A 57,216-nucleotide genomic window follows, 5' to 3' on the forward strand; every position below is an offset into this window, starting at 1 on the left:
GCGACGGTCACAGCCGCGACGACCCGCACGACGCGCAGGACCGTCGGGTTCTTGATGCCGTCGACCAGCTGGAGGGCGATGTGCGAGTCGGTCGTCACCAGGACGCCGGCCACGCTGATGGTGAGCCACACGAGGCAGAACCGCGCGAGTTCCCCGGTCCACGGCCAGCCGGACACCGGCAGGTAGCGCTGGGCGGCCTGCACCAGCACCAGCAGGAAGACGAGCACGAGGGCAGCGGCACCGATGGCCAGCTCCACCCGCGTCACGAGCGTCACCCACCGTGCCCATCTCGTGGGCGCCGGAGCGCTCTCAGACATCTCGGCCCATCGGATCGCCCTTCCGGCATCGGCGCCAGCGGTCTCAGTTCGTCGGACCGTAAGTGCGGCCTGCTGGGTTGGCAAGCGGTTGCCAAGGTTGCCAAACGGCCGTCATCCGACTGTGATGAGCACGTGGGCAACCCGACCATCTACGACGTCGCGCGTGTTGCGGGCGTCGCGACCTCCACGGTGTCGCGCGTGTTCAGCAAGCCCGGCCGCATCGCCGACGCGACCAGGGATCGGGTGCTCCAGGCCGCCCGCGAGCTCGGCTACGAGCCGAACCCGCACGCTCGGGCGTTGACCTCGAACCGGACACAGACGATCGCGATGGTGGTCTCCGACATCACCAACCCGCACTTCTTCGAGCTAATCCGCGGCGCAGAGATGCGGGCCAAGGCCGCGGCCTACACCCTCGTGCTCGTCAACGCCGAAGAGTCCACGCGGATGGAGCTCGAGCAGGTCCGGCGACTGACAAGATCCGTCGACGGATTCCTGCTCGCGGCGAGCCGGCAACCGGACGAGAAGCTCGTCGAGCTGGCGGCCGCGCATCCCGTCGTCCTCATCAACCGCCAGGTGGACGACATCGCGAGCGTGGTCCTCGAGCCCTGGGAGGGCTGCCGGCAGATCGTGGCCCACCTGGCGTCGCTCGGGCACACCTCGCTCGCCTACCTCGCCGGCCCCACCAACTCATGGATGGCCGCGAGCCGGTGGGCGGCGCTCAGCGACGCCGCGGCCGAGATCGGGATGAGCGCGGTGCGGACCGGCCCGTACACCCCGACGGTGGATAGCGGCGGAGCCGCGGCGGACGCGGCGATCAGCACGGGAGCCACCGCGATCGTCGCCCACAACGACCTGCTGGCCATCGGCGTCCTGCGCCGCCTCGCAGGCCGATCGGTACGGGTGCCCGCGGACGTCAGCGTGGTCGGCTTCGACGACATCTTCGCGGCCGAGCTGTGCACGCCCACGCTCACCACCCTCGGCGGTGCCCACTCCAACGTGGGCCGCGCGGCGGTGGAGATCCTCCTGGAGTCACTCGGTCATCCCCGCAGCCAGGGGCCGATGCCGGAGATCGTCCTGCCCTCGCAGCTGGTCCTCCGGGGCTCGACCGGGCCCCGAGCCGACCCGCAACAGCACACACGGAGGTCCCGATGACGACCCCGACGGCGCCGCCGCACCGCTCGATCGCCACGGTCTGCCTGTCCGGCACCCTCGAGGACAAGGTCACCGCCGCCGCGGCAGCCGGCTTCGACGGGATCGAGGTCTTCGAACCCGACCTCATCGCCTCGCCGTGGACACCGGCCGAGCTCGCCGCCCGCTGCGCCGACCTCGGCCTGACCATCGACCTCTACCAGCCCTTCCGCGACCTCGACTCGACCGACCCGGACCGCTTCGCGCGCAACCTGCGCCGCATCGAGCGCAAGTTCGACGTCATGACGCAGCTCGGGACGTCGACCGCGCTCGTCTGCTCCTCGGTCGCGCCGGACGCGGTCGCGGACCTCGGGCGGCTCGCCGAGCAGCTGGCCGTGGCCGCCGACCGCGCCGCAGGCCGCGGGCTGCGGATCGCGTACGAGGCGCTCGCGTGGGGCCGGCACATCTGGACCTGGGACCGCTCGTGGGAGGCCGTCCGCCGCGCCGCACATCCCGCACTCGGTCTGTGCCTGGACAGCTTCCACGTGCTCTCGCGGGACGGAGATCCCGTCGGGTTCGCCGCCGTGGACCCGGACAAGATCTTCTTCCTCCAGCTGGCCGGCGCCCCGCATCTGGAGATGGACGTCCTGCAGCCGAGCCGGCACCACCACCGCCTGTTCCCCGGCCAGGGCGCATTCGACCTTCCCGGCTTCCTCGCCCACGTCCTCGACGCCGGGTACGAAGGGCCGCTGTCGCTCGAGGTCTTCAACGACGTCTTCCGGCAGGCCGACCCCGCCCGCACCGCCGTCGACCCCATGCGCTCCCTGCTGTGGCTCGAGGACCAGGTGGCCGCCGAGCGGCCCGACCTGGGGCTTCCCGCCCGCACGGCGGCACTCGGGCTTGCCGGATACTCGTTCGTCGAGCTGGCCGTCGACGGAGTCTCCGGTCCCCTCGTCGGCGACGTACTGGCCCGCCTCGAGTTCACCCACACCGGGCAACATCGCAGCAAGCCCGTCCAGCTGTGGGAGCAGGGCGTGGCGCGGGTCCTGGCCGGGAGTTCGCTCATGACCAGCCCAGACGCGCCGAGCGCCCTCACTACCGAGATCAACTCAAGCTCAAGCCCCGAGATCCAGCACGCTCACTGAGCGTAGGCGGCGACCTTGGACGGTGCGCAGGGCACCGGATCCGTCGGCCTCGAGTCGCCGAGCCACCCCCTCCGGAGGACACCGTGACATGGGACCGGGAGATCGACCTGCTCGTCCTCGGCACCGGAGCGGCTGTCCTCGGCGCCGCCGTGTTCGCGGCCGACGAGGGGCTGTCCGTCCTGGTTCTGGAGAAGACCGAGTGGCTCGGCGGCACGACCGCTTATTCGGCCGGGACCTGCTGGATCCACGGCCTCCCCGGGATGGCCGACCCGGACGAGGACACCGCCCGGGCGAGCCGCTACCTCGATGCGCTCGTCGGCGACCGTGCCCCGCGCGCGTTACGCGAGGCCGCCGACTGGATCATGCAGCTGATCGCGGCACAGAACAACTGACTGCTGGCTCATCAGCTGGCAACGACATCGGGCCACCTTCGAACAGTGGCTGGAGAGCACTGCAGCGAACTTGACCAATCGTCAAGTCCGCTCCGACCTGACGGATCGTCAAGGGGTCGACAGATCGAAGATCAAAGACGGCAGAGAACCCGCAGGTCTGAGCACGTTCAGCGCAGTAGATGTATGTACACGACCCTCTGACTGCCAGTACGGTCAACGGATCGCACTGACCTGCGGAAACAGAGAATTCGCTGCTTGACGTTGCGCAGTACAACGCACCTCGGGCTTCTTCAGGCCCGCTTGGCGCAATGCCGCGCTCCACATTTGCTCCACCCGTGCCGGTCAATGCCGTCGCAGGCTGGAGCCCTGGCCACCCGGACTCCCCTCCCCCGCCTCAGGCAGCTGCTCGCAGGCTGGACGCTCGGGTACAACGTCCCGCACACCCGCCGCGCCTACACCCGCGACCCGATCGGGATGGATCGCTCGTGCGCGCAGCTGGGTCCGGCTGGCGATAACCATGGGTGGGGCATGCCGTATTGCCGGGGAGAATGCCGTACAGCTCGCGCCCACAGAACTCGAGGGTGCCGGGAGGAGGCCGGCCTAGGGTTGCCGCGGTGACGGCGATGGTCTCCCACACCACATTCGACGCTCGCGACGCCTACGCGCAGTCGGTGTTCTGGTGCCGGGTGCTGGGGTTCGCCGAGCACCCGGATGACCAGAACCGGCCCGGCCACGAGGAGTGCATGATCTTCTCGCCGGACGGCTGCCAGCGGCTGCTGTTCATCGAGGTGCCGGAGGACAAGCAGGTCAAGAACCGGATCCACCTCGACCTCGTTCCCACCGAGGGCACACGCGACGAGGAGCTCGCCCGGCTGCTGGAGATCGGGGCACGCACAGTGGAGGACCTGCGCAGCCCCGACGGCAGCGGCTGGGTGGTGCTCGCCGATCCTGAGGGCAACGAGTTCTGCATCCTGCGCAGTGAGGCGGAGCGCTCAGCCTCTCGATGATCCGCAAGGTACCGGGTGCTCATCGTCGTCGACATAGCGATGAGCACCCCATACTCGCGATCACTTGCGTGCGACCGGTCAGCCGGCGCCCCAGAAGGCGTCCTCGGACCACGGGTCGGAGGAGAACAGCCATACCTCCGCGATCCGGTCGCCCTCGATCCGCAGCAGGTCGAGGCCGTCCTGCGCCATCGCCGCACCGTCGCGCTTGCCGGTGAAGTGGACGGGCACCGCGACCAGCGTGCCGTTGACCATGGGTACTGCGGTCGTCGAGAGCTCGAATGCGCCCTCGCTGACGGCCATCATGCCGCCGATCATCTCGCCCACCGCGGCGCTGCCGCGGTGCGTGCCGGAGAAGCGGTTGGTACCGGGCTGGTGCCAGACGATGTCGTCGGCGAACATCGAGGCGACCGTGGCGAAGTCCTTCGCCGCCAGTGCGTCGAAGTACCGGCGGGCGACGGCGAGCGGGCCAGTGGTGTCCACTGTGGTCATCTCCTTGTCGAGCCTTTCCTGGTCGAGCCCTATACTCACCATTAGTAACCATTTACCTCAACGTAACCACCGCAGGGATGCGCCGCGTGTCACAGCAGCCGGACTGGAACGTGCTCGTCTCGACCTGCCCGTCCCGCACCTCCCTGGCCCGGGTCGCCAACAAGTGGACGGCGATGATCGTGGTCGTGCTCGGCCGGGGCAGGCTGCGGTTCGGCGACCTGCGGACCGCGGTCGAGGGGATCAGCGGAAAGGTCCTCACCGAGACGCTGCGCGACCTCGAGCGCGACGGGCTCGTCGAGCGGCACGTGTACGCCGAGATGCCACCCAGAGTCGAGTACGAGCTCACCGCACTCGGGTGCACGCTCCACGAGCCCCTGCTGGCGTTAAGCCGCTGGGCCGAGCAGCACATCGCCAAGGTCCTCGCTGCGCGGGAAACCTACGACGCGCGACGCTGATCCTCACGGGGAACGCCTCTGATCAGCCGTACGAGGTCACCGCTCGGACGGCGGCCCGGCCGAGGCGCGATGGACCATCTCGCCACGCACGGTCAGATTCGACATCAGAGGTTCGTGGGCTCGGTCGATGCCGGGTCCTACTGCTTCCGTGGTCAAGGCGGCGTGGTAGGTAAGCCCGCCGCCGGGTCCTTCGCCTGCGACGTGGCCAGGATCAACATCGTCCGCTCGGCCAGGTAGTCGGCGGTGAGCACGTCGATCGGCCCGCCCTCGACCATCTCCCGTTCGGCGGCAATGCGGTCGCCGTAGAACCCGAGCCGTTGCCGATCCGCATCGCCCGCCCACGCCGTGTCGATGATTCGCTCGCACGCTCGCTCATGGTCGACGATTCGCTCGCAATCTCGCCGTTCCCCCGTCGAATCCCGGCTTGCGGCCGGTGCCGGGCGCGCCCGCGAATGCCTGCCCGATCTCCATCCACTCCCGCGCGTGCGGGCCTGTGATCTCCAGGGCCAGGTCGGTGCGATGCCGGCGCTGGGTGATCGCCAGCGCGAAGTCCAGAGCGGGACCGGTGACCCGGTTCGCCGCGTCCTGCGGACCCCAGGACCAGGTCGAGCCGTCCGGCGCGACGAGCTCCACCCGTACCGGCGCGTCGGGTAGCTCGCGGCCGTGCAGCGCGTAGCTGAACGCCCGTGCCCCCACCCCGATGTGCGCGACGTGCCGCAGCCGGACGGTCGGCTCGCACCGTACGCCGACGGCGTCGGCGACGTCCTGGCCGTGCGCCCAGGTCTCCATGATCCGCGCGGTGAGTGAGGACGCCGCGCTCATCTCGGTGCCGAACCACGGCACCCGAAGCGCAGGATCGAGCCCGGAGAAGACCGTCACTAGGCGAGACCGCTCCTCGTCGAACCATGCGAGCAGCTCGATTCCCGGCATGCGCCGGTACCGAGCCGCGATCGCGTCCGGGTCCACACCACCGTCCGCCTCGATCCGCTCCAGCTCGGCCCGGAACGCGTCCGGCTCCACCGCTGACCGCACGGCCGCCGCGTCGAAATGGGCGAGGTGCGAGACCTGGTCGGCGATCGTCCAGCCCTCTGCGGGCGTGTACCGACGCCAACCTGCCTCGTCCAAGCCGGCGACCAGCCTGCGCAGCTGGTCGGACTCGGCCGCGAGGTCATCGGCGAGCATCCCCATCGAAACCGGCATCGGCTACCTCCCCCTCCAGACCGGGGCCCGCTTGTCGCGGAAGACTCTGCATGAGTGGCCCCTCGGGGATGACGGCGATCGGCGCACCGAGCACTCAGCCCTACACCGAAGAGATCCTGAAGGCGCTGAACATCGACCGGAGCAACCCGCGCCGGCTGCAGGAGGTGCCGGCCGAAGCGCTGTTCGACGCGCGCGAGAAGGCCATCGCCGCCGCCCGGATGGACGGCTCGCGGCCCATGATCGACGGCCGACACTTCCCGGCAGCCCCGATGACCCCGGAAGGGCTGGCCGTTCACGCGGACATCCCGTTGCTGCTCGGCACGGTGGACACGGAGTCGACGTCCTTCCTCGCGAGCGACCTGCGCAACTTCTCCGTGACCGCGGATCAAGTGAGGGCGCGTATCAAGGACGAGTTCGCCATGGACGACGCGGCGGCCCAGGCGCTCATGGACGCGTACCAGCAGGCCGAGCCGGGCCGCACGCCCGCCGACGTCCTCATCGGGATCGCGAGCGACTCCCTCTTTCGGGCGCCGATCATCCGTGGCGCCGACGCCAAGGCGGATGCCCGGCAGGCGCCGGTCCACCTGTACAACGTCGCCTGGCATGCGCCGGTCGACGGCGGGATCTACCGCGCCCCGCACACCATCGACATCCCGCTCGCCTTCGGGAACACCGCCGCGTCGGCCGCGCTGACCGGCACCGGACCGGAGCAGGTCGAGGTGTCGCGCAACGTGCTGTCGAGCTTCGTCGCCTTCGCCCGGACCGGGAACCCGAACAATGATCGCGTGCCGGAATGGCCCGCATACGAGACAGCCACCCGACCGACGATGTCGTTCGATGTCCAGTGCCAGATCGTGCCCGATCTCCGCGGTGGGGACCGGGTCGCGATCGGAACCCTGCAGACTCGCTCCAACAGTGGCCCCCTCCACACTTACCGGTAGCTGCCGGTCGCACCGGTCATCGCATCGACCGCGGTGGACAGAGCTTCACGGAACGACGCGACGTTGCGAAGCTTGATCTCCTCGTAGCCGCGCACGCCGTCGGGCAGCCGCGCGAGCGCCACCGCGCTCGCGTGGGTCTCCCGATCCAGTGCGGCAAGCGCCACCTCGATCGCGTCGCGGTACTCCTCGATGAGCGCCCGTTCGACCCTGCGGACCTCGGCCCGACCGAACAGGTCGAACCTCGTGCCGCGCAGACGCCGCATCGTGTGGAGCGTCCGGAGTGCCGGCTTGGCCCAGGGGCCGAGGGAGATCTTGCGCTGCATGCCCATAGCGCGCAGCACCGGCGGGTGCAGCCGGTAGCTGATCCGGCTACCGGGTCCGAACCGGTCACGGACGCCCGCGTCGAGCGCCGGGTCCAGGCACAGCCGTGCCACCTCGTACTCGTCCTTGTACGCCATCAGCTTGAACAGGTTCCGGGCGACCGCCTCGGCGAGTTCCGTCGAGCCCGGCACGCGCTGCTGCTCGACCGACCTGACCTGCTCGACGAACCGGGCATAGCGCTCGGCGTAGGCCTCGTCCTGGTAGGCGACGAGCTCCGGGATCCGGATGTCGAGTATCCGGCCGAGCTCGCCCTCGGCCCGGACTCGGCCACGGACGCGACCGGCGGCCCGCGACAACGACGACGGAGTGGGGGCACCGGCCAGTGCCCGGCCACGCCGGTCGGTGTCGGTGTCGGCGATGACGGCGCGCCGGCCCTGGCGGAAAGCCTGGCGGTTCTTCTCGACCGCGACACCGTTGAGCTCGATGGCCCGCTCGACGGCGTCGGCGGAGATGGGTAGGGCACCGGTCTGGTACGCGGCACCGACCAGCAGCATGTTCGCGTACTGCTCGTCACCGAAGAGCGCATCGGCCAGCTCGCCTGCGGCGACGTACCTGGCCTCGGCGACCTGGCCCTCCAGCGCCGAGCGGATGGCGGATCCGGCCGGGAACGACGCGGTCGTGTCGACGACCATCCGCCACGTCGGCACCTCGGCCGTCGAGACGACCGCGACGGTGCGGGCCGGGTCGGTGGCCTTCAGCTGCACCGGATCCGTGGCGACCAGGGAGTCGCAGCCGAGGTAGAGGTCGCACTCCCCCTCGGCGAGCTTGGCGGCCAGCTCGACCGGGCCGGACCCGAGCTTGACGTCCGAGACCACCGCCCCGCCCTTCTGGGCGAGCCCCGTCTGGTCGAGGGAACGGACCTGCTTGCCGTCCACGAACGCGGCGGTGGCGAGGATCTGGGCGATGGTCATGACTCCGGTGCCGCCGATACCGGTGATCCGCATGGTGAAGCCGTCGCCGTCGAAGCGCGCTGCCGGCTCGGGAAGTACCGAGTCGTCGTCCACCGGTGGCGGGGTGGGCCGCCCCGCGGAGCCCGGGACGACCGTCACGAACGACGGGCAGTCGCCGGCCAGGCAGGAGAAGTCGAGGTTGCACGAAGACTGGTGGATCTGAGTCTTGCGGCCGAACTCGGTGTCGACGGGCCGCACCGACAGGCAGTTCGACTTCTCCCCGCAGTCCCCGCAGCCCTCACACACCCGCTCGTTGATCACGACACGCTCGGTGGGGGTCGGGGCCGTGCCGCGCTTGCGCTTGCGGCGCAGTTCCGCCGCGCACTCCTGGTCGTGGATCAGCACCGTCACCCCGGCGACCCTGGCGAGCTCCTCCTGGACCGCGACCACATCGTCACGGTGTCGCACGGTGATCGTCGAGGGTCGCCCGCCCTGCAGGCTGCGCAACGCCCGCCGCACCCGACGAGGCTCCTGGGTCACGATGACGACCTGCTTCGCCCCTTCCAGCAGCAGCAGCGCCGCAACCCGCTCGACGGTGAGACCACCGATGGCGGCCTGACCCCCGGTCATCGCGACGGCCGAGTTGAACAGCAGCTTGTAGGTGATGTTCACCCCGGCCGCGACCGCCGCCCGAACGGCGAGACTGCCCGAGTGGGCGAACGTGCCGTCCCCGATGTTCTGCAGCAGGTGCTCGGTCTCGACGAACGGCGCCATGCCGATCCACTGCGCTCCCTCGCCGCCCATCTGGCACACGCCCATGACGTTGCCGACCTGCTTCTCCGGCATGAACGTCACCATTCCGTGGCAGCCGATCCCACCGCCGACCAGGCTGCCCTCCGGTGTCTTGGTCGACGTGTTGTGCGGGCAGCCGGAGCAGAAGTAGGGCGTGCGTGCCGCGAGCGGCAACGAGATCCGCTCGCGACGCCGCCGCGCGTTCCAGGCCCTGACCGGCTCGACCTCGCCCACGGCCCCCAGCCGGCGAGCCACACCCGTCGCGACGGCGTCCGGATCGAGCTCGCCGGCTTCGGCGAACAGCCGCCGGCCGTCCGGATCGCGTTTGCCGTGCACGCGTGGGGCGTCGGGCGTCCCGTAGAGGACGTCCTTGATCGCGGCCTCGAGAAAGGACCGCTTGTCCTCGACGACGACGATCTCGTCGAGCCCCGCGGCGAACTCGCGGACCACGGTCGGCTCGACCGGCCAGATCGCGCCGAGCTTGAGCAACCGGATTCCGTACCGCTCGAGAGCCCGCTCGTCGATGTGCATCGCGGCGAGGGCCTGCCGGACGTCGAGATAGGTCTTGCCGGCCGCGACCAGGCCGATGCGGGCACCCGGCGCGGTGGCACCCGAGATCCGGTTGAGCCCGGAACGCCGGATGTACTCCATGGCCACGGGCAGCCGGGAGTCCTGCTGGCTGCGCTCGAGCGCAGCCAGGGCCGGGCCGACCAGACGGGCATGCGGGCGATGGTCGTAGGCCTGCAGCCCGGCGGGCAGCTCGGCGAGATCCGGGGGACTCCACAGTCGGTCCACCGTGGCGACGCCCGCGGCGTCGGCCACGTTGGTACCGATCTTCATGGCCGACCACAGCCCGCTCGCCCGCGACAGCTCGACCGCGTGCAACCCGTGGAGGAGCACCTCGTGCGAGTCGGCCGGATACAGGGCCGGCAGCTGGAGGTCGGCGATCGCGAGCTCCGACGAACACGGGAAGCTCGACGACTTCGCGGAGGGGTCGTCGCCGACGAGCGCCACGACCCCTCCGGCGGGAGCGGTGCCGATCAGGTTGGCGTGCCGGATGGCGTCGCTGGCCCGGTCGAGGCCCGGAGCCTTGCCGTACCAGATCCCGGTGACCCCGTCCGCCGTCAGCGTCGCGACCTCGCCGGCGAGCTGGGTCCCGACGATCGCCGTCGCGGCGAGCTCCTCGTTGAGACCTGGCTGGTGGACCACACCATGCCCGGCGAGGATCACCCGCTGCCGGATGATCTCGAGGTCGTACCCGGCGAGAGGTGATCCTTCGTACCCGGACACGTACGTCCGGATGTCCCGTCCCCGCCGACGGTCGAGCCGAACCCGGTCGAGCAACATTCTCACCAGGGCCTGGATCCCGGTCAGGTAGATCTGCCCCTCCTCGAGCAGGTAGCGGTCGTCCAGCGAGAAGTCCGCGGGGTGGGCTCGGGCGGCCGGGTCCGATGGTGCATGGATGCCCACGGCGGTGCTCATCGCGTACCTCGTTTCCAGGAAGGTCGTCGGGCGGTTGCTCGGGTGAAGGGCGCTAGCCCGCGCTGGTCAACAGCGGGACCAGGAGGCTGGTGAGCAGAAGCACGAATATTCCGCCGACCCGGTTCGCGACGGTGGCGAACGGCATCAGGTACATGCGCTCGGCCGCGGAGAGGACAGCCACGTCCCCGGATCCGCCGGTGTCGGCCATGACGAGGCCGGGCGTGATGGCCGCCTCGATGAAGTAGAACTTCACCAGATACCCGAGTACGCCGGCCGCCAGCCCCGCCAGAAGGACGGTGCACACGGTGAGGAGGACGAAGCGGATGTCGCCCAGCGCGTCGATGATGTCCCCGACGTCCATCACAGCGAGCGACAGCGCGGTCAGCAGCGCGGGCACGAACGCGGTCGCGGCCATGTCACCCCACGCCGCGGCGGAGTCCTCGAGGGACTTGGGGAGCAGGCGGAACACCTTGACGGCCACGGCCAGGAGGGTCGTCCAGGCATAGGGGTGCAGGCCCGGGACGAGGTGACCGAGCATCGTGCCGAGGACGAGGAGGATTCCGGCGATCGCGAGGCCCTGGGCGAGTGCGATGGTGTTCGCGGCCGTGACGGTCTTGGGGACGCTGAGGTCCTCGGTGTTGCTCTTGATGCGCAGGAGCTTGCCGTTCCCGGTGAACCCGACGAAGAGCGTGCTCCTGCGCTTGCCGATCCCGTTGAGCACGGCAGCGCAGATGATGCAGACGATGTTGGCCACGACGACCGCAGAGACCAGACTGCCGAGCAGGGCGTCGGGTTGTCCACCGAGCTGGTTCGCGTACATCTGGCTCATGGGCAGCGCGCCGATCGGCAGACCGCCTGCCATGATCGGCGCCGCGATGAAGAGGATCGCGCGGATGAAGCCGAACCCGGTCACGGCTCCCAGTGCCCCGATGGCTGCGAAGACGACGAGGACCGTTCCGACGACGGGCACCGCGTAGCGCACACCGGCGTTGATCAGCAGCTTGCGCGGCATGCCGAGGATCGCGCCCGCGATGACGGCGATGATGACGAAGTCCAGGAAGCCCTGGTCGTCGGCGAACGCCTGCACGGTGGTGGTGAGGGATTCGGGGATCAGGCCCAGGTAGGCCAGGATCGCCGGCGCGAAGACACAGAGGATGACCGGGAGACCGAAGTCGCGGAGTACCGGAACGGAGTTCGCGATCCACATCAGGAACCAGCCCATCGTCATGGTGACGGCGAAGCCGGTGAGCATCCCGGGCTCGAGGGTGCCGGTGAGAGACGCCGCGACGACCGCGGCCAGTAGGGCCGCGAAGATCCAGATCGGCATCCCGCCGATGAGCCGCAGGTCCGGGCGCGACCCTCGGGTGCCGCCCGTACCGGTGGCCGGTTCTGGCTCGGTGGAGGTGCCCGGCTCGCTGTCCCCTGCGCGGGGCAGTGTCGGATTGGACATCATTGTCTCCGTGGTGGGTGTGGGGTCGCTGCCTTCGGGCGGGCCGCATGGATGTGGCGGCCGGTCAGTCCGGGACTCGAGGCACCTTCGTGCGCGTCACGAGGTCCTCGATGTCCGTGCTCGTGCGGATGGCCTCGACGAGCACGTCCTCGGCTGCCTGAGCGCTGGTGGCCGAGGCGACGACCGCCGGGAAGTCTTCGAAAGGGACCAGGCAGATCCCGTCGTCGTCGGCGATCACGTAGTCGCCCGGACACACCGTCGCCCCGGCAATCGTGACCATGTCGTTCAGTGCCACCGCGTCGACCCGGTGACGAGCTGCCCGCGGGCTGCGGCTGGTGCTGTAGACCGGCAGGGCGACCTCGGTGATCGTGTCGGAGTCGCGGATGGCGCCGTCGACCACACAGCCGGCCAGCCCAGCCTTCGCCGCCCACAAGGCCGAGAGACCGCCGAGGACCGCCCAGTCGCGGTTGCCGCTGCAGTCGAAGACGGCGACATCACCGGGGCGGGCGAGCCCGTAGAGGTCGCGATCTCCTACGGCGAGGTGTCGACGTGCCGAACGGATCACGGTGGGATCGGCGGTGGCCCGGACGTAGCGGAGGGTGACTGCCGGTCCGCAGAGGCGTTGCCCCGGGGCGACGGGAGACAGCACGGAGGTACCCAGAACCGTTCCGATTCCGATCTCATCCATCGCATCGGCAACGGCGGACGACAGATCGGGCAGCGTCAGGAGCTGCTCGACGAGCGAGCGGTCGTGCCGCGGCACGTCCACGGCGCGGATCCGGTCATGCGGGACACGTCCGGTCAGCCGTCGGCCGACCGAGTCGGGGATCACGGTCACGACGCCTGCCTCGGGCGGTCGATCCGAGGCAGCGAGCCCCGCCTCCGCGACTCGTAGCCGTCGATCTGCTCGGCCAGGTTCAGCGTCAGCTGGATCTCGTCCAAACCGTTCATGACCTGCCACCGCCACTCCTCCGGGTACTCGAAGGTGAAGGCGAGCTCCCCCACACTGACCCGCCGCTCGACGAGATCGACCGTGAGCGGCTTCTCGGGCTCGGCCTCCACCTGCGCCCACAGGCTGTCGATCGCCGCCTGCGGAAGCGTGGCCGCGACGACGCCGTTGTTGGTCGCGTTTCCGCGGAAGATGTCCCCGAAGCGGGGAGAGAAGATCACGCGGAAGCCGTAGTCGACCAGGGCCCAGACCGCCCACTCCCGGGACGAGCCGGTTCCGAACTCGGTGCCCGCCACCAGGATCGACGCCCCCTCGTGGGCGGGGTTGTTGAACACGAAGTCCGGGTCCGCGCGCCAGTCAGACAGCAGCGCGTCGCCGAGGCCGGTCTTCGAGACCCCCCTCACCTGGTGGGCGGGGAAGATCTGGTCGGTGTCGACGTTGGTCTTGCGAAGCGGCATCGCCTTGCCGGTGTGGACGACCAAAGGCTGCATGTGCAGTCCTCTCAGACGGCGTCGAGGTCGCTCGGCTCGGCGAGGCGGCCGAGCACAGCGCTCGCCGCCGCGACCGCGGGCGAGACGAGGTGTGTCCGCGCTCCGCTGCCTTGGCGGCCCTCGAAGTTGCGGTTGGTGGTGGACGCCGATCGCAGGCCCGGCTCGACCTTGTCGAGGAGGCCGATGCACATGGAACATCCGGTGTGGCGCAACTCGACCCCGGCGGCCGCGAAGATGACGTCGAGGCCTTCGTCGACGGCCTGCCGTCGGACGGCCTCCGAGCCCGGTACGAGATGGACGCGCACGTCGGGATCGACGCGGCGCCCCTTCCACACCTCGGCGGCCGCGCGGAGGTCCTCGATCCGGCCGTTGGTGCACGAGCCGATGAACGCGACCTGGATCGGCACGGACTTCAGCGGTGTACCGGGCTCGAGATCCATATAGGCCAGCGCCTGCTCGGCGCTACGCCGCTCGTCGACGTCGGCGAACTCGGCCGGTGCGGGAACGACCCCGTCCAGGGGGACGCTCTGCGCCGGGTTGGTCCCCCACGACACCCGCGGTGAGAGCACGGTCGCGTCCAGGCGGACCTCCTTGTCGAAGGCCGCGTCGGGGTCGCTGACGAAGCCGGACCAGTAGTCGACCTCCCGGTCGAAGTCGGCGCCGGCCGGCACGTACTTCCGCTCGCGCAGATAGGCGAAGGTGACATCGTCCGGTGTGACGAGCGCGGCTCGGGCACCCGCCTCGATGCTCATGTTGCAAAGGGTCATCCGCCCCTCCATGGACAGCGCCCGCACCGCCGGGCCGTCGTACTCGATCACGTGGCCCTGACCGCCGGCCGTCCCGATCCGCTCGATGACGGCAAGGGCGAGGTCCTTCGCGGTCACACCGGGGCAGAGGACGCCGTCGACGGTGATCCGCATGTTCTTCATCCGACGCATCCGCAGGGTCTGCGTCGCCAGCACATGCTCGACCTGACTGGTACCCACTCCGAACGCCAGCGCACCGAAGGCCCCGTGAGTCGTGGTGTGCGAGTCGCAGCAGATGATCGTCATCCCCGGCTGGGAGAGCCCCATCTCGGGTCCGATCACGTGCGTGATCCCCCGGCCCGCGTCTCCGAGCTGGAACAGCTCGATGCCGAAGTCGCGGCAGTTGCGCCGCATGTGGGTCAGTCTCTCGTCCGTGGGCTCCGGCCGCAGGAGCGCGGAAGTCCCGGTGGGCGTCATGTGATCCTCGGTGCCCAGCGTCAGCTCCGGCCGGCGGACCGTCCTGCCAGCGGAACGCAGCTCGGCGAACGCCTGCGCGGTGTTGGCCTCGTGCAGCAGGTGCAGATCGATGTAGATCAGGTCCGCTCCGGTGTCGGCCGCCTGCACCACGTGCGCGCCCCAGATCTTGTCCGCTGCGGTCCTGCCCATGCTCCGCCCCTTCGAGGAGTCACTCCGGTCGCGTGCGGCATCTCGGCGCAGACCGCTCGGCTCATGGCTCGCGTCTGGCAAGATCTGGCAGTGATATATCTTGGGTACTTCTTGGGTGTGCGAGGACTATGGCAACCGCCACACTTCGTGTCAACCCTCGGCTACCCTTGACCGGCCACTCCGTCTCGACCAGGCAGGATCCCGTGAGCGAACAGCAAGAGGCGCGCCTGTCCCTCACCGATCGCGCCTACTCACGGCTCAAGGAAGAGATCCTCACCGCCCGCCGACGCCCGGAGTCACTGCTCCTCGAGCACGAACTCGCGGAGGAGTACGGAGTGTCGAAGACGCCCGTGCGCGAGGCGCTGCGACTCCTCGTCCACGACGGGTGGGTACTCGTCATCCCGCGCAAGGGCTACCTTGTCCGGCCGTTCCGCTTCGACGACGTGCGAGAGATCTTCGCCATGCGGCAGATGATCGAACCGGCCCTCGTCGCAGAGGCCGCGAAGCGGAGCACCCCTGATCAGCTCGATGTCCTCGACCGCCACATCGATGCCCAGGTCGCCGCAATCGGCAATGCCGAAGCAGCCATGGGCGCGGCGGCCGCGTTCCACATGGGGATCGCAAAGCTGGCCGGCAACCGTCGCGCCGAGAAGACACTCCAGACCCTGGTCGACGAGGCCAGGCGCATGCATTACCTGGTGCCGTCGCTCGACAGACGGGTCACCAGCAACCAGGAGTTCCGCGACCACCGCGACCTCGTCGCGGCCATGCGCCGAATGGACCTGACCCTCGCGCAGGAGATCATGGAGCGGCATTCGCAGGAGTCGATTCGTCAAACCCTCGAGGGCCTGACCCAGCTCTGACGGGTTGATCGCGGACTCGACCTCGCGGTGGTGTGGCTGTGGCGCGGAGGTGCCGGGCGAAAAGGCACGTCACCCCGGCCTATGTGCCCCGCTGAACCATTTCGGTAGCCGGCTCGCCTGGAGGATCATCGTGGCGACGTCACACACGCGCCCCCCGCGACGAGACCGTCAAGTGCGGCGGCCAGCGCGTCGCGGAACGCTGCGACGGCCGAGCTTGACGTCCTCGTAGCCGCGGACGCCGTCGGGCAGCTCAGCGAGTGCCACCACCTCGGCGAGGTTCTAACTTCTGGTGTCGCCGAGCCTGGGTCTCATCCCGGTGCGGTCGAGAATGCGGCGGTCACGAGAGCGGCCGCCAGTCCTTCGCCTTCGAGGACGGAGGGCGACATGGACGAGGATGCGTTCTTCGCAAAATTCACCGAGGAGTCGCGGGCACCTGAGGAATCGCTGCGCCGCATTTACATGTTCGTTGACGGCGCGCCTTGGCTTGGGCTCACACGCCGGAAGCTCGCCGTCCGGCCCCCTTGAGCGCTTCCGCATCGTCGCCCTCATCCACGGCAAACTCGGAGGCGTCGATCTTCTTCAGCGCAGCAGCCTGGAGGAGGGCCAGGTCGAGTACCTCGACGTCGAGCTCAACCTCTAGCCTCACACGAACGGATTCTTTGTCGGTCATCCGGAGCCCTCTGTCACCCCTCTCTGCCGTCTGTCGGATCATGACCCAGACAGGAGGGGCGCTACCGGCACTCAAGTCGCCCCGCGTGAGCGACCGCAGGACGACTGACCCCCCAAGTCGTACGACACTTTATTCCGGCGACACGGACCTCCAGCTCGTACGGCAGCCCGGCAGCCCCCAGGATGGTGTCGATCTCCTCGGCCTTCCCAGGCGCAGAGCTGGTCGGGAACACCCCTCTGATCCGGTCGTGCGGTACGTCACTCAGCTCGCCGAGGGAGAGCTCGACGAATGCCTTCAGCCGCGGGGGGCTCCCGTCCTCCGACTCGGAACCCCAGCTCAGGGTGGCGTGGACCGTGTCGGCGGGAGTCGGCAGAGCGAGGCGATCGCTGATCGCGACCGTCGTGGTGACCGCCTGCTCATGAAGTGGGCCCGCCACCGTGAACGACGTGGTGGTTCCATCCCGCGGGCTGCTCGGTATCGGGCTGGTGCAGACCGACCACCCTATCTCGGTGCGTTCGGGCAAGCCCAACTCCTTCAGCACGTCGAAGACGGCTACGACCGAGCCGGGCTCGATCCCTCAGACCTCGACCACTCGGTCCCAGTAGGTCGCGTTCCCCGAGCCGAGCTCGACCGTCGCCGCCGGGTAGCGCGCGGTCAGCTCGGCCCAGGCCCGAACCTCAGCGAGGAGGTCCTCCGCCGGCGGTAGGGCGAGACCGTCCAGGTCTCCGATGAGATTGGCGGTGGTGCTCAGGCTGAACGCGCCGGCCCTGTGGTGCGCCGTGATGGCGACCATGTTGTAGGAGAACAAGGGGACACGTCGACACCGGCGAAGGCGCTCCCCCGCAGACCGTCGATGGTGCGGCGCGCGACCGCAGCAACCTCGTCAGGCCCGGCGGTGGGTTCGAACACCACCACGGCGGTCGATACGTCTCGGCAGCCGAAGTACGTGATGGCGGATTCACGCACACCGTCGAGCCTGCTGACTGCCGCGTCGAGCCACATCGCGGAGGCACGAGCGGCGACCTCATCACCCAGACGTTCCGCCGAGCAGCCCCTCTCGTTCACGATCTGCACCCCGATCAGCGCGCCGATCACGACCGGCACCGCAACGACCGCCAGCACGATCTTCCACACCCGAGAACGCATCACCGATCCCCCTTCGCACGCCCCTTGTTTCCGACCGCTGTCACCCTTCGACGGTTGGGGTCATGCAAGAGATCGGTCGAGCAGCGTGCTTCATCCGCACGCCGCACATCCTGCGCAAGCCTGCCGACCCGCGCGGGTACGCCATGATCCCGCGCCGCTGGGCGGTCGAACGAACCTTCGCCTCGCTCACCGAGCACCGCCGCCTGACACCGGACTTGAAGCCCAGGAGATCGACTACTTTCGCCTGCGACTACGACTGCGCGATGCTGTACTTTTAAATGTATGGACACTTGCATTGCGCAGGTGTGCCACATCCGGATGATCAATTCCCCCCTCGGACACTAGATCTGGTCTCTGACCAGCGGGTTCTCGCTGGCTCTACGTGCTCTCGCGCAGTATGCGCTGGTCACAGGCGTGGGGATTCAAGTCCCACTGGGACACGCCCGTCCTTGCACAGCCGGGTCTGGAGCAGCTGCTTCCCGGTGGTTCGGTCGAGCACGAGCTGTTCTATCGCCTCGGTCGCTTCGCCGGGATCTTCGTGTCGGTGTCGCGGTTGCGACGGGCGATGCCACAGAAATTCAGACGCCACCAGCTGGCGTTGGTGTTGGAAAGATGGCTGCAGTCAGGACAGCTATGCCAGAAGCAGCCATCGACGACCGCCGCGACACGCACGCCGCGCAGCAAGAAGTGACGCGCCGACGCGATTCGTGACCCGATCAGCGCCCTCGATGTCGCCGAGCTCGGGCGCGGCATCAGCCGACGACGCGCATCATCGTCACGACCCCACCGGGCGGCTCCGGAACCGCCGCGTCCGCGACGACTGCCGCTGCGTTGGGCGCGGTAGTGGGTCTGTCAGCGGACGGGCTCGACGTCATTGCCGAGAGAGCCGAGAACGTAGCCGGCAGATCGTCGTCGTGATGGAGCGCGTTCTGACACGAGCCCACGATGACGACGAACCCGAGACGCCGATCCACGCCTTCGCTGTGCCGCCCACATCACACCTGCCCGGTGAAGATGGCTGGCTCGCCGAGGAAGCCGGGGGTGACCTCGAGCTGGAGCTCGTCCGCCGCCTCCCTGAGCGACAACGCGATGGTGAACATGGTCGACTTACCGGGCAGCACCGTCCCGGCGGGGTTCTCGCTGCCACCGTTAGCGCTGTCGAAGATCCTCGACACCTGGCGCCCACCGTGCGTGGCGTTCACCACCGTCATCACGGCGTCGTAGGGCTCCTCGGACCCGTTGACTACGGTGATGTCAAAACGTGATGGCGTGGTCGCCGTCGTGGCTCGCCGCATACCGACTCGGCTTGTACGGCTGAGGCGCGGCGACCTCGACGGCGAGCCCGTCGTCGAACGTGACTCGCTGTCCGAACGCTGCGACCGCCGGCGCAGCAGCGCCGGCAGGCCGCTCGGCCTCGATCGCGGGCTGCTGCCCATCCGGCCCGGGCACCGGCGGGGCGGCGATGGGCGCCGGGCTGGACAGGTCCTCGGCGAGCTGGTCGACCGCCCCGAACACGATGGTGATCCCCCAGACACCAAGTGCCAACGCGCCCGCCCCCAACAGCAGACCGGTCATCGCGGTCGTCCCGTTGGTAGCCATGCCCTTGCGAACGCGCGACCAGCCGACGAGAGCGAGCGGAATGGCGACCAAGGCGCAGATCACGGCGATGAACCCGGTCAGCGGGACAAGACCGAACAAGATCCCGACGGGCGCGATGATGGCGGCGGCCAAGCCGAAGCCATTCCTAGCCGCCGGCGCCGCGGGCTGCGTCAGCCCAGCAGTGCCAGCGTGCCGCGGCGCAAAGCCGTACGGATCGGCAATGGCGCGGCCTCGGGCGTCCGCTTCGGCGACCTCTCGCTCGGCGCGCATCCGACCGGTCGCGGGCTGACGGGGGCCGCACCCGGAACGCCAGCGGCGCGGTCGTCTGAAGAGGCGATCGGCATCAGCGCGCGACTCCTCGACCAGCACGGGCGCCGGATCGCTCTCGAACGCGGCGTCGTGGGTCTCGCGGCCAAGGTAGACCGAGACGAGTCCGATGAGGACGAAGATCAGGAGGAACAGCGCCACCGATAGGTAGGCGCCCAACCATGCGAGTAGCGCGGTAGCGATGAGTCGGGTCAGCCCGCCGATCGGGTCGGAGCTGGTGCGCGCGAGGGTGATCCCGGTGCTGCGGCTCTGCGTGTCGAACAGCTCGGCCAGGTACACGCCCGACGCCGACAGCAGGACCTTCATCCCGAACCCGTACGCCAGCACCAACGCGCCGATGACCAGCGCGGGCTCACGCGTGTTGAGCAGCCAGAAGACCCGGGAACGCGAAGACGAGGTAGACCGGGCGACGGCCCACCCTGTCGCACGGCATGCCGACGAGCGGGATGATCCCTCGGGAGTTTTCCGAAACGGGCCCACGGACGGCGGTCGGTGTTCTACTGTCGGTCACCGTCCGCAACTCCTGCTCGACACCCACTCGTGCCGAATGTTCCGTGTCGACTGCCAAGCTCCGCTTGACAGCGTCACTGCGCTCCCGGCACTCAGAAGCCAATGGAGTGACGCATGTATGACATCGAGCGTCAACGGCCTCGCAGCGATTTGGGCCCTGGCGCCCGCACCCGTCGGCCAGGAAGACGGATCGCGGGCTCCAGACATCGGGGGCGCATTCGGTCGAATTCTGGAACGGGCTGACACAGCGGCGGCAGATGCGGGGCGCGATGGAGATCGCCGAACAGATGGCGGCTTCATCGACGCTGCCGATACCGTCCCGCGCTCCGAAGAAATGCCACGTCGTCGTCGGCGTCGACCCATCGCCAAGGGCAGGCCGAATTGCATGGGTCCACGCCGTAGATGCGTCAGGAGACAGGTTCCCGAATATCAGAGAAGCAGTTGACTCACCGAATCAGCTCCCATACTATGAATAGTGCAGGAGCGTCACTCACAACGAGACAGAATTGGGGGAAACGCCATGACAGAAGCAGTTGTGACCGATCGGGATCCGATCGGCACCCTGAAGTTCGAGGCGGAGACTGTCAAGCGCTTCAGTAGCGCACGCCCGGTGACTACGCAAGCAGTAACGGACCTGACGTGCGATACAGACTTGTGCAACCCCTCATGGCAGGATTGCACGTCCATCGAAATCTGCGGAGAGCCGGAGCCGACCACCATCTGCCCGCAGCGGGTTTACTAGTCGACCTGCAGATAACGCGCAGATTGGGGCACACCTCGTGAGACCGTGCCGCCGGGCATCCGAACTAATTGGGTTCCCCGGCGGCACGCGTCATGGCGAGCACTTACCGAGCATCCCGTCGGCGACCGTTGCCGGCGAGGGATATACGAATGGCGTGACAACATGGCCTCCAGGCAACAAGCCCGAACCCGCTACAATGACTCCGTATTGCGGTCCGTCGAGGCCGTTGGGGGTCCGATATCCGATCTGGTGCGAGAGGCGTTTACGGCGACCGACCGGGCAGCGTTCATCAACGGCTACTATGCGCCGAGCGGCGGAAAGTACCAGTGGTTCGAATTCTCGAACTCGAATCCTTCGCAGGACGGCCTGGAGCGGATCTACAGCAATGCTCCGCTGACGACGCAGTTCGACCCGGTGACCAGACGCCCGACAAGCTCGTCCTCAATGCCCGGCCTGATGGTGTCCATGCTACAGGCACTCGGCGCCCAGCCCGGCGAGACCGTTGTTGAAATCGGAACCGGAACCGGCTATAACGCCGCCCTGCTATCGGCCATCGTCGGCGCCCGCGGGCGCGTCTACTCTTTCGAGTCCTCACCAGATATCGCCGAAGCGGCACGGTCGAACCTCGGCCGCGCTGGCTGCCGAAACGTCGTCGTCATCAACGCCGACGATATCACGGCGAGTCGCCCGGCGGTCGCCGACCGAATGATCGTGACAGCAGGTTTCCCCTGCATACCGGCTTCCTGGTGGGACGGCATCGTGGACGGCGGCGTCGTCGTCGTTCCGCTCCGGCAAGGACCGGGGCACCCGCTGGTACGACTGACGAAGAATGCCGCTGCTGCCCGGTGGGATGGCACCTATGTCTCGTACGCCGACTTCATGCCGGCGGTGGGGCCCGGCATCAGCGAGCTGCACACCGCGCTGCGGGTCGTCCGTGTTGACGGCCCCGGGAACCTGAAGTCATCGCCAACGGACCTGTCGAAGGCGAGAGACTTGTTCGACGTGAAGTTCTTTGCATCGCTCGAATGCGACCAGGTCGAAAACGCGGTTGTCGTGGCTGCTGACGGCGCGAAGCTGGCCACTGGGTTCGGACTCTCGACGGACGAGAACGAGTCGACCGCGCTCGCTGTTCCCGGTGCCATCGTGTCCACCGGACCGGAGGGCGACGGGCTGCGGGACAGGCTCCTCGGAATAATCGAGGAATGGCAGCGACTCGGTCGGCCGCGGGTTGCGGACTTCACGGTCCGGATACCGCGAGACAACGGAATCGACGCCGATACCGAGGACGTCTCCGGATGGCGCACGCGAGTTGGTAAGGTATCCCTCACGGTCCGGCCGCGTAGTCGCCCGTGAACTGGAAACCACTCCTCGAAGGCAAAGACGCATCGGCCGCGATCATCGCCGCTCAGCGCTTGGCCGGTCTGGCGGTAACGACGCTGGCCGATCGTGCGCGGACCTCCACTCACCCGGGTTCGGTCGGTCTGGCAGGCGGCTTGGCGGGTGCGGTCGTCCACGACCAGTACGTGGCGGCCTACCACGGGAAGCGCAATCGGGAGGCTCGTTCCCGCCTCGAACTTCTTGCGCAGCGGGTCACCAGTGATCCGGCCATCAGCCCGTCTCTCTTCACCGGACACAGCGGTGCCCTCTGGGCGCTGGCCCGCACGAGCCCGACGCATGCCATGACTGTGGACGGACTGCGCAACGCTCTGGTCGACGGACTCACCGGCGGCGTGGATCGACCTACCGAACACGAGTTCGACCTCATTCGAGGGATGGCTGGCGTTGTCCAGTTGGCGCGAGTACTCATTTCCACGTCCAGCACGCGGCGAAACCATTGTCGCAGTGCCGGGTGGCTCGTTGACAGCCTGGACCCGGCCGGATACTGGAGGACGCCAGTGAGATCGTCACGCCGCGCGGTCATACCATCAGTGGCGGATGAGTACTACGTCGACTGGGGTATTGCCCACGGATGTTCCGGTGCGGCGGCCACGCTGGTGCGGTACGCAGCGGATCTCGGCAACCGCACCGCAGCCACCACAATACTGACTTCCGTCACTTCGGCGCTGGATCGGCACTCGACCCGGGATGACGAACACCCGCGACCAGCCGTGCGGCTGCCACGATTCAGCGGGCCGAAGGGCGTCGAGCACGAGAGATCATTCGCCTGGTGCTACGGGGAAGCCGGGGTCGGCGCGGCCATCGGCCTGTGCTGGCTCAGCGCCGGGCGGCCGGCCGAGGCCACACGATGGCTCGAGATCGCGCTCGCTGGCATCAAGCGCGGACTTCAGGCAGGCGACCGTCTCATGCCGGGCCTGTGTCACGGCGCGGCCGGCTTGCTCATGATCGCGGCCCGCCTGTTCAACGCGACCGAGGACGAGCGGTTTCTCACGTTGGGTCAACAGCTCGCTGATGCGTTGACCGGCATAGCCCACGACCATACTGCCCTGGTGCGCAGAACCGGATATGGCCTCCTCGAAGGAGCGCTTGGCGTTACACTCGCGTTGTCGCTGGCCGCAAGCGATGTGGAACCGACCTGGGATTCCGTCTTCTGCCTGTCATGAGGACTACATTGGCTTCGACTCACAGTGCCGCTGCGGTTCTCCGCGTCACGTTGCTCGACCACAGCCAGGTCGCAAGCGTACTGGACGCTGTTGAACGCGAGGATCGGGACGCGCTCCGGGAAGTCTTGCAGGTCGGAGATTTTCGCGAAGCTGTCGAGGTGGCCGCGCCCGATCTCGGAAGACAGTTGGATCGGCTTGCCCTTGATGACCTCAGCCGAAAGAAGTTGGACCGACTGTATCGTGCGCTCTATCGATTCGGGATGCGTGCGCTCTTCCGGCCGACACCGTACGGGCTATTCAGCGGCGTTGGGTTTGCGCCGGTAGATGCGGTCGGCACGCCGGGAGACGGGCACCCCTTCTGTCGGTGCGTCCGACCGTCGGCCAGTTGGGTACGGAACTTGTGTCACGAGGTTCGGGAGAACCCTACGGCGATCTCCGGGCTGCGTATCATCGGTAACCGATCGGTCTTCGATGACGGCGCACGCCTCGTCATCGCCTGCAACATCAAATCCGACGCTGAAGGTCTCATCATTTTCAATGACGTCGCCCTCATTCGGCGAATACTCCGCCACTGCACCGATTGGACAGCATATCCGGATGTCGTCCGGTTCATTGAATCCGCCACCGGCGCCGCCCGCAACGCCGTTGTTGCATACCTCGGGGACCTGATCGGGAACGGCGTTCTTTTGACAGAGCTCGATGACATACCAATGACATTCGACCCATTTTCCAGCCTGTTGTCCCTCGCCGGTGAGATGCGGTCAAGAGCCGGTGCGTCCCACCAGTACTGGGCTGATCTCGATGGGTCATTGCAGCGCGTGTCAGCTGCGGTGAAAAGAATAGATCGGTTCTCTTCCAACCAACCTGGCGCCTATCGGCGTAGTGTTGCCACGATGGCTGAGATCTCCAGTCAAGCTGTCGACCTGCACGTGGACGCTGTAGCTGGCGCCCGTCTCGTTCGGCGCATCGAGTCCAGCCGTGTCATATTGCCCGGCGCGGAGCTCGAGCGCGCGGTGACGGCTGTTCGTACGATCTTCCCCATGGGACTTCACGAGAACGTCCTCGCCGTGAAGCGATGGATCGAGAAGCACTACGGGCCGGACCAGTTCGTCCCACTGGGCGAGGTATTCACTCCAGGCTCCGGTGTGGATCTGAGTGATGCTGCGCGTCAGCACGGCACGGCCGTCGGCCAGCCGCGCGGTGAAGTCGACCTGCATCAGTTCGTCGGGAGCGCCGAGAAGGTCGACGTCCAAGCTGCCGTGGCCGCGGCGCATCAGCGCTCGCCGTCGCTACCGACCCGCCCGCTGTCGCTCGCGCTGCTCAGATACCGGACCATGCACGACAGTCGGCAGTGGGTCGAGTTCAAAGTCGCCGCCGCATCGATGGCGATTCTCGGGCGATTCAGCGGCCTCGACGACGGACTGCTGCAGATCTACCGGGAGTTCGTTCTCCGACAGGAGGAGATCGACGACGGCGCAGTAATACGCGCCGAGGTAAGGGGACTTTATCGAGGCCGGGCGCAGAACGTAGCGATCCGTCCCACAATGCGACAGTTCTGCATCGACCTGGGCTCACCCACCCAAGGGAGGGATGCCTTCGGACGTGCGGTCACCTCGATACCTGTAAGCGATCTCGCACTCCGATCTCGCGGAAGATCCGTCGAGCTGTACAGTAGCTCACTGGGCCGACGCATCCTCCCGAGCATCGAGAACGCGCTGCGCTCACAAATGGCTGCATATCCGATACTGCAGTTCCTTCACGGCCTTTCGGCCGAGGCTGGCGGTGCGGTGCAGTGGAACTGGGGCACCCTTGATCGCGCACCGTACCTGCCCCGGGTGACTTGCCGAGAGATCGTCCTCGCCCCTCGACAGTGGCGCATGCCCGTCGACGAGTTGCGCCCAGCCCTGCGGAAAGAGCGCATACCACGATTCATAGAGGTCCGACACGGGACGTTGCACGAGGTCCACGATCTCGGATCACGCTGTGGCATCGACGATGTAACGCGCCGTGCACTGAAAGACGGAACCGTCTCCTTCCGCGAGATCGGAATCTCGAACGGGAATCTAGAGAATACTACAACGTTCGAACGAGCTTCTCTTGTCGGATCATCACCCGGAGCCCGTGGACCACAGGAGCGGAATCATCCGGCCGCCAGCTCGATTATCGATCTTCGAACGGACGGCCGCTACTTCGGGCCGGGGTCGACCTGGCTGTCACTGCGGATATACATCTCCCTCAGCCGCATGAATTCGCTGGTGGGGCCGGTCGCCCAGTGCGTGGCCCAATGCATCGGCTCCGGCGCGGCGGACAGTTGGTTCTTCGTGCGATACACGGACGGTGATCCGTACTTGCGTGTTCGCGTTCACGGAATGGACCCAGCTCGACTATGGGGCGCCGTCCTGCCCAGGCTGTACGAGACGGTAGCTAATTTGAGCCCGTCGATCTCCGTGATCGCCGATCGGTATACACGTGAGCTCGATCGGTATGGCGGGTCCTCGAGTATCGGCATCTGTGAAGAGTGGTTCCACTCCGACAGTGCGTACATTGTCGGGGATTTGATTGACAACGTCGACGCCCATCAAGTTGATCGCGCATTGTGGGAGATCGACACCCTATACGACCTCGCCGGCCTGTCGACGAGCGAGCGACGCAGCTTCGCGCGTCACTGCGAGATCTCCCGAGCGCGGGCTGCAACCCGGGCGGCGGTGGACGACGCCGGGCGGCGCTACCGTTCCATGCAGATCGCTGCCGTGCAAGAAGGTTCATCCGCGAGTCTCCGACTGTCTCCCGAAGCCTTGACTTGGCGATCGAGCAGCGCGGCGTCGCTCAATTCCTTGCGAGATATCCTTGGCGGCTCGAGCGAGCAGTACGCGACAATCGTCCGAAGTTTCGTGCACATGCATTGTAATCGACTTTTCCCGCACGATTCCAACTACTGGGAGGCGGTCTGCAGCTCGATACTTCGCCGAAGGTACGACTACTCGCTCAACAACCAGCTCGCGGTGTGATGTGTCGTATCGGCAGTGTGGGTCGACATGCCCCTTCAAGGCGAATTCGGGACAGATCAGCGAATCGGGGAGAACAGTATGAGCCTCGGCAGCTTGTTTCGATCACGGGTGGGCATGAAGGCTGGGCCAGGCCCGGTTCTGATCGGATCAGATGATCTCAAGACGCCGTATTGGGCTATCGGATACGGTGCGGGTAGCGCGAGCGTCTCCGGCCTTATTGGCAGTGCCCCCCGATCTTTGCTTGGCGTTGCTCAGCACGCGTGGAACGCCGCCCCTGGGCTGACCGCGACATGTGTTGTCCTACAGGTCGTCGCCGGATGCCTACAAGCACTGGGACTTCTTTCTACTGTGCAAGTCTTTACGCGGCTGCTGGAGGCCGGACCAAACGCTGAGCGGCTCGAGGCGGCGTTACCGTCGATCATTTTCGTGGCCATTGCAATTGCCTGTCGCGGAATTCTTACAGCTGCCGCCGGAATGGTCCAGGCATACATTGGACCAATCGTGGAGAAGCAGGCCGAGGATGCTCTGTACGCCGCGCTCATCGAAGCTGATATCGTCGCGTTCGACGATCCGGATTTCACGCATCTGGTCGCTCGCGTCGTCCAGAGATCGGCCGGACAGTTTCGCCAGGCTGTCCGGCTTTCCAGCGATCTTTCGGGGTCGATCATATTGGTTTTCTCGACGATATTGACCGCAGGCCTGTTGCATCCGATCCTTGTTCCCATCACACTCGTCTCGGCGTTGCCGCAAGCTTGGGCAAGCGTGCGATCCGCGCAGCTGGGATTCGAATCGTGGATCAAGCTGAACTCGGAGAGCCGCCGATCGAATGTTGCAAGTGATCTCATCTCGAACAGGCGCAATGTCGCCGAGGTGAGAGCATATGGTGCCCAGGATGTCGTACTGGGCGACTACCGGGCGATTTCCCATTCGGCGATGACCGAGGGAATCCGAGTCGGGCTTCGGCAGAGCCGAGTACGCGGTGCCGGGCGCCTGCTGTCCGCTTTGAGCTCGGTCGTAGGATTCTCGACGATCGGCGTTCTCGTTTATGCGGGCCAGCTCCAGCTCGGCTTGGCCGGTGCCGCGATCTTGGCTCTGCGGATGGCGGCCTCAATGATATCCGTGGCCGTCTCGACCCTCGGACAACTGTTCGAGTGCGGAGTGACCGTCGACCTGTACCGCTCCTGTCTCAACGACATGCGTTCTCGACGTCGAGGAGTTACCGGAAAGCTCCCCGCTGCGCCGTCGCGGATTGAACTTTCGGACATCATCTTTCGCTACCCTGGTCAAGAACGGCCCGCCGTCAACGGCGTGTCCATAACGCTTACCCGCGGGGCGGTCGTGGCCCTTGTCGGGGAGAACGGATCGGGAAAGTCCACCCTGGCAAAGTTGATCTCCGGTCTGTACCTGCCGGCCGCCGGTACGGTGAAGTGGGATGGTATTGACATCTCGTCGATAGACCCGCGCGACCTACACCGTTACGTCGCGGTGATCATGCAGAATCCCTTGCGCTGGCCCGCAACCGCCGAGAACAACATCCGCATCGGCAGGTTCGACCGTGCCGATCCAACTGATGCCGCATTGCACGATGCGGCCTGCAGATCGGGATCCGACAGTGTGGTTTCGACACTACCGTCCGGATACTCTTCCATCCTGTCTCCTCAGTTCCAGTCGGGCCTGGAGCTCTCGGGCGGGCAGTGGCAACGATTCGGCGTCGCGCGCGGCCTCTATCGTGACGCGCCGGTCGTCGTTGCCGATGAGCCGACTGCTGCGCTCGATGCCCGAGCCGAACGGGACGTATTCCGCGCACTACGAGAGTCTGGCAGTTCTGAGAACATCACCGTTCTGGTCACTCACAGATTGGCCAATGTTCGCCATGCTGACACGATTGTGGTTCTCGAGAAGGGGGAGGTCGCGGAAATCGGCACGCATGCGGAGCTGATGGCGGCTCGAGGCTTGTACTTCGAGTTGTTCTCAATACAGGCTAACGCCTACGCGCCTGGTGCCGAGCACGGAGCCCCCACAGGTCTCGGAAATTCACGTTCGACGTAGCCTCGCTGCACCTCTCCGGGGTCAGGCCACTGCTGCAGACACAGGGCTACCGGACCGATCCCAAGTCTTGTGTTAGAGTTTGCGTATGCATCGCGGAGGTCCGTCTAGCGTGCCGGAGTCCTTTCGCCGCGCGGAGAACGACGTTCGGCAACATATTTCTGCGGCGCACCGGTCCTCATGGACCGCCGAGGCGGCACTGGAGATTCTTTGGGCTGGAACCGCGCCATTCACCGAGTTCCATCGGAGTCAGGCGGTGCGCAGCGAGCACGTACCGTCGATCTGCTGGCTCTGGTGGTGGACCGAGTCCTCCGGCGAGTCGCTCGGAATGCTTGTTCGCGCATTGCGATACCACTCGAGTTCCGACGGGCTGCGAAGTGTGCACGTTGGGGCAGCCGAGCGAGAATCGTTGACGTCGCTTTTCGAGATTGGCGCGAAGTATCATATTCCCGTCGTGTACCTGATTTTCGGCGCCATCGATGCGGAACTGAGCTCATCTGTGACTTCGGTGATCCCCGCACTCGAGTTGCGGCGGTATGTGCAGATGGACGCGGTTCCGGCCACCGAACACGTCGCGGCGCGGGCGGTTCCTCTTGCGGATGTCGTCGCCGACGACGGCTCGACCCTCCTGACCCGTCAGATTGCCGAGCGACTCTTGGCCGCTTCGATCGAGGGCGGGGACGTCGCCCGGTCGAGATCGCTGGACGAATGGCGACGGCACCGGCCGGATTCGCGCCTTCCGGGGGTTCCCGTAAACCGGGTGGGCGACTTCGGAATATCGTACGAACGTCACTTCTTCCAAGGGCTGCGGTCGAAGCTGCCCCGGTACGTCGAGGAACGACGAGTGGAGCTTTCTGCCGCGGTTGGTGGGATCGCGATTACCAGAACGGGCGCTATCTGGGAGCGTGTTTGAGGAGAGCAACTTGCGGTGTGAATATGCGGCGTTGTTGTCGCGTCGCGGGGCGTCCGCGGGCGATCCGGCGGGTGATGGTGTTGATTGCGGCCCAGCGGATCATGGTTTCGGATACGGCGGGGTCGCGTACCCCACGCAGCCTCCGCCCGGTTCGGGTGCGGGCCCGCGTCCACGAGCCGATACCCGTACGGCGGACGCCCGCCGAGGAACCGGCCTGCTCCACCGTCTGCGCCCGCATCGCCGCCAACGTCCGATGCCGCGCCCGCACCACCTCGTGTCGCGCCTTCGCCCCCAACGCCGTGACCAGCGCGCGATGCACCGGATCCGCGGGGTCCACCGGCCCGTCCACCTCAGGCAACCACACCTGGATCCCGTGACTTGCGAGCATCTCGGCCACCGGCAGGAACTGGCGCGCGGAGAAGGCCCGCTCGAATTTCCCCACGACCACTGCATCGAACGACCGTCGCGCGTCGCGCGCCACCGCCAGTAGCGCCGCCGCACGCGGACGCCGCTCCCACGCCACCGCCCGCGATCAGCCCACGTCGAAGAACTCGACCACGACCTCGCCGCGCTCGGCGATCACCGACTTCGCCATCTCAACCTGCGACGCCCGCGACGACACTGGATCCTGATAGTCCGCCGTCGAGGTCCGCCCGCAGAACGCGAACCGCACACCCGACACCGCCACAGGCTCGGAGCCACGCCGATGGCGCCTTCTTCGATCCGCAGCCCACCCACGAAGAACATCCCGACTATCGATCTCGAAAAGCGTGTCCACCACGCAATCCAGAACTCCAACGTGGACTCCGCTCGTCGCTGCGCCTCCGCGCCTCGCTCCCGGAGGTTGATGCCGCGGCCGTCCGACAGAGGCAGGACTGGACATATTCCAACGACGTCGCTACATCCAGCGAGGACGGCCCTCATGGCACTGGTCGAGCGCGTGATCAACGACGTCGAGCTGCCCGACTACGCCGGGGTACCGGACTCCGGGGCCCCTGCCCGGTCGCCGATCACGTCGTCAGCCAGGCCGTAGACCACAAGCCTCGGGCGCGACGAGCCAGCGGCCCCGGCCGAAATCGGTGATCTGCTCCACCGACTGCCCGATGCGCTCGGCGACGAGTCCGGCGATGCGCGCTCGAGCCACCTGGCTGGGTAAGCGCGGCGAGGTTCCTAGTGGCTCGACACGCAGTGTCGACCAGGTAATTGATCTTGCCTGCTGGTCTCGGGAGGCTGCGCGCACGTCGAGTGCGGAGGTGGTCGTGGCGCGCAGACCGAGCGTGTTCGTGCGGTCGTTGTCGATGGATGAGGGCCGCAAGCTGGCGCGGATCACGCGAACCGCGCACAACCCGGTGCGGATGCGGCGCGCGATCGTGGTCCTGATGTCCGCCCAAGGCCAGACCGTTCGGGACATCACCTCGTTGCTGCAGGTCAGCGACGACTACGTGCGGGACGTGATCCACGCGTTCAACGAGCGGGGGTTCGACGCGCTGGACCCAAAACCGAGCGGGGGACGCCCGAAGAAGATCGGTGAACAGATCCGCGCCTGGATCTGCCGGATCGCTTGGACGTCCCCCGCCGACTGGGGCATCACCGCGTTCTCCACCTGGTCGCTGGCCAAGCTGCGCGACCACCTCCTACGCGAGGGTGTCGTCGCCGAACTCAGCCGAGAAACGCTGCGGCGGATCCTGCACGCCGGCGGCGTGTCCTGGCAGACCACGACCACCTGGAAGGCCTCCACCGACCCGGACTTCATCCCCAAGATGCGCCAAGTCTTGGACCTCTACGACCACCCACCCGCCGACGGGCGGGTGATCTGCGTCGACGAGTTCGGCCCGCTGAGCCTGCAACCCCCGCAAGGGCAAAGCGTGGCGGCCCCAGCGCCGGCCGCGCCGGCAGCGAGCGACCTACACCCGCACATCGGGGGTGATGCATATGCTCGCCTCCCTGGACCTAAGCACTGGCCGGCTGTTCTACCGGATCCGCGAGCGCAAACGCTGGATCGAGTTCCTCGACCTGCTCAAAGTCCTACGTGGCCGCTGGCCTGGGGAGAAGCTCTACGTGGTCTGCGACAACTTCTCCCCGCACCGCCACGCCCGCCTCCGCGAGCGGTGCACCGCCAACCAGGTCGAGGGTGCACCGCCAACCAGGTCGAGTTGGTGTTCCTGCCCACCTACGGCTCGTGGTTGAACTGGATCGAGAGCGAGTTCGCCGCGCTGCGCTACTTCACGCTCAACGGCACCGATCACCGCAGCCACGAGGAGCAGAACGCCGCTATCGCCAGCTACGTCCGCTGGCGCAACATCCGAGCCCAGCCGAAGGTCAACTTCGCGGTCGGCTCACCGATCCGCACATGGACCAGTTACCCGGCCAAGGCTGCGTGACAAGCCACTAGCTGCACGGCTCGACGATCGGGAACCGAGCACGCCGAACACACCGGCGACGTCCCCCGCTCCGCCGAGCGCGCGCAGGACGTCAGGGGAGCGGCGACCAGGTAAATGCCTCGCGCCACCAGTCGTCGTCGGCCGACCAGGACCGGAGCGCGTCGAACGCCGCATCGCCGTTCGGTGAGGTCGCCACGATGGCCGGACCGGCCGGAGCGGTGAGCTCCAGCCGCCACCGGCCGCCGTCGACCGCGGCCGCCCGAGCCATTGTTCCGCCGAGGCTGTCGATGATCACCTGGCCGACCAGCCGGGTCGACTGGTGGGGACCGATCCTTCACGATCGCTGACGGTCGCCAATCGATCGCCGCTGCACCCGGTTCCGGGACCTGGCTACACGGCCTCTGAGCGACCGCCAACCTTGGCCGTCAATGCAAGCGGAGCCGTGTGGTTAGTGCGCAACTCCCCCCTCGGACACCAGCACTATTCACCCGTCTTCCCAGACGGATGCCTACTTCGGCGGCGTCCTCAGCTGGCTCGTAGCGAACCTGCAGGTCAATGGCGGTGTACAGATCCGCCAGGCGCTCCTCCTTGACGTCAGCGAGCGCCGCGCCGACGTCACCGAGCGAGTCGACCATGGCGTACACCTCGGCGTCGGTGAGCAGGTTCGGCGCCGGCGCGCCGTCCAGCTCCGCCCGCGCGGCCGCCCGCTGAGCCTGAGCCTCGTTGATCACATCGACCAGCGCGGCCGGGTCCACCCCGGAAGCGATGGCCGCCTGGAACCGGCGGAGCCGGGCTTCGGCGTCGGCAAGCCGCTTCTTCGCTGCCTCGTACCCGACCGACTCGGCGCCACCGTCCTGCGACGCCACCAGCGCCGCTATCGCCCGATCGACGTTCGTCCGATCGAAGAGGTGACCGATCCACGAGTTCACCGCGTCCCGAACGGGGTCCTCCCGCAGGTAGACCGCGGGCGGATGCGACGCGAGAGCCGGCGATCCGGGCGCCAGCGTCCGCGCCGGACACCGGTAGTACATCCCGTGCGCTCGCGGGCTGGCCTCCATCTTCCGACCGCACACCGTGCACCGGATCCGCCCACGGAACAGGTACGCCCGCGTCGTGCGCCGCCCACTGCGCTCCGTCTTCCGCGCCGCCTTGAGCCCTCCCGCGGCCTTCGACCGGCGAATCAACTGCGCCTGCGTGAAGTCCTCCACCGACACGACTGCCGGGTGCGCCTGCTCCCGCGAGCGCACCACCCGGTCCGCTTCCGCGCGCCGGACCACATGCCCTGCCGCCACGTCGTCCGGATCGAGCAGCGTCTCGTGCTTGGTCCAACGCCCGAAGAACGCGTAGCCGGTGTAGCGGGGATTGTCCAAGATCGACCGGACCGTGCTCCCCTGCCACCCGTCCGCGAGCCGGTGACGGTTGCGAGCACGCTGAGCCCCCACAGTTGGAGGGTTTTCGCGTCAGGCGGGTAGTGCAGTTCCTGGCCTGACACCACCCGCGCCGCAGGGACCAGCACGTCCTCGGCCACCACCGAGTGACTGCCTGTGCCGCGCATCCCGGCCACGTCCCACGAGCGATCGATGACCAGGTCGGCCATGGGGATCAGCACGAGTGAGAACACGCCGTTGATCATCGTGCCGAGACATGCCCACGTCGCGTCCTCGCACCCCGAGACGGTCGCCCAGCGGCCAGTCACATGGACGCCGTCGGGTCCGCTCACACCGCTGCCGGTCGGATCGCCGACCCCGCAGAACAACGCGTCGGGGTCGGCGAACACTTCCTTCAACGTCGGATCGCCGAAGTCGCCGAACGTGATCATACTCTTGCTGACCATGGACGTGCTCGCGAGCCAGGCGGTCGACGGGCAGCCGCGAGCCAGTTCGGCGATCAGGTGCACGATGTCGCCGGCGCTCTTCGGGGACCCCCCGTACGCGGCGGGTGTGCGAAGGGCGAACACGCCGCTGGAGCGGGCGGCCTGCAGGCTGGCCGCGGCGGGCCGGTTCTGCCGTTCGGTCTGCTCCGCGTTCGCCGCGAGGATGTCGATCACTCCCGACACGGAAACCTCGGGCAGCGCGGGCGGCCATAAGCGTGCGGTCCGCTGTCATACGAGTCTGTGAGGGCGGTGGGCCCCTTCCCCGCGTCCGCGGTTCGCCTGGAGATTTGCGAGGTGCGTGCGCCCACTCGTCGCGGAACGCGAGCTCGTGGTCCCGTAGGGAATCGCCGCGGATCTCGGCGGCGTCGCGTCATTGGAGTCCGGACCCGGGGGTCGGCTCCAACCGGACCGTGGACTCGATCCTGCCCACCAGCGCGGAAACGGTGTCGATCATCCCCGCACACCGAGGATGTCGATGGACGGCGTCGAGGATGCGTTCGCGGTCGGCGGCGTCCTCGAAGCGTCGGATCCAGACGAACGCGTCCTCGTCGCCGATCACGGTGAACGCCCCCACCACGTGCATCCCCATCTCCTGGTGCAAGGGGATGACGATCTGGTCCATGTAGCGGGCCAGTTCGGTGCCGCGCCCGGCGCGGGCGTGCTCCGTACGGATCTCGTAGAACATCGGTGCCTCCTTCGCGGCAGCCGTCAGGACCGGGCGGTGCTGCGCGCGGCAGCGAGCGCGTAGACGTCCGGGGATCCTTCCCACGGCCCGGTGCGCAGCACGGCCCAACCGGTGATCAGCCAGCGTCCGCCGAGCTTGCGGAGCTCGAGCTGCCAGTAGCCGCGCATCGTGCAGTGGTCGACGACGCCGGGGTCCGCGGGGACGTGGTGGTAGGCGACCACGTGCGTGCGGCACCGGGCCTCGTCGCCCGACAGGTGCACGACGAGGTTCGAGGCGGCGTGGTGGGTGCAGTCGAAGCCCGTCAGGGTCGACCGGGCCAGCTCGACCAGGTCGGCGGCCGCCATGGTCGTCGGCGGCCTGCCGAAGTGGTGGGTCGACAGGTCCAGCACCACCTCGTCGGCGAACAGCCGCCGCAGAGCGGCCCAGTCCCGGTCGTCCTGGGCGTGGGCGAGACCGGCGACGACGTCGGCGACGACCGCCCGGTCCACCAGATCCTGCAGCGCGCTCACGCCGGCACCTCCGCTTCCGTTGTCGATGTGGCCGGCCGTTCGATCAGCGGCAGGACCAGCCGGCTGGGACGGGCCGGTCCGTGGTGGACCCGGTTGACCGCGACCGCCAGGTCGTCATCGCCGTCGTTGGCGATCGTCGCGCCGGTGTTGGTGTTGCGGTCGTAGCGGGGGAAGTTGCTGCTGGAGACCTCGAGCCGGATGCGGTGCCCGGGCAGGAAGACGTTCGACGTGACGCACAGGTCGATGGTCAGCTCGTAGATCGTGCCGGGCTCCAGGGGCTCCGGTTCGGTGAGCGACCTGCGGTAGCGGGCGCGCTGGATGCCCTCGCACACCAGGATCGCCTTCCCGTCCGGGCGCACGTCGACGAGCTTGCCGGTGACGTCGGTGTCCGGTGCCGAGGAGGAGACGTGCAGCACCAGGGTGACGTGGCCGGTGACCTCGACGGGCCGCTCGAGCACGGCGGTGGTGAAGCACAGCACGTCCTCGCGGGCCTCGACCGCCGCCTGGTCGGCGGGGCCGGGGTACACGCCCGGCACGGCCGCGAGCACGGTGCCACCCACGGTCGGAACCGGGCGGCGTGGGTCGTAGAGGAAGGTGTCCACCGCTTCCATGGCTGCGCCGTCGCGCGTCAGGATGCCGTCGCCGGCCGCGGTGTTGGCGCGGCCGCCCCCGGCGAGGAAGAAGTCGGTGTACCGGGTGTCGGGGAGCGGCCAGTCCGCCTCGTCGCGCCACTGGTCGATGCCCATGACGAAGATCCGGACCGGATGCGGGTCGTCGGGCGTATCCGTCCTGCCGCGGACCCAACGGTCGAAGAACCGCAGGTGCGCGGCGGTGACGTCGGCGGCCTTGATGCTGCCCTCGAGCCCGAACGACCGGTCGGGGAAGGTGCCGAGGTCGGTGCCGTCGGCGTGGCACCAGGGTCCGACGATCAGGCGCTGACCCTCGCGGGCCTCCGTGCTGCCCCCGTGGCGGCACATCGTCGTGTACGACCGGACGGTCTCTCCGATGAACACGTCGTACCAGCCGCCCACGTGCAACGCCGGCACGGTGATGCGGTCGCAGCGGTCGATCGCGGCGGCCTGCCGCCAGAACGCATCCCGCTCCGGATGGCCGAGCACCTCCCCCACCCAGGGCAGGTTGCGGGTCATCGCGTCGCGTTCCGCGACCGGCAACGGCTCGTGCAGCAGCCGCGGATCGGCCAGGCCCGCCATGAGCACACGGGCGTCGGACTCGTCACCGCGTCCGTCGGTGAGGTCGCGGCCCAGGTTGCGCAGGGCCGAGAGCGTGCCCCAGGTCAGGACGGCGTCCTGCGACAACGCGCCGCCCGAGGAGTACCACGGCGCCCGGTACGGGTCGGCGGAGCTCATCACGGGCGCGATCGCGCGCAGCGCCGGTGCGCCGCGCACGGCCGCCTGCCACTGGGTGAACCCCATGTAGGACCCGCCCCACATGCCGACCGCGCCGTCGCACCACGGCTGCCCGGCCAGCCACTGGAGGGTGTCGAAACCGTCGCTGCCCTCATGAACGTGGGGGACGAACGTCCCGGGTGAGCGGGAGGTCCCGCGGACGTCCTGCGCCACCACCGCGTAACCGGCCTCCACGAGCGCGAACACGTCCGGCAGCTTCGGGTTGCCGAACGTGCCGGCGTCATCCTTGCCGTACGGGGTGCGGACCAGCAGCACGGGGAACGGTCCCGGGCCCTCGAGTCGCCACAAGTTGGTGGCGAGCGCGACCCCGTCGCGCATCGGCACCGGTACGTCCACCTCCACGACGAACGTCATGCCCGCACCGCGTGCTGCTCGGGGTGCTGCGTCTGCCGGCTGATCATCCAGTGGCTGAACGCGGCGTAGTGTCGGGCGAACTCCGGCGGGGTGGGCGCGTGCTCGACCGCCGCGGACAGCTGCGCGACGTGGGCGTACCGCGGGATCTGGGTGGCCTGGTAGGCGGCCAGCGCGGCGGGTACGTCACCGGCGGGCGTCAGCAGGCCGCCGAGCAGGGCGGCGTCCTCGATGCCCAGCGTCGCGCCCGCCGTGATGTGCGGCGACATCGCGTGGGCCGCATCCCCGGCCAGTGCGACCCGCGCGGAGACCCAGTGCGGCAGCGGTGGCACGAGCATGATCTGGTTCTGCAGGATCTGTTCCTCGGGCGTCGCGGCGATCAGCTCGGCCAGGAGTGAGTTCTGGCCGTCCTCCTGGAGGTGGACGACCCGTTCCAGGGCCTGCTCCTTGCGGGTTCCGGTCAGCGGGGGCGAGTCGAACTGGTTGAGCAGCCAGTAGACGTGCCCGTCGTAGGTGCGGACGTACCCGCCCCGGCAGCGGTGGTGGCCCAGGATCAGCCGGTCATCGGGCACCGTAAAGCCCGTGGTCGGGATGACGGCGCGCCAGACGTGGTGGCCGCGATGCTCCTGTGCCGGGAATCCCGGCACGAGTTGCGCGCGCACCGTCGAGTACGCGCCGTCCGCCCCGACGAGCACGTCGGCGTCCTCGCTGGTGCCATCGGTGAACCGCACCGTGACGTGGTCGTCGTGCTCGTGGTAGGCCTGGAAGCCGGTGGCCAGGCGGATGTTGTCCCGTCCCACCGCGTCGGCGAGCAGATCCGTCAGTTTCGCCCGGTGCACCAGCAGGTACTGGTGGTCCTCCGCACCGAACTCCGGGGTCTCGAGCAGCCGCCCGGCCGGGTCGTGGAAGTACATCTCGCTGGGTTTGCCGATGGCGCGCACCTGTTCGCCGATGCCGAGCTCGTCGAACACCGCCAGCGCGTTGGCCCAGAGCCCCAGCCCGGCGCCTGCGGCGCGGATCTCCGGAGCGTGCTCGTACACCACGACATCGATCCCGGAGCGGCGCAGCGCGATCCCACTGGTCAGGCCGACGATTCCGGCACCGATCACCACAGCTCGCATGACAGTTCCCTTTCGGTCCTGGACCGAACGTCCTCGATCCAGATTTGACGATCGAATTTCGACGCGCGTCGGAGACGTCAGTCGACGGCGGCGTGGCGCCCGGCGACGTTCCTGCGACGGCGGATGTGGCGCACGGCTTCGATGACGGCGGTCACCACGAACGCGAGACCGACACCGACGCCGATCCCGAGCAGCGTGTTGTCCTGGAACACGACGCCGCCGAGGTAGCCGGTGAGCGCGGTGTAGGCGCTCCAGCTGGAGGTGGCGACCGCGACGAACATCATGTACTTGGGCAGCGGGTAGCCGACGAGCCCGGTGGACAACGTGGCCAGGTAGCGCCCGACCGGGATGAACCGCGTGGTCACGAGGATGAAACCGCCGCGGGCGTCGAGCTCGCGGGTGAACCAGTCGTGCGCCTTGCGGCGCTTGGAGCCCGGTGGCATCCGCTTGAGTACTCGCGCCCCGAGCAGCCGTCCCACGGCGTACGGGAGGAGATCGCCGAGGAATGCGCCGAGCGTCGTGGCGGCGATGACGAGCCCGATGTTCGTCTGCCCGGTGCCTGCGTAGACGCCCGCGACGATCACCACGGGTTCGCTCGGGATCAGCGGCAGGAACGAGTCGAGGAACGACACCGCGATGAGCACCGCGTACAGCCATGGTGAGGCGATGAGAGATTCGGCGAGTCCGAGCCAGTCGATCACGATTCATCGCCCGTCGTCGGGACGTGCGGGGAGATCTTCACAGGGAATCCTTTTCGAAGCAGGACGATTCAGGACGGCGTTGATCAGGGGACGCAACGGAATGTGTCGCCGGACGGGACGCCGATGTCGTCGCGATGCTCGTGTTTCCCGAAAGGGATCCGCAACTGCCGCTGATCCGTTCGCGGTTCTACCGCGTCCTCCTCGTGCCTACCGCCGAAGGTAGGACTCGCGGCCGATTAGCACCAGTGCACGGTCGGTACGGTGTCGTTCCACGTCTGATAATCGGGATCTCAGGTCACAGCCCCGTGCGCCAGCACGGCGTGTACGCCCCAGGTCTCGTTCGCGACCTGCGTGACGCGCAGGTCCACGACCGAACTGGCGAGTGCCGTGGCCGTGCCCCTGTCGACGTCGTAGAGGCACTGCATCCACGTGACCATCGCGGTGAGCGCTTCCACCATCGCCGCGTTGAGGTCCGGGTCGAACCCGAACGTGATGCGCCCGCGGGGAGTCACGGCGTGGACGCCGCGGACCGGAGCGCGGGTGACGACGTCGAGCGTCACCTCCGTCGTCATTGGACATTCGATGGCGGTGCCGCACACCTCGCCGTCGCCTTGCGCAGCGTGGCCGTCGCCGAGGTGCACCAGCGCCCCGGGCACGGTGACCGGCAGGAACAAGGTCGCGCCGGCCGTCAGGTCACGGCAGTCGATGTTCCCCCCACCCGCGGCTCGCGGCGTGATCGTCGAGTGCTGACCTCGCTCGTCCGGCGGCATCCCAATCACGCCGAGGAACGGCGAGGTCCGAACCGTGTGGCCGCGGTCGTTGGTGGCGGTCCCGACGTCGGCGTCGATCTCCCAGAGCAGCCAGGTGGGCGCACCGGTGAGCCCGAGCGCGCGGTTGAGCGCGTTGTCCTTGGCGCCCGCGGTGGTCCATCCCCAGTCACCCGGGTCGGCCGACACGATGTGGACCGCGAGCACGTCCCCCGGTTCCGCGCCGCGCACGGCGATGGGACCGGTGAGGCAGTGGCCGCGCCGCCCGTCGAACATCCTCGGCCGCTCCTCCCCCGGCGTGCGTTGCCGCTCCAGGAACCCGGCCGCATCGAGTGATCGTGCGACGACGGTGTCGCCCGGGTGCACGGTCAGGACGGGCGGCGCGCTGCGGTCGAACACGTCCGTCGTGGATCCGGGCTCGGGGTGCAGCTCGTGGACGGTCACGCCGGCCCCTCGTCGTCGCAGGGCCCCACGACGATCTCGGCGGACCTGGCCCGCGACACACACGCCACCACGTTCGAGGCCCGCTCCCCCTCGGTCAGCACGAAGTCGCGGTGCTCGACCTCGCCGTCGAAGACCGCGAGACGGCACGTGCCGCACACGCCGGCCTCGCAGGACGACGCGACGGGAACGCCGGCGCGGCGCAGGGCGGCGAGCAGCGACAGGTGCGCGGGAACCTCCACCCGCCGCCCGTCGGGCGCCCAGACCGCGGTGAACGGCGAGGACATCCCGCCGAGCGGGGCGGCGAACTCCTCCAGGTGGATGCGGCTCATCCGCCAGTGAGCCGTCAGCGCCTGCACGGCCCGCATGAGCGGGGCGGGCCCGCAGCAGTAGATGCGCACGTCGTCGTCCGGAACGGCGAGGTGGGGCCACAGGTCGAGCGGGCCGCGGTCGGCACTGTGGTGCACGGTGTCCTCCGGGCCGTCGAACTCCTCCAGGAACGGAGTCTCCTCGGCGGACCGCGTCAGGTACAGCAGCCGCACACCGGTCCGACCTCCGGCGCGTAGCCGGTGCAGCATCGCCCGGAGCGGCGTGATGCCGATGCCCCCGGCGATGAACAGGTACCGGGGCGAAGGTCGGAGCGGGAACCTGTTGGCCGGCGCGGAGACCACGAGTTCGGTGCCCACCGCCACATCGTCGTGCATGCTCACCGAACCGCCCCGGCCGCGACTGTCGCGGCGCACGCACACGACGTACTCCCGTGGCTGGGCACCGCCGGGATCGACGAGGCTGTAGCTGCGCTTGTGACCGGCCGGGGTGGTCACCACGATGTGCGCTCCAGGGTCGTACGCCGGCAGCGCGAACCCCCGGGGGTCCTGAAGGACGACACGGCGGACGGTGGGCGTGAGGTCCGTTGTCCGGCTGACTCGCAGACGCAGCTCAGACAACGACCTCGCTGCCCTTCTCCAGAACGCCGGCGGTGAGGACTTCCAGGTAGATTCCCATGAACTGGTGCCCGTACGTCCTGTCGATCATGGACACCACCGGGAGGTCGCGGCGGCCGGATCCGGGATCGACCTCGGTTGCGGCACAGCGCCTGGTGCGGCGCACGGCCCGCGCGCGCACACCACCCAGATCGAACTCCTGCCCGATCGCGTCCAACTCGAACCACGCCGGCAGGCCGTCCACGAGGACGTTGGCCCGGAACCGCGTCGGATCGACCACGGTCCCGGTGCGCGATTCCAGGTCACGGACCGAGGCCAGGTTGACCAACGAGACCCAGTTCATCGGGCCGTCCCCGGCCGCGGCCGCGTCGGTGAAGCGCCGGCCCGCTTCCCGCGCGAGCACCGACGTGACGCCCGGCGGCAGGTCGAGAACGCGGGTGAAGAACCGCACCGCGTCGTCGCGGCCCTCCTCGGTGCTCAGGTCGGCCTGCAGCACGTCGTGCCCCGCGACCCGTGCGGTGAGGATCTCGGTCTCCGTGTCGAGGTGCGTGTCGAGTCCGGCGAGGCGGTGGTCCGAGACCAGGGCGAAGAACTCCTGCTTGGGCAGTCCGGTGCGCATTCCGGGCCGATAGCTGCCGTCCGGACGGGCGAACGCGAACACCCGGTCGTTCGGAATTCCCGTTCGCGGCCGGAGCTCGACACGGTCCAGCGGCTGCGCACTGAGCCCTTTCACCGGGTGGACGAAGAGCCCTTCCACCGAGCCCCGTCCCTTCACCATCCACCCTCCTCTCGCCGATCCTGCTGACGATCGCCTCCAGGGCCGAGGAGCCTAGGAGCATTCCGAGAGGACGACCAGTGCGTTCTCGGCAACGTACGATTTCCTTCTCCGAAATCCGCGCGCGGTCGAGGATCCGTCTCGTTTACAGTCGCCGCAATTTCGGAGATCTGCCCTTCCACGTGTGACAATCGGCAGGTGGACCACGTCGACCTGAACCTGATCGATGCGCTGGACGCGCTGCTCGCCGAGAACAGCGTCACGAAGGCCGCCGCGCGCCTGCACACCTCGGCGCCCGCGATGAGCCGCGCCCTGGGCCGGTTGCGGCGCGCCTTCGACGACCCGCTCCTCGTGCGCGCCGGACGCGATCTCGTGCCCACGCCCCGGGCCCTGGAACTGCGCGGGGAGGTGCACGCGGTCGCCACGCGTGCCCGGGCCCTGTTCGCGCCGTCGAACTCCGCCGATCCACAGACCATCGTGCGCACGTTCGACCTGCAGGTCACCGACATGCTGTCCACGACGTTCATCCCGACGCTGATCGACGACCTGCGGGTCCAGGCCCCCGGCATCTCGCTGCGGCTGCGGCCGGAGAGCCTCGAGGACACCCCCGCCATGCGTGAAGGACTGGTCGATCTGGAGATCGGGATCATCCGCCCCGGCGATCCGGAGATCCACTCGGAGGCGCTCGCCACCGAGACGCTGATCGCCGCGGTGCGGCCGCATCACCCGCTCGCAGGGACGACAACCGTCACGCCGGAGCAGTTCGCCGCGGCCGACCACGTCGTCGTGTCCCGCCGCGGCAGGGCCCACGGCCCGATCGACGACCAGCTCGCCGACCGGGGTCTGCACCGGCGCGTGATCGGCGTCGTACCCGGCTTCGCCACCGCGCTGTTCCTGGCCCGCGAGTCCGATGTCGTGTGCGTCGCCCCGGCCGCGCTGGGACGGTCGATGCTGGACACGCTCGGGCTGCGCACCTTCCCGATCCCATTGGAACTGCCACCCTTGACCGTCAGCATGGCCTGGCATCCACGCAACCACCACGACCGCACGCACCGGCTGCTCCGCGAGCGCACCCGTCACATCATGGCCGCAGCAGCCGGCGGCGGGCAGGCGGGCCCGGTCCAGGACGAGTGAATTGCGCATTCCGGAACAATGCATTACCGATCTTGCACTTGATGGCCCTCGACGGCCCCTCTAGCGTTTCCGCATGAACCTGACCGTCCTCGCCGCATCCGGCCGCACCGGCCTCGCCATCATCCGACAGGCGCTGCAGCGTGGGCACACCGTCACCGCCATTGCGCGCGATCCCGAACGCATCGCCCTCGCCGAATCTCCGGGCTTGTACAAGCGGGCGGGTGACGTGAACGATCCGGCGAGTATCGGTGCGGTCGTCGCTGCCGATTCCGTCGTCCTTTCCGCGCTCGGCACGGACCGGGCGGGGGTTCTGCTCGCCGGCGCGAAGGCGCTCGTCGCAGCCGGACCGCAGCGCATCATCTGGTTGGGCACCTACGGAACGGGCAGATCCGCCGCCGTGGCGGGAAAGGCGGCCGGGATCCTCGGGAATCTGCTGGGCGACCGGCTCGCGGACAAGGTGGAGGCGGACAACGCCGTCCTCGAGGCCGGGGGCACGGTGTTCCACGCCGGGGTGCTCGACGACGGACCCGAGAGCGCCGACCGGCGCACCGTCGGCCTGGAGGCCGCGCCGCCGTTCGACCTCGGCGCGAAGGTCGGCCGGGAGACCGTCGCCGCGGCCATGCTCGACGAGGCCGAGGCGCCGCGCTTCGCCGGCGCTGTGGCCCTGCCGCTCACCGGCTAGCCCAGTCGGTCTACAGCTCGACGACCACCTTGCCGAATGGGCCGCTGTCGAGGCGGTCCAGCGCCGCGGGCAGCTCGGAGAAGGGGTGCCAGGAGTCGATCACCGGGGTGAGCCCGGTGCGGTCGACCGCGCGTACCAGGTCCTCCAGGGCACGGCGCTGGCCGGTGCCGATCCCCTGGATGTCCTTCAGCATCAGTGGCATGACCGGGGTGGTGATCTCGAAGCCCTCGAGGGCCCCGATCTGCGAGACGCGGCCACCCACCGCCGCCGCCCGGCCGAGGTGTGGCCCGCCGACGATCTCCAGGACGTGGTCGGCGCCGCGCTCGTCGGTGAGTTCCAGGACGGTCTCGACCCAGTCCTCGCCGCGCCGGTCCACGCCTTGCGTGGCGCCGACCACCTTCGCCCGCTCGAGCTTGTCGGCGCTCGCGGTTATGCGGTGGTGACCTGCCCGTCGACGACTTGCACTGGCACGTTGATCAGGGGTTTCGTTGCCGGCCCGCCGGTGACCTGGCCCTTGCCGTCGAAAGTGGAGCCGTGGCACGGGCAGCGGAAGCCGGGGGTTGCGGGCGTGATGGGGCAGCCCTGGTGTGTGCAGGCGGCGAGGAACGCCAGGAAAGTGGCGGTCGAGGGGCGCAACAGGTATGCGGCGGAACCGTTCGGTGTGGTGAAGCTTGTCGACGAACCGACGGCGACGGCAGCGACCGCAGCGATCACTGTCGGGGAGTCCGTTCCTGGGCCTGTCGGCTGGCTTGGTTCCGGGTTGGTGGTGGTGCGCCGGGTGAGAGCGACGACGGCACCGCCGAGGGCAGCGGTCGTCGCGGCGATCAGGCCGCCCCAGAGCAAGCTGCGTCGTTCGACATCGTTCCCGTGCTGTGGGGTGGGGTTCGGCTGGCGACGACGACGTATCGCGGCGCGCAGGCGGGCCGTCGAGGAGAACAGGCCTGCGTCGCCGGCAATCAGCAGCGGGGTCCAGGCGGCTGCGAAGACGATGTCGGCGCCGAAGTAGTACGGGCGGGTCGTCCAGCTGACGGTGAGGAAGAAGCTCAGCGCGAGGAGAAACCCGCCGAGTGCGGCGATACGGGTGAACAGCCCGAGCAGAGTACCCAGCCCGACAGCGACCTCGCCGAAGGCGATAACCAGGCCGGTGACGGTCGGGTGTTCGGCCGCGAATGACACCAGCGGGCCGACCGGCGAGGTTGTCGCGGCGTGCAGCATCTGAGCGTGGACGCCGAGGGGTGAGGTGTGGTCCAGGTAGTGGGTGTCGAGGATTTTGGAGAGGCCTGCGTAGAGGAATGTGCCGCCGAGGAAGACGCGTAGCGGCAGGAGTGCCCAGATCGTTGCCCGTAGTGGCGCATCGGCCCGTGGCGTTGTTTCACCGGGGGAAGGCGTGGGGGACAAGAGAAGTCGCCTTTCATGTCGCAGGTGTGGTGATGAGAATCCCGGGTGCACATTTCGTCGCTGGTGCCGTCACCCCACACAGTGAGCCCACACACGTTCGACGCTTTCGTCAGGACTTGCGGGGGGAGACCGTCATGATGCCGATGCACATCTCGTCGCCGGTACCGTCGCCCCACACGACGTAGCGCGGCGGCAGCTTCTTCAGCTGCGGCAGCTGTTTGCGCAGCCCCACGTCGTGCGTACACGTCACCCGCAGCGTGTCCCCCGGACCGACCTCCACCGGCGACGGCAGCTTCACCATCCGCTGGTTGTCGAAGTCGAACTGCGGCACGTCCAGCAGGACCTCGGCCTTCGGCGTGCCCGGGTTGAGTTCGACCTTCATGGACCGCCCGAGCATGTGCATGTGACCGAAACCGGCGAACACCGTCACCGGCTCCTCCACCTCGTGGTCGCAGGACTGGGTGTCACCGGGCTTCGGCACGCCGCCCTCGTTGCACTCCTCCACCTGCTCGCCCGCGAATTCGCCGACCTCCGACCCGAACCGCTTCGTCACGTCGGCGATCGAGGCCGCCCGGTCACAGAGCGGACCCGACTCGTCGGCGGCGCAGGGCAGGTCGGTCGGCGCGTCGAGCGACCACGTCTCGAGTTCCCGGGTCTGCGGCGTGCCGTCCGTCAGCCGCAGCCGCACCGCCGAGCGGTCCGACCCGGCCGGCTTGCCGTCGGTCGCGAGCAGGTTGTAGTGCATCTGGAAGATGATCAGGCTGCCCGGCTCCAGCTTGAAGCCGGCGTCCTGGTCGAGCAGCGTCTCCGTGGCGCCCGGCGCCCAGGTGTCCACCCACGCCGCGCCCGGGTCGGCGCCCTCGTCGTCGTCCTCCACGTCGGCGCCCTTCACGCCGGTCCCGCCGAAACACTGCCAGCCGGGGCCGGGAGTCTTCGCGTCCTGCTCGCGCACCGCGGCAGCGCCGCCCGGCGGCACCGCGTACACGATGCCGTGGTGCGCGATGGCGACGTTCTCCGGCATGACCTGGGTCCCGGTCAGGAACGCCTCCTCGGTCAGGCCCGGATCGAGCACCTGGCACCGGTACTCGTCCACGGCGCCCTCCGGCGGCGCGGGCGTGTAGGCCTCGGGCAACTTCAGGTCGACGAACCGCTCGCCGGCGCGCAGCGGCTGCGGTGGAGCCGACGACTCGCCCGCGTGCGCGCTGTGCGGGCCGGCCGCAGCGGGCGCCGCACTGTTGTCGGCGTCCGACCCGCAGGCGACGACAGCGAATGCCGTCGCCAGCGCCACGGTGGCCGCCCCGAACCTCAACCGCCCGGGCGGCGCTTTTCCTGACGGCGCTGCGTTGACTGCCATTTCTAGCCTCCTACATACGGGTTACCTCGTTTATCTGACGCCGAATTCATACCGAGCGAATCTGAGACGACCGTTAAACGGCCGCTCAGGCCGGTTGGCCGAACCAGGTGCCCGGCGCACGCACCAGCGTGGTGGCGTCGAGGTCCTGCCCGGTAGGCAATGCCCAGGCGACACGGCCGTCGGGCCGGATCAGCAAGGCGTCGGCGTCCACCCGGTCCATGCGGGCGGTGACGGAGTTGACCCGTCCGGTCCACGCGGCCGCGGCGTCGCGGACCTCCGCGCGGTCGACGAGTCCGGGAGAGCCGGACACTGGTGCTGATCGAGGTCGGGTTCCTGGTCGCCTTCGGCGTGCTGCTCGACGCCCTGCTGGTGCGGTCGGTCCTGGTGCCCGCCCTCACCCTGCTCATCGGATCTTTCATGGGCCCGACGGCCCCCGCCCCCTGGTCCTGCGCGTGCGGCCGACGCGGGTCAGCGCACTGCGGTGTCCTCCCCGGCGGTGAGCCGCACGATCGGGGTGGGCGGGGCCGCAGCCGGAAGGTCGACCCGAAGCAGCGCGCCACCGCGTGCGGACCGGGCGACGGTGACCCGGCCGCCGTGGGCGTCGACGACCCGCTGCACGATCGACAGCCCCAGACCGGATCCCGGCAACGCCCGGGCGCTGTCGGCACGGTAGAACCGGTCGAACACCCGCGGCACGTCGGCGGCGTCGATGCCCGGCCCGGCGTCGTCGACCTCGAGCACCGCCGACGCGCCCTCGGCACGGAGCCGGACCTGGACCGACCGGTCCGCGGGGGACCACTTGCCGGCGTTGTCGATGAGGTTGAGCACCGCCCGCTGGAGCGCAGCGGGACGCCCGCTCACCCACACGGAGGTGAGGTCGAGCGCGATCTCGATGTCGGGCACGCGGGAACGCGCGCGGGTCGCGGCGGCCACCACGACGTCGGCGAGGTCGAGCAGCTCGGTGCTCTCGTCGTTGACGTCACCGCGCGCCAGGTCGGTCAGCTCGGCGGCAAGGGCGCTCAACTCGGCCACCTGGGCGCCGAGGTCGTTGAGCAGCCGGGTTCGGCTCTCCGCCGGCAGTGCGCTGTCCAGGGTGCCGCGCCGATCGAGCCGGATCAGCAGTTCGACGTTGAGGCGCAGGCTGGTGAGCGGGGTCTTGAGCTCGTGGGCGGCGTCCTCGGCGAGCAGCCGCTGGGCCTGACGGGAGTCCCGGAGCGCGGCGAGCATGTCGTTGATCGACCGGATCAGCCGCCGGATCTCGCCACCGCCCTCATCCGGGATGTCGGCGTCGAGATCCCGGGTGTGCGCGACACGGACCGCGGCGGCGGTCAGCCGGTCGATCGGTGCCAGCCCGGTCCGCGCCACGGTCCACCCGACAAGGGCGCCGCCGACCACGCAGAGCAGCCCGATCAGCAGCATGCCCAACCCGAACCGGTTGATCGGGCTGTCGTCGGCGACGCGGGCGGCCACCTGGACCGCGCCGTCGCCCGCCCGCAGCGTGTAGATGAGGTAGCCGTCCTCGTCGCTGTCGTTCGACTCCACCAGGTCGGCCGACGCGCCCTGTGCCACGCGCCCGGCGTGCTCGCCGACCGGGGGCAGCGCGGGTTGGCCGGCCGGTGTCCGGGTCGAGCCGTTGGGCAGGATGATCCGCACCAGCCGACCGGCTCCGGGATACGGCGGTAGCTGGACCTGCGCCAGACCGGCGCGCTCCGCGCTCGTCGCCAGGACGCGGGAGTCGGCGCGCAGCTGATCCTCGACGGTGTCCTGCAGCTCCGAGTCCAGCAGCTCGATGGCCACCTGCAAGGCCACGAACACGCTGACCGCGATGGCCGTCGCCGCGATGACCGTCAGCCTGGTCCGCAGGGACCGCCTGCGCCACCATCGGGCCAGCCGTCGCAAGCCCCAGCCGGCGGCGCCCCAGCTCACGGAGGAGGCTCCCGCAACGTGTACCCCAGGCCGCGCAGCGTGTAGATCAATCGCGGCTCCCCCTCGGCCTCCATCTTGCGGCGCAGGTAGCTCACGTACACCTGGAGGTTGTTGGAGGTGGTACTCATGTCGAAGCCCCAGATCGCCTCGAACAGCACGTCGCGGGTCAGCACCCGGGTCGCGTCGCGCATCAGGACCTGCAGCAGGGAGAACTCGGTCCGGGTCAGGTGCAGTGGCCGCCCGCCCCGCCACGCCTCGAACCTGTCGGGATCGACCCGGACGTCGGCGAACGAGAGGATCTGCGACTCGTCGTCGCCCGGCGTGCGCCGGCGCAGCAGGGCCCGCACCCGGGCCAGCAACTCCTCGGTGGCGAACGGCTTGGGCAAGTAGTCGTCGGCGCCCGCGTCCAGCCCCGCGACCCGGTCGGAGACCTGATCCCGGGCGGTCAGCATCAGCACCGGCAGATCCCGACCCGCCGCCCGCAACCGCCGGCAAGTCTCCAACCCACCGAGGCGGGGCATCATCACGTCGAGGATCAGCAGATCCGGCGCGTCGCCCCCGACCCCGTCGAGCACGGCGAGACCGTTGGCGACGGTGCTGGTGTCGTAACCCTCGACCTGGAGCACCCGCTCCAGCGACTCACGGATGGCCGTCTCGTCATCCGCGATCATGATCCGCACGCCGGCCCGCCCCTCCGATCGATGCTTTTGCCGCTCATCGTCCCCGATCAACCTGAGGCCAGGGTTAGAGCGTCGCCGCAGTTCGTCATCTCGATGGGGATCCTGCTGACCGACCCGGCGAAGGTTCCGAACTTCGCCCTGCCGGAAGGTGGAAACCAGACCCTCACCGACATCCTGGCGGCCGACATCGGTGATCGCCTGCGCCTGAACTCACCGGCGAAGTCCGTCGAATGGACCCACGACGGCGTCGTCGTGGACTACGAGGACGACAACGGACCGGCGCGGATCCGGTCCCGCCGTGCGGTCGTGGCCGTCCCCGGGATGTGGCCGTGAAGATCGTGCCCGGCCTGCCGCCCGCGTACCGGGCGGCGTTCGACGACATCCACTACGGCCGGTACGTGGTCGTGGGATTCTTCACCCACGAATATGGGCCGCAGCGCGGTGGGACGACATCGCCGTGTCGACGCCCCGAATGTCGTTCCAAGCGATGTTCAACCACGCCGCGGCCCTGCGCGGTCCTGGCCCGCGGAAGCGCGGCTGTTCGAGCTCACCGACGCCGAGATCGTCTCCCGGTTCACCGCAGACCTCGTCACGCTCCATCCCGAGCTCGAGGGAAAGCTCGGCAAAACATTCGTGCGACGTCACCCTCGGGTCATGCCGTTCTGGGCGCCCGGCGGACGCGCGTCCCTGCCGAGGCTGCGCGACCACCTCGGCCCGGTCCACCTGGCGGGCGAACTACCAGCTGGAGATGCCGTCCCTCGCCGACGCGGCCGCCTCGGGTGAGCACGCCGCGCAGCAGGTTCTGGCGAGCCTGTCGCGCCACGGCCAACTTCCGGGGACGTCAATCGCCGATGCAAGTATGAGCTGACGCTCATCACGCTTCTCGGCACCGAGCGCTGCCGCGGCCCGGCGTGAGGCTGCGGGAGGAACTGGAGCTCGAGTACGGGATCAAGATGCCATCGACGGCCAACCGCTACTCGGTCGACCCGATGGCGATCCTGACCCGATCGAATCCTGGAGATCTCGGCCAAGAAGGTGATCAGCCCGGCCGTGTCGCCCACGATCAAGAACGGGTTGAGCAAGGCTCGGGCGGCACCCACGGCGCCCCAGTCAGCTCAGCGAGAGGCGTGTGGTTAGTGCGCAACTCCCCCCTCGGACACAAGATCACGCTCCTGACCAGCGTATTTCATGCGCGTCGCACAACCCCTACTGTGTATGCCCTGGTCACCGGCGTGGGGATTCAAATACCACTGGGACACGCCCGCCCGGGCGCACGAGGCCGGTGCGGCTGCTTCTCGGCGGTTCGGTCGCGCACGAGCTGTTCGATCGCCCGAGCCGCATCGACCGGATCCTCGTGCTCCCAGATCCTGACGGCCAGCCAGCCCGCAGCGACGAGTTGGGTGTCGCGGTCGCGGCGGGCGATGCCGCGGAACTTCAGGCGACACCAGCTGGTATTGGTCTTGGGCAGATGACTGTGGTCAGGGCAGGAGTGCCAGAAGCAGCCGTCGACGAACACCGCGATCCGCCCACTCGTAGCAGGATGTCTACGCGCCGACGCCGGTTCCCGCCCGGCACGGGCCGGTCGACGACGAACCCCAAGCCGCGCCCGTGCAGGGCGCGGCGCAACGCCAGTTCCGGCCGCGTGCCGGATCTCCTGGTCCGGCGCATCACCCGTGAAGTCGCGGGCGACGACGCGGGTGGGACCGGGCGGGGGTCGAGGTGCTTGTCCACGGCACCAGCGCCCTGCCGCCGTGGCGGCGCGCTCGCGCTGCGCCCGATCGACCTCGACCAGTGCCTGATCTCGCTCGGCGAGAAGGGCGAAACCACACGATCACAGCCGGTCTCCCCCACGCTGATGAGCCACTTGGTTGCCCACGCCAGGAAACGCGGGGCGGACGCGACACCGATCGGCCCGTTCCTGCGGTACCGATCCGGGGTCGTGGCGTGCCTCCGTCCGGATCGGTGTTCGTCGACGACGGTGACGTGCAGGTCGTGCGAGGTGCCTGTACACCACACCGGAGTCCCGGATGGACCAGGCGCCTCATTAAGCCGCGACGCTCCTCGCGTCGGACGCCGCCGTCAACCGGCTCAGCGGACGAGTCAGGCGAAGTCAGGGATCGCCACGCGCACGCCGCCACGCATCGCCGACTCGTGGGCGCAGATCCCGACCGCGGTCCAGTTGGCTGCGGTGACGGCGTCGATCGCCGCCGGCCGCTCCTCGACGATGCTGCGGACGAACTCGTGCACGAGGTGCGGGTGTGAACCGCCGTGGCCGCTGCCCTGGATGAACGACAGGTGCTGGTTGTCGTCGTCGTAGACACCCCCGGTGGTGAAGCGGGCGATCTCGACCGGCAACCGGTGCGCGAAGTCGGGCACCTCGACCCGCTTCGGATGCGCACCGACGTGGAGCACGTGCCCTGCGCCCTGGGTCTGCTCCCATTCGAAACTCGCACGGTCGCCGAACACCGTGAAACTCTCGACGTACCCGCGTGCCGTCTCGAACAGCGACCTGGCCACCTCCGCGCGGGCGACCGAGTCGCGCAGCGTGATCAGCGCGCTCTCGACGGCGAACGGCGACCCGTAGCGCCCGGCGAGATCATCGGAGATGCGGCCCGATCCCTCGCAGACGACGCTCTCCGCGAGCGCCCCGCCGAGCGTCAGCACCGGGCTGACGGCATGGGTCGCGTAGTGCATCGGAGGAAGTCCCTCCCAGTAGCCCGGCCACCCCGCCATCTCCTGGTGGTGGGCCCCGCGGAGGAACTGGATCCGGCCGATGGTGCCTTCGTCGACGAGGTCCCGCACGTGCAGGAACTCCCGTGAGTAGACGACGGTCTCCATCATCATGTAGTTCCGACCGGCCTCCCGCGCGGCCGCCACGATGGCGTGGCACTTCTCGAGGGTCGTCGCCATCGGCACCGTGCAGGCGACGTGCTTCCCGGCCCGGAGTGCCGCGATGCTCTGTGCGGCGTGGTCCGGGATCGGGGTGTTGATGTGGACCGCGTCGACGTCCGGATCCTTCAGGAGGGCATCGAAGCTCGCGTAGCGGCCGGGGACGTCGAAGCGATCGGCGATCTCGCGCAGCGAGTCCTCGTTGCGCCGGCAGACCGCGACCAGCTCGGCGTCGGGGTGGGCTTGGTAGATCGGGATGAACTCGGCCCCGAAGCCCAGACCGGCGAGGGCGACATGGATTCTTCGCGTCATCGTTGAGCAACCTCCCGCCGGTCAAGCTAGGAGCATCTGCGCCACTCCTCGATGCGCGATCCAGCATCGATCATTAGATTTCCTACCTATCGCTCCTCGGCACGCGGCCGCGGCTCCGGAACTCCTGCCGGGAGATAGCGCCGGTGGCGGCGCGGCGGTAGGCACCCGGGGATGTGCCGGTGTGCTGCTTGAACATCACGCTCATGTACTCCGAGTGGCTGAAGCCGAGCCGCTCGGCGATCTGGGGCAGTGTCCAGTCCGTCGAGGTCAGCAGCTCGGCGACATGGGCGACCCGGGCGTGCACGATCTCGCCGTGGACGGTCCGCCCGACGATCTTGACGAACCGGGCGTCGAGGGCCCGCCGGGACAGCCCGACGTGCCGGAGCACGGCCGCAACGGTCGGTGCGCTGTCCGACCGGTCACGGATGAAGCGAAGCGCGGCGGCGACCAGCGGGTCCTCGACGGAGAAGATGTCCGAGGACTGCCGCGTGACCATCCGGAGCGGCTCGATAGGCCGTTTTCCCGGCTCGAGGATGTGGCCCGCCATCATCGCGTCGAGGATCTCCGCGGCGAGGTACCCGGTTCGCATCGTATCGGGCTGAATGCTGGACAGCGGCGGCGACGTGAGGTTGCAGAACAGCTCGTCGTTGTCGACGCCGACCACGGCGACCTCGTCGGGCATCCGGAGACCCGCGATCTTGCACGCCTCGAGCACCTCCAGGCCGGCGATGTCGTAGCAGGCGAGCACCCCGACGGGACGGGGGAGCCCGCGCAGCCATCTCGCGAGCCGCTCCCGGTCGTGGGAGCGCATCCCGGACGGCTCGAGCGTGAACTCGTGGGGGACGGCGTCGCGCCGGTCCGCGTGATCGGCGAACGCCGCGGCCCTGGCGACCGACCAGCCGAACCGCTGGTCACCGCAGAAGGCCATCTGCCGCAGGCCGCGCTCCGCGAAGTGCTCGACCGCCCAGCGAGCGATTGTGTCGTCATCGGTCTCGACGCACGGCAGCTCGGGTGCGAGGCCCTTCGCGCTCAGGTCCACCGTCGGCAGGCCCAGCTCGCGGATGAACCGTGCGGTCTCCTCGTTCTCGATCCGGGCGAGGACCCCATGGCCGTTCCAGCCCCGAAGCCACGAGAAGTCGGTCTCGTGGCGGCTGTGTTCGGCGAGGTAGAACGACCACCGCGGGCGCTCCGCCGCGAACCTGCGGATGCCCGCCAGCACCCCGCGTGCGTAGGCGTTGGACGTCTCGACGATCAGTGCCACATGCCGCGTCGGTGAGGAAAATGGCATGTAGGAAATCTAATGATCGATGCCGGATCACGCATGGAGGCGGTCATGGGGGCCTCCTAGCCTGCTTGCGGGGGAGGTCGCTCAATGGTGATGCGAAAGATCGAACTCGCGCCGACCAGCGCCGGATTCGAGCTCTGCTCTCCGGTGCGGGGGACGGCGTGAGCACGCAGATCGGTGTCAACGCCTGGGTATGGGCCTCGCCGTGCGACGACAAGACTGTCTCCGAGCTCGCCCCGCAGGTCGCGCAGTGGGGGTTCGACGTGCTGGAGCTGCCGCTCGAGCAGCCGGGTGACTGGGATCCCGCGCAGACCGCGATCGTGCTCGGCGACCTCGGGCTCGGCGCCACCGTCTGCGTGGCGATGTCGCCGGGCCGGGAGCTGGTGTCCGCCGACGCGGCCACCGTCCGCGCCACCCAGGACTACCTGCGCGGCACCCTGGACGCGGCGGCCCAGATCGGTGCGCCGGTCGTCGCCGGGCCGGCCTACACCTCGGTCGGCCGCACCTGGCGGATGTCGGACGCCGAACGCGCCGCCGCGTACGCGCAGTTCCGGGAGAACATGGCGGCGGTGGTGGAGCACGCGTCGGACGTGGGTGTGCGGATCGGGGTCGAGCCGCTGAACCGGTACGAGACCAGCCTGCTCAACACCGTGGACCAGACCCTCGAAGCCCTCGACGGGCTGCCGGCCGAACACATCGGGCTCGCGCTGGACACCTATCACCTCAACATCGAGGAACGCGACCCGGCCGCGGCGACACGCCGGGCGGCGGGACGGATCATGCATGTCCAGGTGTGCGCGAACGACCGCGGGACGCCGGGTGCCGACCACCTGGACTGGCCGGCCTTCCTGTCCGCGCTGGACGCGGCCGGCTATGCCGGGCCGCTGGTCATCGAGTCGTTCACCGCGGAGAACGAGTCGATCGCCACCGCCGCGTCGATCTGGCGCCCGCTCGCCCGTACCCAGGACGCCCTGGCCACCGACGGCCTGGCCTTCCTCCGCGGGATCACCGACGCCTGACCCGTTCCGAGTCGCATCCCGCACGACCAGTGCAGTACCACGTTCGCGGCATTGAGTGCATCACGGCGAAATACTGACGATGGCGGGTGACGATGGACGCGTTGCTGCGGAATGCTCCTGACGAGTCGCGACAGGATCCGACGGGTACGGCGAGCGCAGACATCGGTTCGGTGGTCCGGTGACCGCGGCAACCAGCGGCACGGAGTTACCCCCGTCCGCGCGCGACCGATGGGCCGGCATGCGTCGTCCGCCGACGCTCGGCGCTGCCGCCGCGTTCGTCGCACTGGCGTTGTGGGTGGCGTTCTTCGCGGACGCCACTCCGGCCGGGTCGATGGCGGCGAATCCGGGGAACTTCGTCGTGACGGCACTCGACGCCGTCACCTTCGCCGGGTTGCTGTTCGTCGCCGGGTCCGGTTTCACGTTGATCTTCGGCCTGATGCGCACGGTCAACATGGCACACGGCTCGCTGTTCCTGCTCGCCGCGTACATCGCGGTCCGGGTGCAGCAGGCGATGGTGGGCCGGACGCGCAACATCGAGCCCGCGGACGTCGGCCTGCTCGACTGGTTGGTCCCCATGATCGCGGGTGCGACCGTCGCCGCCGTGCTCGGCCTGCTCATCCAACAGGTCTTCCTCCAGTGGAACGAAGGACAGGAGCTCCGGCAGGCCCTGATCACGCTGGCGATCACCGTCGTGCTGGCCGACCAGATGCTGCGTGAGTTCGGCGGCCTGGCGCAACGGATGGTCTGGCCGGGGGCCGTGACGTACTTCTTCTCGGTCTTCGGCGAGAGGTACGCGGTGTCCCGCCTGTTCATGCTCGGTGTCGCGGTGCTCGTCGGGGCGCTGTTGTGGCTGTGGCTGAGCAGAACCCGCATGGGCATGGTGATCCGCGCGGGCGTGGACGACCGGCAGATGGTGCGCGCGTTGGGCATCAACATCAGGCTGGTGTTCGCCGTGACGTTCTTCGTCGGGTCGTTCCTCGCGGGCCTCGGAGGGGTGCTCGGGGCGTCGTTCGCCGGGGCGGCACCCGGAATCGACGGCAGCTGGCTGCTCAACTCGCTCGTCGTGGTGATCATCGGAGGAATGGGCTCCCTGAAAGGGGCCGCTGCGGGTTCCCTCCTGTACGGGACCGTCGTGGCGTTCTCTCCCGCATACCTGCCCAGCGACTACTCGTACTACGCCATCATCGTCACCTTCGCCCTGCTCGCGATGGTGCTGGCGATCCGGCCCTACGGGCTGTACGGGAGGCCGGCATGAGCGCCCGCGCACTGCTGACGCGAGGCAACCTCGCCTTCGCCCTGCTGATGGTCGTCCTGTTCGTCATCCCCACGGTCGCTTCCACGTTCTTCATCAACTTCGTGATGACGCAGACCATGATTCTCGGGATGGCGGCGGCGACGATCGTGTTCCTGGCCAAGTACGGCGGGATGACCTCGTTGGCGCAGCTCCTGTTGTTCGGGGTGGCCGGGTTCATGTTCGGCAACGCGGCACTCGAGGTCGGGGCCCGCGGCCTGAACCTCGGGTGGGGCCCGTGGGCGGCGATCACCTTCGCGATCGCCGTGACCACGGCGGTCGCGTTCGTGCTGGGCGCGGTCGCCGCCCGGACCACCGGGATCTACTTCCTCATGCTCACGCTGGTGTACGCGGTGATCGGCAACTTCGTGTTCGCCCAGATCGTCGACATCTCCGGGCCGAGTGGCATCACGAGCGTTCCCCGCCCGGCGTTCGTCGGCTCCCCGTTGAGCCTGTACTACGTGGGCGTCGTGCTCTCGGCGATCGTCTACCTGGGTTTTCGCGTGGTGGGCAGGACCGCGTTCGGCCTGGCGCTCCAGGGCGTGCGTGACGATCCCGTGCGCATGGCCTCGCTCGGTTTCAACGTTCCGCTCCACCGGACGCTCGCCTTCACCCTCGCCGGGTTCGTCGCCGGCCTCAGCGGCCTGCTGAACGTGTGGTGGAACGGGCAGATCGACCCGGCATCCATCTCGATCGGGCCCACGTTGATCCTGCTGATCATCGCCGTGATCGGTGGGGTGTCGTATTTCGAGGGCGCCTGGCTGGGCGCATTCGTGTACGTGCTGATCTTCACCTATCTCCGCGACCTTCCACTGGTGGACCAGATCGGGATCACCGAGGCCAGGTTCAACACCGTGATCGGGATCATCGTCCTGCTGATCATGGTGCTCTCCCCGGAAGGAGCTGCCGGAATAGCCGAGCGCATTCGTCGCCGACTCGGGGGACGCACGCGCACGGCGTCATCCACATCGACCAGCGGACCCCGGTCCACTGACCCGGACGAGAAGGAATCGGAGGTTCACGACGATGAGCCGAATCGAGCGACCGAAGGTGCGGGCGCTGTCCCTGGCAGTGGGTCTGGTGCTCTTGGCGGCGGGCTGCGGGGGCTATAGCGACAGTGGTGGGAGCGGCGCTCCTCCCGGCGCGGCACCGGCCGATGACGGAACCGTACGTCTGGGGATCCTCGGCGAGTGCGAAGGGCCGTTCGGCGGATTCCACGAGGACGTCGTCGCCGGTGCCACCTTCGCGATGGTGGAGCACGCCGGTGCCACGGTGAAGTCGCGGACGAGCGCGCTCGACGGGTTCACCGGCGCCCAGGTCGCCGGGACCCCGATCGAGCTGGTCGGCATCGGGTGTGGCGACGACACCGCGGACCGCATCCTCCAGGAGGTGCGGCGGCTCGTCGAGCAGCTCGGCGCCAACGTCATCATCGGGCCACTCTCGGGAGACGAGGGCATCGCCGTCGCCGAGTACGCCAAGTCCAACCCGGACCTGACGGTGTTCGCCGGCCTCGCCGGCTCTCAGGAAGCGACGCTGCAGGTACAGGCGCCGAACTTCTTCCGGTTCTACGGCGACGGGGCGATCTGGAACGCCGGTCTCGGCGACATCCAGTACAACAAGGAAGGCTGGCGGACCGTCGCGGTCATCGCGGACGACTACAGCTTCGGCCACACCTCTACCGCCGGGTTCATCGCGGACTTCTGCGCCGTCGGTGGCCAGGTCACCCATCGGGTCTTTCCTCCGCTCGGCACGACGGACTACTCGTCCTACATCGCGCAGCTCCCGGACCCGGACGAGGTCGACGGCTACTTCTGGGCTGTCGGTGGGACCGGGACGCAGGCGTCCCTCGAGGCGTTCGTCGACGCGAAGGGCAACCTGACCGGCGCGCAGCACACGGGGAACTTCTTCTTCAACCCCAACCTGGCGCAGGCACTCGGCACCGGCATCGCCGGGGCGTACGTCGGC

General features: G+C 68.5%; 56 protein-coding genes and 4 pseudogenes (2 of these 60 cut by a window edge). 22 read left to right on the plus strand and 38 right to left on the minus strand.

Going from position 1 to position 57,216, the window contains the following annotated elements:
* A protein-coding gene (locus K1T35_RS34460; RefSeq protein ID WP_220255929.1) for a TRAP transporter small permease crosses the window boundary here: on the minus strand, positions 1–275 show its 5' portion. Its footprint begins 214 nt before the window's first position; 275 of the gene's 489 nt are visible here — the first part of the coding sequence; its start codon is at positions 273–275; the stop codon falls past the left edge of the window.
* A 174-nt stretch (positions 276–449) separates the two neighbouring features.
* Between K1T35_RS34460 and K1T35_RS34465 the strand changes: the two genes are divergently transcribed.
* The 4 genes and pseudogenes from K1T35_RS34465 to K1T35_RS34480 all read left to right on the plus strand — a co-directional run bounded on the left by K1T35_RS34465 (position 450) and on the right by K1T35_RS34480 (position 3,989).
* Positions 450–1,469: a LacI family DNA-binding transcriptional regulator gene (locus K1T35_RS34465; protein ID WP_220255930.1), complete on the plus strand. Its 1,020-nt coding sequence runs from the start codon at positions 450–452 to the stop codon at positions 1,467–1,469.
* Positions 1,466–2,536 (plus strand): annotated as a pseudogene (locus K1T35_RS34470) (TIM barrel protein); the annotation flags it as partial. The gene K1T35_RS34465 and the pseudogene K1T35_RS34470, both read left to right, overlap by 4 nt.
* Before the next feature lie 137 nt (positions 2,537–2,673).
* Complete coding sequence (locus tag K1T35_RS34475; RefSeq protein WP_220255932.1) at positions 2,674–2,982, plus strand: FAD-dependent oxidoreductase; 309 nt, start codon at positions 2,674–2,676, stop codon at positions 2,980–2,982.
* 623 nt (positions 2,983–3,605) lie between these two features.
* Positions 3,606–3,989: a VOC family protein gene (locus K1T35_RS34480; protein ID WP_220263034.1), complete on the plus strand. Its 384-nt coding sequence runs from the start codon at positions 3,606–3,608 to the stop codon at positions 3,987–3,989.
* Positions 3,990–4,067: 78 nt separating this feature from the next.
* Here K1T35_RS34480 and K1T35_RS34485 read toward each other — a convergent pair whose 3' ends face one another.
* Positions 4,068–4,478 (minus strand): nuclear transport factor 2 family protein, encoded by a 411-nt coding sequence (locus tag K1T35_RS34485; RefSeq protein WP_220255933.1) that lies wholly within the window; start codon positions 4,476–4,478, stop codon positions 4,068–4,070.
* Positions 4,479–4,564: 86 nt separating this feature from the next.
* Here K1T35_RS34485 and K1T35_RS34490 point away from each other — a divergent pair, with 86 nt between their 5' ends.
* Positions 4,565–4,933 (plus strand): helix-turn-helix domain-containing protein, encoded by a 369-nt coding sequence (locus K1T35_RS34490; RefSeq protein WP_255621048.1) that lies wholly within the window; start codon positions 4,565–4,567, stop codon positions 4,931–4,933.
* A gap of 161 nt (positions 4,934–5,094) precedes the next feature.
* Here K1T35_RS34490 and K1T35_RS34495 read toward each other — a convergent pair.
* A pseudogene (locus K1T35_RS34495) lies at positions 5,095–5,264 on the minus strand (acyclic terpene utilization AtuA family protein); the annotation flags it as partial.
* 41 nt (positions 5,265–5,305) lie between these two features.
* Entirely contained in the window at positions 5,306–6,133 is an 828-nt protein-coding gene (locus K1T35_RS34500; RefSeq protein WP_220255935.1) for a TIGR03084 family metal-binding protein, read from the minus strand.
* A 50-nt stretch (positions 6,134–6,183) separates the two neighbouring features.
* Between K1T35_RS34500 and K1T35_RS34505 the strand changes: the two genes are divergently transcribed.
* Positions 6,184–7,074, plus strand: a complete 891-nt coding sequence (locus K1T35_RS34505) for a carboxylesterase family protein (RefSeq protein ID WP_220255936.1) — start codon at positions 6,184–6,186, stop codon at positions 7,072–7,074.
* Here K1T35_RS34505 and K1T35_RS34510 read toward each other — a convergent pair.
* The 5 genes from K1T35_RS34510 to leuC all read right to left on the minus strand — a co-directional run bounded on the left by K1T35_RS34510 (position 7,065) and on the right by leuC (position 14,921).
* Positions 7,065–10,619, minus strand: coding sequence for an indolepyruvate ferredoxin oxidoreductase family protein (locus tag K1T35_RS34510; protein ID WP_220255937.1), 3,555 nt, complete (start codon positions 10,617–10,619; stop codon positions 7,065–7,067). The two genes, K1T35_RS34505 and K1T35_RS34510, sit on opposite strands and share 10 nt — an antisense overlap.
* Positions 10,620–10,671: 52 nt before the next feature.
* Positions 10,672–12,069, minus strand: a complete 1,398-nt coding sequence (locus K1T35_RS34515; RefSeq protein WP_220255938.1) for a 2-hydroxycarboxylate transporter family protein — start codon at positions 12,067–12,069, stop codon at positions 10,672–10,674.
* A 64-nt stretch (positions 12,070–12,133) separates the two neighbouring features.
* Positions 12,134–12,907, minus strand: a complete 774-nt coding sequence (locus K1T35_RS34520; RefSeq protein ID WP_220255939.1) for an RraA family protein — start codon at positions 12,905–12,907, stop codon at positions 12,134–12,136.
* Positions 12,904–13,509, minus strand: coding sequence for a 3-isopropylmalate dehydratase small subunit (gene leuD / locus K1T35_RS34525; protein WP_220255940.1), 606 nt, complete (start codon positions 13,507–13,509; stop codon positions 12,904–12,906). Before leuD ends, K1T35_RS34520 begins: the two co-directional genes overlap by 4 nt.
* 11 nt (positions 13,510–13,520) lie before the next feature.
* Positions 13,521–14,921, minus strand: coding sequence for a 3-isopropylmalate dehydratase large subunit (gene leuC, locus K1T35_RS34530; RefSeq protein WP_220255941.1), 1,401 nt, complete (start codon positions 14,919–14,921; stop codon positions 13,521–13,523).
* Between the two features lie 128 nt (positions 14,922–15,049).
* Here leuC and K1T35_RS34535 point away from each other — a divergent pair, with 128 nt between their 5' ends.
* On the plus strand, positions 15,050–15,784 hold the full coding sequence (locus tag K1T35_RS34535; RefSeq protein ID WP_220255942.1) for a GntR family transcriptional regulator: 735 nt from the start codon (positions 15,050–15,052) through the stop codon (positions 15,782–15,784).
* 490 nt (positions 15,785–16,274) lie between these two features.
* On the opposite strand, the gene K1T35_RS34540 is transcribed toward K1T35_RS34535, so the two are convergent.
* The 4 genes from K1T35_RS34540 to K1T35_RS34555 are packed head-to-tail and all read right to left on the minus strand — an operon-like array spanning position 16,275 to position 17,600.
* On the minus strand, positions 16,275–16,496 hold the full coding sequence (locus K1T35_RS34540; RefSeq protein WP_220255943.1) for a hypothetical protein: 222 nt from the start codon (positions 16,494–16,496) through the stop codon (positions 16,275–16,277).
* A gap of 19 nt (positions 16,497–16,515) precedes the next feature.
* Positions 16,516–16,995, minus strand: coding sequence for a hypothetical protein (locus tag K1T35_RS34545; protein WP_220255944.1), 480 nt, complete (start codon positions 16,993–16,995; stop codon positions 16,516–16,518).
* A 36-nt stretch (positions 16,996–17,031) separates the two neighbouring features.
* Positions 17,032–17,247: a hypothetical protein gene (locus K1T35_RS34550; RefSeq protein ID WP_220255945.1), complete on the minus strand. Its 216-nt coding sequence runs from the start codon at positions 17,245–17,247 to the stop codon at positions 17,032–17,034.
* Positions 17,202–17,600: a hypothetical protein gene (locus tag K1T35_RS34555; protein WP_220255946.1), complete on the minus strand. Its 399-nt coding sequence runs from the start codon at positions 17,598–17,600 to the stop codon at positions 17,202–17,204. The genes K1T35_RS34550 and K1T35_RS34555 overlap by 46 nt, the downstream gene beginning before the upstream one ends.
* Before the next feature lie 62 nt (positions 17,601–17,662).
* Here K1T35_RS34555 and K1T35_RS34560 point away from each other — a divergent pair, with 62 nt between their 5' ends.
* The gene (locus K1T35_RS34560; RefSeq protein ID WP_220255947.1) at positions 17,663–17,878 is read left to right on the plus strand and encodes a hypothetical protein; all 216 of its coding nucleotides are present in this window, start codon (positions 17,663–17,665) and stop codon (positions 17,876–17,878) included.
* A gap of 104 nt (positions 17,879–17,982) precedes the next feature.
* On the plus strand, positions 17,983–18,291 hold the full coding sequence (locus K1T35_RS34565) for a hypothetical protein (RefSeq protein ID WP_220255948.1): 309 nt from the start codon (positions 17,983–17,985) through the stop codon (positions 18,289–18,291).
* 304 nt (positions 18,292–18,595) lie between these two features.
* On the opposite strand, the gene K1T35_RS34570 is transcribed toward K1T35_RS34565, so the two are convergent.
* Entirely contained in the window at positions 18,596–18,811 is a 216-nt protein-coding gene (locus tag K1T35_RS34570) for a hypothetical protein (protein WP_220255949.1), read from the minus strand.
* A 43-nt stretch (positions 18,812–18,854) separates the two neighbouring features.
* Positions 18,855–19,832 carry a hypothetical protein gene (locus K1T35_RS34575; protein WP_220255950.1) on the minus strand — a complete coding sequence of 326 codons (978 nt, stop codon included), beginning with the start codon at positions 19,830–19,832 and terminating at the stop codon, positions 18,855–18,857.
* Between the two features lie 1,108 nt (positions 19,833–20,940).
* On the opposite strand from K1T35_RS34575, the gene K1T35_RS34580 reads away from it, so the two are divergent.
* The 5 genes from K1T35_RS34580 (at position 20,941) to K1T35_RS49275 (ending at position 29,306) form a co-directional block, all read left to right on the plus strand.
* Positions 20,941–22,131: a hypothetical protein gene (locus K1T35_RS34580; protein WP_220255951.1), complete on the plus strand. Its 1,191-nt coding sequence runs from the start codon at positions 20,941–20,943 to the stop codon at positions 22,129–22,131.
* On the plus strand, positions 22,128–23,339 hold the full coding sequence (locus K1T35_RS34585) for a lanthionine synthetase LanC family protein (RefSeq protein ID WP_220255952.1): 1,212 nt from the start codon (positions 22,128–22,130) through the stop codon (positions 23,337–23,339). Before K1T35_RS34580 ends, K1T35_RS34585 begins: the two co-directional genes overlap by 4 nt.
* Positions 23,336–26,347 (plus strand): lantibiotic dehydratase, encoded by a 3,012-nt coding sequence (locus K1T35_RS34590; RefSeq protein WP_220255953.1) that lies wholly within the window; start codon positions 23,336–23,338, stop codon positions 26,345–26,347. The genes K1T35_RS34585 and K1T35_RS34590 overlap by 4 nt, the downstream gene beginning before the upstream one ends.
* A gap of 78 nt (positions 26,348–26,425) precedes the next feature.
* The gene (locus tag K1T35_RS34595) at positions 26,426–28,396 is read left to right on the plus strand and encodes an ABC transporter ATP-binding protein (RefSeq protein WP_220255954.1); all 1,971 of its coding nucleotides are present in this window, start codon (positions 26,426–26,428) and stop codon (positions 28,394–28,396) included.
* Positions 28,397–28,505: 109 nt separating this feature from the next.
* Complete coding sequence (locus K1T35_RS49275; protein ID WP_255621050.1) at positions 28,506–29,306, plus strand: hypothetical protein; 801 nt, start codon at positions 28,506–28,508, stop codon at positions 29,304–29,306.
* Here K1T35_RS49275 and K1T35_RS34600 read toward each other — a convergent pair.
* Complete coding sequence (locus K1T35_RS34600; protein ID WP_255621052.1) at positions 29,287–29,787, minus strand: hypothetical protein; 501 nt, start codon at positions 29,785–29,787, stop codon at positions 29,287–29,289. The two genes, K1T35_RS49275 and K1T35_RS34600, sit on opposite strands and share 20 nt — an antisense overlap.
* A 51-nt stretch (positions 29,788–29,838) precedes the next feature.
* Positions 29,839–29,979, minus strand: a complete 141-nt coding sequence (locus K1T35_RS49280) for a hypothetical protein (protein WP_255621053.1) — start codon at positions 29,977–29,979, stop codon at positions 29,839–29,841.
* A 586-nt stretch (positions 29,980–30,565) separates the two neighbouring features.
* Here K1T35_RS49280 and K1T35_RS34605 point away from each other — a divergent pair.
* Entirely contained in the window at positions 30,566–31,687 is a 1,122-nt protein-coding gene (locus K1T35_RS34605) for an IS630 family transposase (protein ID WP_255621054.1), read from the plus strand.
* A gap of 91 nt (positions 31,688–31,778) precedes the next feature.
* Here K1T35_RS34605 and K1T35_RS34610 read toward each other — a convergent pair whose 3' ends face one another.
* The 12 genes and pseudogenes from K1T35_RS34610 to K1T35_RS34655 form a co-directional block, all read right to left on the minus strand.
* Positions 31,779–31,982, minus strand: a complete 204-nt coding sequence (locus tag K1T35_RS34610; RefSeq protein WP_220255955.1) for a hypothetical protein — start codon at positions 31,980–31,982, stop codon at positions 31,779–31,781.
* 130 nt (positions 31,983–32,112) lie between these two features.
* Entirely contained in the window at positions 32,113–32,901 is a 789-nt protein-coding gene (locus K1T35_RS34615; protein WP_255622808.1) for a zinc ribbon domain-containing protein, read from the minus strand.
* A gap of 18 nt (positions 32,902–32,919) precedes the next feature.
* Positions 32,920–33,129 (minus strand): annotated as a pseudogene (locus K1T35_RS49285) (recombinase family protein); the annotation flags it as partial.
* 374 nt (positions 33,130–33,503) lie between these two features.
* Positions 33,504–33,743, minus strand: a pseudogene (locus K1T35_RS49290) (acyl-CoA dehydrogenase family protein); the annotation flags it as partial.
* 187 nt (positions 33,744–33,930) lie between these two features.
* Entirely contained in the window at positions 33,931–34,245 is a 315-nt protein-coding gene (locus K1T35_RS34620) for an NIPSNAP family protein (RefSeq protein ID WP_220255957.1), read from the minus strand.
* A 23-nt stretch (positions 34,246–34,268) separates the two neighbouring features.
* On the minus strand, positions 34,269–34,754 hold the full coding sequence (locus tag K1T35_RS34625) for a nuclear transport factor 2 family protein (protein ID WP_220255958.1): 486 nt from the start codon (positions 34,752–34,754) through the stop codon (positions 34,269–34,271).
* Positions 34,751–36,535 carry a CocE/NonD family hydrolase gene (locus K1T35_RS34630; protein ID WP_220255959.1) on the minus strand — a complete coding sequence of 595 codons (1,785 nt, stop codon included), beginning with the start codon at positions 36,533–36,535 and terminating at the stop codon, positions 34,751–34,753. Before K1T35_RS34630 ends, K1T35_RS34625 begins: the two co-directional genes overlap by 4 nt.
* Positions 36,532–37,653 (minus strand): FAD-dependent monooxygenase, encoded by a 1,122-nt coding sequence (locus tag K1T35_RS34635; protein ID WP_220255960.1) that lies wholly within the window; start codon positions 37,651–37,653, stop codon positions 36,532–36,534. Before K1T35_RS34635 ends, K1T35_RS34630 begins: the two co-directional genes overlap by 4 nt.
* A gap of 77 nt (positions 37,654–37,730) precedes the next feature.
* Entirely contained in the window at positions 37,731–38,354 is a 624-nt protein-coding gene (locus K1T35_RS34640; RefSeq protein WP_220255961.1) for a DedA family protein, read from the minus strand.
* 290 nt (positions 38,355–38,644) lie between these two features.
* Positions 38,645–39,565, minus strand: coding sequence for an acetamidase/formamidase family protein (locus K1T35_RS34645; RefSeq protein WP_220255962.1), 921 nt, complete (start codon positions 39,563–39,565; stop codon positions 38,645–38,647).
* Positions 39,562–40,389 carry a PDR/VanB family oxidoreductase gene (locus K1T35_RS34650; RefSeq protein WP_220255963.1) on the minus strand — a complete coding sequence of 276 codons (828 nt, stop codon included), beginning with the start codon at positions 40,387–40,389 and terminating at the stop codon, positions 39,562–39,564. The genes K1T35_RS34645 and K1T35_RS34650 overlap by 4 nt, the downstream gene beginning before the upstream one ends.
* A 112-nt stretch (positions 40,390–40,501) precedes the next feature.
* A complete protein-coding gene (locus tag K1T35_RS34655) occupies positions 40,502–41,284 on the minus strand; it encodes an MOSC domain-containing protein (protein ID WP_220255964.1) in 783 nt (260 codons plus the stop codon).
* A gap of 195 nt (positions 41,285–41,479) precedes the next feature.
* On the opposite strand from K1T35_RS34655, the gene K1T35_RS34660 reads away from it, so the two are divergent.
* Both K1T35_RS34660 and K1T35_RS34665 read left to right on the plus strand, forming a co-directional pair.
* Positions 41,480–42,415 (plus strand): LysR family transcriptional regulator, encoded by a 936-nt coding sequence (locus K1T35_RS34660; protein ID WP_220255965.1) that lies wholly within the window; start codon positions 41,480–41,482, stop codon positions 42,413–42,415.
* 73 nt (positions 42,416–42,488) lie between these two features.
* Positions 42,489–43,097 (plus strand): NAD(P)-dependent oxidoreductase, encoded by a 609-nt coding sequence (locus tag K1T35_RS34665; RefSeq protein ID WP_220255966.1) that lies wholly within the window; start codon positions 42,489–42,491, stop codon positions 43,095–43,097.
* Between the two features lie 10 nt (positions 43,098–43,107).
* On the opposite strand, the gene K1T35_RS34670 is transcribed toward K1T35_RS34665, so the two are convergent.
* The 6 genes from K1T35_RS34670 to K1T35_RS34700 all read right to left on the minus strand — a co-directional run bounded on the left by K1T35_RS34670 (position 43,108) and on the right by K1T35_RS34700 (position 48,455).
* A complete protein-coding gene (locus tag K1T35_RS34670) occupies positions 43,108–43,638 on the minus strand; it encodes a zinc-binding dehydrogenase (protein WP_255621055.1) in 531 nt (176 codons plus the stop codon).
* Positions 43,527–44,495, minus strand: a complete 969-nt coding sequence (locus K1T35_RS34675) for a TQO small subunit DoxD (protein WP_220255968.1) — start codon at positions 44,493–44,495, stop codon at positions 43,527–43,529. Before K1T35_RS34675 ends, K1T35_RS34670 begins: the two co-directional genes overlap by 112 nt.
* Before the next feature lie 109 nt (positions 44,496–44,604).
* Positions 44,605–45,849, minus strand: a complete 1,245-nt coding sequence (locus K1T35_RS34680; RefSeq protein WP_220255969.1) for a hypothetical protein — start codon at positions 45,847–45,849, stop codon at positions 44,605–44,607.
* Between the two features lie 85 nt (positions 45,850–45,934).
* Entirely contained in the window at positions 45,935–46,159 is a 225-nt protein-coding gene (locus K1T35_RS34685; RefSeq protein ID WP_220255970.1) for a hypothetical protein, read from the minus strand.
* A 158-nt stretch (positions 46,160–46,317) separates the two neighbouring features.
* The gene (locus tag K1T35_RS34695; RefSeq protein WP_220255971.1) at positions 46,318–47,775 is read right to left on the minus strand and encodes a HAMP domain-containing sensor histidine kinase; all 1,458 of its coding nucleotides are present in this window, start codon (positions 47,773–47,775) and stop codon (positions 46,318–46,320) included.
* The gene (locus K1T35_RS34700; RefSeq protein WP_304940832.1) at positions 47,772–48,455 is read right to left on the minus strand and encodes a response regulator transcription factor; all 684 of its coding nucleotides are present in this window, start codon (positions 48,453–48,455) and stop codon (positions 47,772–47,774) included. Before K1T35_RS34700 ends, K1T35_RS34695 begins: the two co-directional genes overlap by 4 nt.
* Positions 48,456–48,476: 21 nt before the next feature.
* Between K1T35_RS34700 and K1T35_RS49295 the strand changes: the two genes are divergently transcribed.
* Positions 48,477–48,788, plus strand: a complete 312-nt coding sequence (locus tag K1T35_RS49295; protein ID WP_255621056.1) for an FAD-dependent oxidoreductase — start codon at positions 48,477–48,479, stop codon at positions 48,786–48,788.
* A gap of 907 nt (positions 48,789–49,695) precedes the next feature.
* Here K1T35_RS49295 and K1T35_RS49300 read toward each other — a convergent pair.
* From K1T35_RS49300 to K1T35_RS34720, 3 genes are all read right to left on the minus strand, one after another.
* Positions 49,696–49,971 carry a very short patch repair endonuclease gene (locus K1T35_RS49300; protein WP_255621057.1) on the minus strand — a complete coding sequence of 92 codons (276 nt, stop codon included), beginning with the start codon at positions 49,969–49,971 and terminating at the stop codon, positions 49,696–49,698.
* Positions 49,972–50,555: 584 nt separating this feature from the next.
* Positions 50,556–51,656, minus strand: coding sequence for a Gfo/Idh/MocA family protein (locus K1T35_RS34715; RefSeq protein WP_220255973.1), 1,101 nt, complete (start codon positions 51,654–51,656; stop codon positions 50,556–50,558).
* Positions 51,657–51,738: 82 nt separating this feature from the next.
* Positions 51,739–52,944: a DNA-binding transcriptional regulator gene (locus tag K1T35_RS34720; RefSeq protein WP_220255974.1), complete on the minus strand. Its 1,206-nt coding sequence runs from the start codon at positions 52,942–52,944 to the stop codon at positions 51,739–51,741.
* Between the two features lie 158 nt (positions 52,945–53,102).
* Between K1T35_RS34720 and K1T35_RS34725 the strand changes: the two genes are divergently transcribed.
* The 4 genes from K1T35_RS34725 to K1T35_RS34740 form a co-directional block, all read left to right on the plus strand.
* Positions 53,103–53,960 carry a sugar phosphate isomerase/epimerase gene (locus K1T35_RS34725; RefSeq protein WP_255621058.1) on the plus strand — a complete coding sequence of 286 codons (858 nt, stop codon included), beginning with the start codon at positions 53,103–53,105 and terminating at the stop codon, positions 53,958–53,960.
* A gap of 178 nt (positions 53,961–54,138) precedes the next feature.
* Entirely contained in the window at positions 54,139–55,215 is a 1,077-nt protein-coding gene (locus K1T35_RS34730) for a branched-chain amino acid ABC transporter permease (RefSeq protein WP_220255975.1), read from the plus strand.
* Positions 55,212–56,363 carry a branched-chain amino acid ABC transporter permease gene (locus K1T35_RS34735; RefSeq protein ID WP_220255976.1) on the plus strand — a complete coding sequence of 384 codons (1,152 nt, stop codon included), beginning with the start codon at positions 55,212–55,214 and terminating at the stop codon, positions 56,361–56,363. The genes K1T35_RS34730 and K1T35_RS34735 overlap by 4 nt, the downstream gene beginning before the upstream one ends.
* Positions 56,278–57,216: the 5' portion of an ABC transporter substrate-binding protein gene (locus tag K1T35_RS34740; protein ID WP_220255977.1), read on the plus strand. 516 nt of this gene lie beyond the right edge of the window; 939 of the gene's 1,455 nt are visible here — the first part of the coding sequence; the start codon lies at positions 56,278–56,280; the stop codon falls past the right edge of the window. The genes K1T35_RS34735 and K1T35_RS34740 overlap by 86 nt, the downstream gene beginning before the upstream one ends.

Origin of the sequence: Pseudonocardia sp. DSM 110487 (genome assembly GCF_019468565.1) — a bacterium.
Taxonomy (GTDB): Bacteria; Actinomycetota; Actinomycetes; order Mycobacteriales; family Pseudonocardiaceae; genus Pseudonocardia.

Excerpts from the sequence above, each read along its gene's own strand:
- leuD (WP_220255940.1), bottom strand. The coding sequence starts at position 13,509 with ATGCAGCCTTTGGTCGTCCACACCGGCAAGGCGATGCCGCTTCGCAAG.
- K1T35_RS34720 (WP_220255974.1), bottom strand. The coding sequence starts at position 52,944 with ATGCCATTTTCCTCACCGACGCGGCATGTGGCACTGATCGTCGAGACG.
- K1T35_RS34480 (WP_220263034.1), top strand. The coding sequence starts at position 3,606 with ATGGTCTCCCACACCACATTCGACGCTCGCGACGCCTACGCGCAGTCG.
- K1T35_RS34715 (WP_220255973.1), bottom strand. The coding sequence starts at position 51,656 with ATGACGCGAAGAATCCATGTCGCCCTCGCCGGTCTGGGCTTCGGGGCC.
- K1T35_RS34540 (WP_220255943.1), bottom strand. The coding sequence starts at position 16,496 with ATGATCCGACAGACGGCAGAGAGGGGTGACAGAGGGCTCCGGATGACC.
- K1T35_RS34630 (WP_220255959.1), bottom strand. The coding sequence starts at position 36,535 with ATGACGTTCGTCGTGGAGGTGGACGTACCGGTGCCGATGCGCGACGGG.
- K1T35_RS34580 (WP_220255951.1), top strand. The coding sequence starts at position 20,941 with ATGGCCTCCAGGCAACAAGCCCGAACCCGCTACAATGACTCCGTATTG.
- leuC (WP_220255941.1), bottom strand. The coding sequence starts at position 14,921 with ATGGGCAGGACCGCAGCGGACAAGATCTGGGGCGCGCACGTGGTGCAG.
- K1T35_RS34635 (WP_220255960.1), bottom strand. The coding sequence starts at position 37,653 with ATGCGAGCTGTGGTGATCGGTGCCGGAATCGTCGGCCTGACCAGTGGG.
- K1T35_RS34505 (WP_220255936.1), top strand. The coding sequence starts at position 6,184 with ATGAGTGGCCCCTCGGGGATGACGGCGATCGGCGCACCGAGCACTCAG.
- K1T35_RS34500 (WP_220255935.1), bottom strand. The coding sequence starts at position 6,133 with ATGCCGGTTTCGATGGGGATGCTCGCCGATGACCTCGCGGCCGAGTCC.
- K1T35_RS34620 (WP_220255957.1), bottom strand. The coding sequence starts at position 34,245 with ATGTTCTACGAGATCCGTACGGAGCACGCCCGCGCCGGGCGCGGCACC.
- K1T35_RS34550 (WP_220255945.1), bottom strand. The coding sequence starts at position 17,247 with ATGGTCGCCATCACGGCGCACCACAGGGCCGGCGCGTTCAGCCTGAGC.
- K1T35_RS34555 (WP_220255946.1), bottom strand. The coding sequence starts at position 17,600 with ATGCGTTCTCGGGTGTGGAAGATCGTGCTGGCGGTCGTTGCGGTGCCG.
- K1T35_RS49295 (WP_255621056.1), top strand. The coding sequence starts at position 48,477 with ATGCTTTTGCCGCTCATCGTCCCCGATCAACCTGAGGCCAGGGTTAGA.
- K1T35_RS34570 (WP_220255949.1), bottom strand. The coding sequence starts at position 18,811 with ATGACGGTGGTGAACGCCACGCACGGTGGGCGCCAGGTGTCGAGGATC.
- K1T35_RS34655 (WP_220255964.1), bottom strand. The coding sequence starts at position 41,284 with ATGGTGAAGGGACGGGGCTCGGTGGAAGGGCTCTTCGTCCACCCGGTG.
- K1T35_RS34665 (WP_220255966.1), top strand. The coding sequence starts at position 42,489 with ATGAACCTGACCGTCCTCGCCGCATCCGGCCGCACCGGCCTCGCCATC.
- K1T35_RS34560 (WP_220255947.1), top strand. The coding sequence starts at position 17,663 with ATGCAAGAGATCGGTCGAGCAGCGTGCTTCATCCGCACGCCGCACATC.
- K1T35_RS34595 (WP_220255954.1), top strand. The coding sequence starts at position 26,426 with ATGAGCCTCGGCAGCTTGTTTCGATCACGGGTGGGCATGAAGGCTGGG.
- K1T35_RS34485 (WP_220255933.1), bottom strand. The coding sequence starts at position 4,478 with ATGACCACAGTGGACACCACTGGCCCGCTCGCCGTCGCCCGCCGGTAC.
- K1T35_RS34535 (WP_220255942.1), top strand. The coding sequence starts at position 15,050 with ATGGCAACCGCCACACTTCGTGTCAACCCTCGGCTACCCTTGACCGGC.
- K1T35_RS34590 (WP_220255953.1), top strand. The coding sequence starts at position 23,336 with ATGAGGACTACATTGGCTTCGACTCACAGTGCCGCTGCGGTTCTCCGC.
- K1T35_RS34575 (WP_220255950.1), bottom strand. The coding sequence starts at position 19,832 with ATGAAGGTCCTGCTGTCGGCGTCGGGCGTGTACCTGGCCGAGCTGTTC.
- K1T35_RS34680 (WP_220255969.1), bottom strand. The coding sequence starts at position 45,849 with ATGGCAGTCAACGCAGCGCCGTCAGGAAAAGCGCCGCCCGGGCGGTTG.
- K1T35_RS34510 (WP_220255937.1), bottom strand. The coding sequence starts at position 10,619 with ATGAGCACCGCCGTGGGCATCCATGCACCATCGGACCCGGCCGCCCGA.
- K1T35_RS34735 (WP_220255976.1), top strand. The coding sequence starts at position 55,212 with ATGAGCGCCCGCGCACTGCTGACGCGAGGCAACCTCGCCTTCGCCCTG.
- K1T35_RS34515 (WP_220255938.1), bottom strand. The coding sequence starts at position 12,069 with ATGTCCAATCCGACACTGCCCCGCGCAGGGGACAGCGAGCCGGGCACC.